Source organism: Nocardioides lacusdianchii, assembly GCF_020102855.1.
GTDB classification, from domain to species: Bacteria; Actinomycetota; Actinomycetes; order Propionibacteriales; family Nocardioidaceae; genus Nocardioides; species Nocardioides lacusdianchii.
The window spans coordinates 1-57671 of sequence record NZ_JADHZD010000011.1; the positions used below are offsets into that span (position 1 = coordinate 1).

The 57671-nt window shown below is 72.3% G+C and carries 55 protein-coding genes (1 of these 55 running past the window's edge); 37 read left to right on the forward strand and 18 right to left on the reverse strand.

The annotated features are described in order from the left end of the window. The coding region (locus tag IRX98_RS23570) for a DDE-type integrase/transposase/recombinase (RefSeq protein ID WP_224278210.1) at positions 1–712 on the reverse strand (712 nt) is incomplete at its 3' end. Further along, positions 709–1017: a transposase gene (locus IRX98_RS15355; protein WP_224278211.1), complete on the reverse strand. Its 309-nt coding sequence runs from the start codon at positions 1015–1017 to the stop codon at positions 709–711. The genes IRX98_RS23570 and IRX98_RS15355, both read right to left, overlap by 4 nt. A gap of 42 nt (positions 1018–1059) precedes the next feature. Here IRX98_RS15355 and IRX98_RS15360 point away from each other — a divergent pair, with 42 nt between their 5' ends. Next, the gene (locus tag IRX98_RS15360) at positions 1060–1920 is read left to right on the forward strand and encodes an IS481 family transposase (RefSeq protein ID WP_224278212.1); all 861 of its coding nucleotides are present in this window, start codon (positions 1060–1062) and stop codon (positions 1918–1920) included. A gap of 36 nt (positions 1921–1956) precedes the next feature. Here the strand turns inward: IRX98_RS15360 and glpK are convergent, their stop codons facing one another. Beyond that, positions 1957–3426 (reverse strand): glycerol kinase GlpK, encoded by a 1470-nt coding sequence (gene glpK / locus IRX98_RS15365; protein ID WP_224278213.1) that lies wholly within the window; start codon positions 3424–3426, stop codon positions 1957–1959. Next, positions 3423–4268, reverse strand: coding sequence for a DUF1028 domain-containing protein (locus IRX98_RS15370; RefSeq protein WP_224278214.1), 846 nt, complete (start codon positions 4266–4268; stop codon positions 3423–3425). The genes glpK and IRX98_RS15370 overlap by 4 nt, the downstream gene beginning before the upstream one ends. A 59-nt stretch (positions 4269–4327) precedes the next feature. On the opposite strand from IRX98_RS15370, the gene IRX98_RS15375 reads away from it, so the two are divergent. Next, a complete protein-coding gene (locus tag IRX98_RS15375; RefSeq protein WP_224278215.1) occupies positions 4328–5566 on the forward strand; it encodes an MFS transporter in 1239 nt (412 codons plus the stop codon). Positions 5567–5587: 21 nt separating this feature from the next. Here IRX98_RS15375 and IRX98_RS15380 read toward each other — a convergent pair whose 3' ends face one another. Continuing rightward, positions 5588–6784 carry a pyrophosphate--fructose-6-phosphate 1-phosphotransferase gene (locus IRX98_RS15380; RefSeq protein WP_224278216.1) on the reverse strand — a complete coding sequence of 399 codons (1197 nt, stop codon included), beginning with the start codon at positions 6782–6784 and terminating at the stop codon, positions 5588–5590. 166 nt (positions 6785–6950) lie between these two features. On the opposite strand from IRX98_RS15380, the gene IRX98_RS15385 reads away from it, so the two are divergent. Together IRX98_RS15385 and IRX98_RS15390 are read left to right on the forward strand one after the other, a co-directional pair. Then, entirely contained in the window at positions 6951–8414 is a 1464-nt protein-coding gene (locus IRX98_RS15385; protein WP_224278218.1) for an APC family permease, read from the forward strand. 79 nt (positions 8415–8493) lie between these two features. Continuing rightward, complete coding sequence (locus IRX98_RS15390) at positions 8494–9933, forward strand: metallophosphoesterase family protein (protein ID WP_224278220.1); 1440 nt, start codon at positions 8494–8496, stop codon at positions 9931–9933. A gap of 33 nt (positions 9934–9966) precedes the next feature. On the opposite strand, the gene IRX98_RS22760 is transcribed toward IRX98_RS15390, so the two are convergent. Beyond that, positions 9967–11199, reverse strand: a complete 1233-nt coding sequence (locus tag IRX98_RS22760) for a PucR family transcriptional regulator (protein ID WP_224278222.1) — start codon at positions 11197–11199, stop codon at positions 9967–9969. Positions 11200–11391: 192 nt separating this feature from the next. Between IRX98_RS22760 and IRX98_RS15400 the strand changes: the two genes are divergently transcribed. From IRX98_RS15400 to IRX98_RS15435, 8 genes are all read left to right on the forward strand, one after another. Next, entirely contained in the window at positions 11392–12180 is a 789-nt protein-coding gene (locus IRX98_RS15400) for an ABC transporter ATP-binding protein (protein ID WP_224278225.1), read from the forward strand. Beyond that, positions 12177–12983: an ABC transporter ATP-binding protein gene (locus IRX98_RS15405; RefSeq protein ID WP_224278227.1), complete on the forward strand. Its 807-nt coding sequence runs from the start codon at positions 12177–12179 to the stop codon at positions 12981–12983. The genes IRX98_RS15400 and IRX98_RS15405 overlap by 4 nt, the downstream gene beginning before the upstream one ends. After that, positions 12980–14812: an AMP-dependent synthetase/ligase gene (locus IRX98_RS15410; protein WP_224278229.1), complete on the forward strand. Its 1833-nt coding sequence runs from the start codon at positions 12980–12982 to the stop codon at positions 14810–14812. Before IRX98_RS15405 ends, IRX98_RS15410 begins: the two co-directional genes overlap by 4 nt. Next, a complete protein-coding gene (locus tag IRX98_RS15415) occupies positions 14809–15720 on the forward strand; it encodes a branched-chain amino acid ABC transporter permease (protein WP_224278231.1) in 912 nt (303 codons plus the stop codon). Before IRX98_RS15410 ends, IRX98_RS15415 begins: the two co-directional genes overlap by 4 nt. Further along, positions 15717–16868 (forward strand): branched-chain amino acid ABC transporter permease, encoded by a 1152-nt coding sequence (locus tag IRX98_RS15420; RefSeq protein WP_224278233.1) that lies wholly within the window; start codon positions 15717–15719, stop codon positions 16866–16868. Before IRX98_RS15415 ends, IRX98_RS15420 begins: the two co-directional genes overlap by 4 nt. Before the next feature lie 29 nt (positions 16869–16897). Further along, positions 16898–18187: an ABC transporter substrate-binding protein gene (locus IRX98_RS15425; protein WP_224278235.1), complete on the forward strand. Its 1290-nt coding sequence runs from the start codon at positions 16898–16900 to the stop codon at positions 18185–18187. A gap of 93 nt (positions 18188–18280) precedes the next feature. Then, the gene (locus IRX98_RS15430) at positions 18281–19669 is read left to right on the forward strand and encodes a class II 3-deoxy-7-phosphoheptulonate synthase (RefSeq protein ID WP_224278236.1); all 1389 of its coding nucleotides are present in this window, start codon (positions 18281–18283) and stop codon (positions 19667–19669) included. 173 nt (positions 19670–19842) lie between these two features. Then, entirely contained in the window at positions 19843–20844 is a 1002-nt protein-coding gene (locus IRX98_RS15435) for a threonine aldolase family protein (protein WP_224278237.1), read from the forward strand. On the opposite strand, the gene IRX98_RS15440 is transcribed toward IRX98_RS15435, so the two are convergent. From IRX98_RS15440 to IRX98_RS15460, 5 genes are all read right to left on the reverse strand, one after another. After that, positions 20822–21820: an NADase-type glycan-binding domain-containing protein gene (locus IRX98_RS15440; RefSeq protein WP_224278238.1), complete on the reverse strand. Its 999-nt coding sequence runs from the start codon at positions 21818–21820 to the stop codon at positions 20822–20824. The genes IRX98_RS15435 and IRX98_RS15440 overlap by 23 nt on opposite strands. A 71-nt stretch (positions 21821–21891) precedes the next feature. Beyond that, complete coding sequence (locus IRX98_RS15445; protein WP_224278239.1) at positions 21892–22791, reverse strand: DMT family transporter; 900 nt, start codon at positions 22789–22791, stop codon at positions 21892–21894. A 17-nt stretch (positions 22792–22808) separates the two neighbouring features. Then, positions 22809–24971 (reverse strand): Stk1 family PASTA domain-containing Ser/Thr kinase, encoded by a 2163-nt coding sequence (locus IRX98_RS15450; protein ID WP_224278240.1) that lies wholly within the window; start codon positions 24969–24971, stop codon positions 22809–22811. Positions 24972–25102: 131 nt separating this feature from the next. Continuing rightward, positions 25103–25897, reverse strand: coding sequence for a lytic transglycosylase domain-containing protein (locus tag IRX98_RS15455; protein WP_224278241.1), 795 nt, complete (start codon positions 25895–25897; stop codon positions 25103–25105). A 172-nt stretch (positions 25898–26069) separates the two neighbouring features. Then, positions 26070–26870, reverse strand: a complete 801-nt coding sequence (locus tag IRX98_RS15460; protein ID WP_224278243.1) for a glycoside hydrolase family 16 protein — start codon at positions 26868–26870, stop codon at positions 26070–26072. A gap of 113 nt (positions 26871–26983) precedes the next feature. Here IRX98_RS15460 and IRX98_RS15465 point away from each other — a divergent pair, with 113 nt between their 5' ends. Genes IRX98_RS15465 through IRX98_RS15475 form a run of 3 tightly spaced genes read left to right on the forward strand, consistent with a single transcriptional unit; the run spans position 26984 to position 28322 of the window. After that, the gene (locus IRX98_RS15465) at positions 26984–27388 is read left to right on the forward strand and encodes an Rv2175c family DNA-binding protein (protein WP_224278245.1); all 405 of its coding nucleotides are present in this window, start codon (positions 26984–26986) and stop codon (positions 27386–27388) included. Continuing rightward, positions 27388–27891 (forward strand): guanyl-specific ribonuclease, encoded by a 504-nt coding sequence (locus IRX98_RS15470; protein ID WP_224278247.1) that lies wholly within the window; start codon positions 27388–27390, stop codon positions 27889–27891. The genes IRX98_RS15465 and IRX98_RS15470 overlap by 1 nt, the downstream gene beginning before the upstream one ends. Next, a complete protein-coding gene (locus IRX98_RS15475; RefSeq protein WP_224278249.1) occupies positions 27888–28322 on the forward strand; it encodes a barstar family protein in 435 nt (144 codons plus the stop codon). Before IRX98_RS15470 ends, IRX98_RS15475 begins: the two co-directional genes overlap by 4 nt. Before the next feature lie 13 nt (positions 28323–28335). Here the strand turns inward: IRX98_RS15475 and IRX98_RS15480 are convergent, their stop codons facing one another. Further along, positions 28336–29400: a polyprenyl synthetase family protein gene (locus IRX98_RS15480; RefSeq protein WP_224278251.1), complete on the reverse strand. Its 1065-nt coding sequence runs from the start codon at positions 29398–29400 to the stop codon at positions 28336–28338. Between the two features lie 64 nt (positions 29401–29464). Here IRX98_RS15480 and metF point away from each other — a divergent pair, with 64 nt between their 5' ends. Beyond that, positions 29465–30355, forward strand: a complete 891-nt coding sequence (metF, locus tag IRX98_RS15485; RefSeq protein WP_224278253.1) for a methylenetetrahydrofolate reductase [NAD(P)H] — start codon at positions 29465–29467, stop codon at positions 30353–30355. Between the two features lie 37 nt (positions 30356–30392). Beyond that, positions 30393–31001 (forward strand): SIMPL domain-containing protein, encoded by a 609-nt coding sequence (locus IRX98_RS15490; RefSeq protein WP_224278256.1) that lies wholly within the window; start codon positions 30393–30395, stop codon positions 30999–31001. Positions 31002–31010: 9 nt separating this feature from the next. Here the strand turns inward: IRX98_RS15490 and IRX98_RS15495 are convergent, their stop codons facing one another. From IRX98_RS15495 to IRX98_RS15505, 3 genes are read right to left on the reverse strand one after another with little or no spacing between them, the layout of a single operon-like run. Beyond that, the gene (locus tag IRX98_RS15495; protein ID WP_224278258.1) at positions 31011–32312 is read right to left on the reverse strand and encodes a phytoene desaturase family protein; all 1302 of its coding nucleotides are present in this window, start codon (positions 32310–32312) and stop codon (positions 31011–31013) included. A 9-nt stretch (positions 32313–32321) separates the two neighbouring features. Continuing rightward, entirely contained in the window at positions 32322–32924 is a 603-nt protein-coding gene (locus IRX98_RS15500; RefSeq protein WP_224278260.1) for a DUF4126 domain-containing protein, read from the reverse strand. A gap of 3 nt (positions 32925–32927) precedes the next feature. Further along, a complete protein-coding gene (locus IRX98_RS15505; RefSeq protein ID WP_224278263.1) occupies positions 32928–33419 on the reverse strand; it encodes a YbaK/EbsC family protein in 492 nt (163 codons plus the stop codon). A gap of 45 nt (positions 33420–33464) precedes the next feature. On the opposite strand from IRX98_RS15505, the gene IRX98_RS15510 reads away from it, so the two are divergent. The 6 genes from IRX98_RS15510 (at position 33465) to IRX98_RS15535 (ending at position 37508) form a co-directional block, all read left to right on the forward strand. Further along, positions 33465–33932: a hypothetical protein gene (locus IRX98_RS15510; RefSeq protein ID WP_224278265.1), complete on the forward strand. Its 468-nt coding sequence runs from the start codon at positions 33465–33467 to the stop codon at positions 33930–33932. 181 nt (positions 33933–34113) lie between these two features. After that, the gene (locus tag IRX98_RS15515) at positions 34114–34440 is read left to right on the forward strand and encodes a DUF6504 family protein (protein ID WP_224278267.1); all 327 of its coding nucleotides are present in this window, start codon (positions 34114–34116) and stop codon (positions 34438–34440) included. 9 nt (positions 34441–34449) lie between these two features. Continuing rightward, positions 34450–34863, forward strand: coding sequence for an SAV_6107 family HEPN domain-containing protein (locus IRX98_RS15520; protein ID WP_224278269.1), 414 nt, complete (start codon positions 34450–34452; stop codon positions 34861–34863). A gap of 280 nt (positions 34864–35143) precedes the next feature. After that, a complete protein-coding gene (locus IRX98_RS15525) occupies positions 35144–35734 on the forward strand; it encodes a methyltransferase domain-containing protein (RefSeq protein ID WP_372456094.1) in 591 nt (196 codons plus the stop codon). Between the two features lie 21 nt (positions 35735–35755). Continuing rightward, positions 35756–36934, forward strand: a complete 1179-nt coding sequence (gene dinB, locus IRX98_RS15530) for a DNA polymerase IV (protein WP_224278273.1) — start codon at positions 35756–35758, stop codon at positions 36932–36934. A 127-nt stretch (positions 36935–37061) separates the two neighbouring features. After that, positions 37062–37508 carry an SCO2097 family morphological protein gene (locus IRX98_RS15535; RefSeq protein WP_224278275.1) on the forward strand — a complete coding sequence of 149 codons (447 nt, stop codon included), beginning with the start codon at positions 37062–37064 and terminating at the stop codon, positions 37506–37508. A gap of 224 nt (positions 37509–37732) precedes the next feature. On the opposite strand, the gene IRX98_RS15540 is transcribed toward IRX98_RS15535, so the two are convergent. The 3 genes from IRX98_RS15540 to IRX98_RS15550 are packed head-to-tail and all read right to left on the reverse strand — an operon-like array spanning position 37733 to position 42352. Next, on the reverse strand, positions 37733–40111 hold the full coding sequence (locus IRX98_RS15540; protein ID WP_224278277.1) for a transglutaminase TgpA family protein: 2379 nt from the start codon (positions 40109–40111) through the stop codon (positions 37733–37735). Beyond that, complete coding sequence (locus tag IRX98_RS15545; RefSeq protein WP_224278279.1) at positions 40108–41376, reverse strand: DUF58 domain-containing protein; 1269 nt, start codon at positions 41374–41376, stop codon at positions 40108–40110. Before IRX98_RS15545 ends, IRX98_RS15540 begins: the two co-directional genes overlap by 4 nt. After that, on the reverse strand, positions 41369–42352 hold the full coding sequence (locus IRX98_RS15550; protein ID WP_224278281.1) for an AAA family ATPase: 984 nt from the start codon (positions 42350–42352) through the stop codon (positions 41369–41371). Before IRX98_RS15550 ends, IRX98_RS15545 begins: the two co-directional genes overlap by 8 nt. Positions 42353–42726: 374 nt before the next feature. Between IRX98_RS15550 and mraZ the strand changes: the two genes are divergently transcribed. The 14 genes from mraZ to ftsZ form a co-directional block, all read left to right on the forward strand. Further along, positions 42727–43155 carry a division/cell wall cluster transcriptional repressor MraZ gene (gene mraZ / locus IRX98_RS15555; RefSeq protein WP_056607086.1) on the forward strand — a complete coding sequence of 143 codons (429 nt, stop codon included), beginning with the start codon at positions 42727–42729 and terminating at the stop codon, positions 43153–43155. Between the two features lie 291 nt (positions 43156–43446). Further along, positions 43447–43605, forward strand: a complete 159-nt coding sequence (locus IRX98_RS15560; protein ID WP_224278283.1) for a hypothetical protein — start codon at positions 43447–43449, stop codon at positions 43603–43605. Between the two features lie 4 nt (positions 43606–43609). Further along, on the forward strand, positions 43610–44602 hold the full coding sequence (rsmH, locus tag IRX98_RS15565) for a 16S rRNA (cytosine(1402)-N(4))-methyltransferase RsmH (protein ID WP_224278286.1): 993 nt from the start codon (positions 43610–43612) through the stop codon (positions 44600–44602). Beyond that, a complete protein-coding gene (gene ftsL / locus IRX98_RS15570) occupies positions 44599–45159 on the forward strand; it encodes a cell division protein FtsL (RefSeq protein ID WP_224278289.1) in 561 nt (186 codons plus the stop codon). Before rsmH ends, ftsL begins: the two co-directional genes overlap by 4 nt. Before the next feature lie 90 nt (positions 45160–45249). After that, the gene (locus IRX98_RS15575; protein ID WP_224278291.1) at positions 45250–47031 is read left to right on the forward strand and encodes a peptidoglycan D,D-transpeptidase FtsI family protein; all 1782 of its coding nucleotides are present in this window, start codon (positions 45250–45252) and stop codon (positions 47029–47031) included. A 17-nt stretch (positions 47032–47048) separates the two neighbouring features. Then, positions 47049–48593, forward strand: a complete 1545-nt coding sequence (locus IRX98_RS15580) for a UDP-N-acetylmuramoyl-L-alanyl-D-glutamate--2,6-diaminopimelate ligase (protein WP_224278294.1) — start codon at positions 47049–47051, stop codon at positions 48591–48593. Then, positions 48590–49981 carry a UDP-N-acetylmuramoyl-tripeptide--D-alanyl-D-alanine ligase gene (locus IRX98_RS15585; RefSeq protein ID WP_224278296.1) on the forward strand — a complete coding sequence of 464 codons (1392 nt, stop codon included), beginning with the start codon at positions 48590–48592 and terminating at the stop codon, positions 49979–49981. The genes IRX98_RS15580 and IRX98_RS15585 overlap by 4 nt, the downstream gene beginning before the upstream one ends. Further along, positions 49978–51090: a phospho-N-acetylmuramoyl-pentapeptide-transferase gene (gene mraY, locus IRX98_RS15590; RefSeq protein ID WP_224278298.1), complete on the forward strand. Its 1113-nt coding sequence runs from the start codon at positions 49978–49980 to the stop codon at positions 51088–51090. Before IRX98_RS15585 ends, mraY begins: the two co-directional genes overlap by 4 nt. Before the next feature lie 4 nt (positions 51091–51094). Next, positions 51095–52585 carry a UDP-N-acetylmuramoyl-L-alanine--D-glutamate ligase gene (gene murD, locus IRX98_RS15595; RefSeq protein ID WP_224278300.1) on the forward strand — a complete coding sequence of 497 codons (1491 nt, stop codon included), beginning with the start codon at positions 51095–51097 and terminating at the stop codon, positions 52583–52585. Between the two features lie 26 nt (positions 52586–52611). Next, the gene (gene ftsW / locus IRX98_RS15600) at positions 52612–53928 is read left to right on the forward strand and encodes a putative lipid II flippase FtsW (RefSeq protein WP_224278302.1); all 1317 of its coding nucleotides are present in this window, start codon (positions 52612–52614) and stop codon (positions 53926–53928) included. Between the two features lie 10 nt (positions 53929–53938). After that, positions 53939–55024 carry an undecaprenyldiphospho-muramoylpentapeptide beta-N-acetylglucosaminyltransferase gene (gene murG, locus IRX98_RS15605; RefSeq protein ID WP_224278304.1) on the forward strand — a complete coding sequence of 362 codons (1086 nt, stop codon included), beginning with the start codon at positions 53939–53941 and terminating at the stop codon, positions 55022–55024. Continuing rightward, complete coding sequence (gene murC, locus IRX98_RS15610) at positions 55021–56433, forward strand: UDP-N-acetylmuramate--L-alanine ligase (RefSeq protein WP_224278306.1); 1413 nt, start codon at positions 55021–55023, stop codon at positions 56431–56433. The genes murG and murC overlap by 4 nt, the downstream gene beginning before the upstream one ends. Beyond that, positions 56434–57168, forward strand: a complete 735-nt coding sequence (locus tag IRX98_RS15615) for a cell division protein FtsQ/DivIB (RefSeq protein WP_224278308.1) — start codon at positions 56434–56436, stop codon at positions 57166–57168. A gap of 208 nt (positions 57169–57376) precedes the next feature. Further along, positions 57377–57671, forward strand: partial view of a cell division protein FtsZ gene (gene ftsZ, locus IRX98_RS15620; protein ID WP_224278311.1) — the start only. 980 nt of this gene lie beyond the right edge of the window; 295 of the gene's 1275 nt are visible here — the first part of the coding sequence; it begins with the start codon at positions 57377–57379; its stop codon lies beyond the right edge, outside the window.

Genomic DNA, 57671 nt, shown 5'->3' on the forward strand with positions numbered 1-57671 from the left:
GCGCTGAAACTTCGGATGGCCGGGCGAGCGCAACTTCGGCCGGATCGCCCGATCTGCTTCCTGCTGACGACGTGCCATTCCACACCTCCATGACGAGGTGTTGCGACGACCAGTTGAATCCGCCTTGACCTCCCCGATCGGAGTGCAGCTTGCAGCCGGCCACCGATCCGCCCCGGCGGGCGACCGCGGACTCGAGAGCGTCGACGGCGAGCTGGGAGGTCATCCGGTCGGCGATGGAGTAGCCGACGATGCGGTTGGACCACACGTCCTTGACCGCACAGATGTAGAGCTTCCCGACCGCGGTCGGGTGTTCTGAGATGTCGGTCAGCCACACCTGGTTCGGGCCGGGGGCGGTGAACTCGCGCCGCACGAGGTCATCGTGCGCGGGCGCGCCGGGCAGGCCCTTCTTCCCGCGTCGCTTCTTGCCGAACACGCACCACCACTCGTTCGCGGAGCAGATCTTCCACACGGTCCGCTCGGACACGACGTGGCCGGCGTCGGTGATCTCGTCGAAGAGGAGTCGGTAGCCGAACTCCGGGTCCTCGCGGTGCGCGTCGAAGATCGCGTTCGCCAGGTATGCCTCCTCGAGTTCGCTGTCCGTGACGGGGTTGGCGAGCCAGGCGTAGTAGTGCTGGCGGTGGAGCTTGAGTACCCGGCACGCCACCGCGACCGGCACCCTGATCGGGGCGCCGGCCGCGGCGAGCTCTCTCACGAGCGGGTAGAGCCTTTTCCCGGTAGCTGGGCCTGCGACAAGTACGCAGCCGCCCGGCGCAGCACCTCGTTCTCCTGCTCCAGGAGCCGGTTGCGGCGCTTCAACTCACGGATCTCTCGGGCCTCATCGGTGGTGACGCCGGGCTTCACGCCGTCCTCGACGTCGGCGGCACGCAGCCACTTCGAGATCGTCATCTCATGGACACCGAAGTCCTGAGCGATCTGCGCGAGCGTCACACCAGGACCACGATTTCGGGCGACCCGAACGACGTCGTCCCGGAACTCGCGGGGATAGGGCTTGGGCACAGCAACATCCTTCCAGCCTGACAGCTCGTCAAGCGATCTCAGATGTCACAGATCCGTTCACCAGCCCCCTACGGCATCAGCCGAACATGCTACTACAAGTGGCTCAAGCGCTACGAAGACGAAGGCTTCGAGGGCCTGAAAGACCGCTCGAGCGCACCGCACAACTCACCGAAAGCGACCAACGCCGAGGTCGTGGAGAAGATCCTGTGGCTGCGTCAGCGCTACCACTTCGGGCCCGGCAAGATCGCGATGTACCTGGAGCGGTACCACCAGATCAAGATAAGCCCCTCAGGCGTGTGGCGGATCCTCCACAAGGCTGGCGTGGGCCGGCTGCCGGCCTCCCAACGCTACAAACGACGCGAGACGCGCTGGAAGCGCTACGAGAAGCAGCGCCCGGGCCACCAGCTGCAGGTCGACGTGAAGTTCATCGAGCCCCTCGGTCAGAAGGGCCGCAAGAAGCGCTACTACCAGTACACCGCGATCGACGATTGCACCCGGCTTCGCGTGCTGCGTGCCTATCCGCGCAACGACCAGCAGACCGCGATCGCCTTCATCGACCACGTGCTGTCCAAGCTTCCGTTCGCGGTCGACCAGGTCCAGACCGACAACGGGCAGGAGTTCGGTTCGGCGTTCCACTGGCATCTAATCGACAAAGGCATCGGCCACATCAAGATCAAGCCCCGAACGCCCCGCCTGAACGGCAAGGTGGAGAGATCTCACCGGATCGACTCCGAAGAGTTCTACCGCCTACTCGAGGGTGAGGTCATCGACGATGCCCGCCTTTTCGAGACACGACTCCAAGAGTGGGAGGACTACTACAACTACGATCGCCCACACGGCGCTCTCGACGGCCAGACACCGTACGAACGCCTACGACAGAAAGCCGCAGACCCACTGTCATAGGCGTCCGTCAGTTGCACATCTAGCGAGCAGGCTCGGCTACTCCGCCCAGCCCTTCGCGCGCTCGACCGCCCGGCTCCACAGCGCGTACGACGCGTCGAGCGCCTCGCGGTCGCCACCGGGCTCGAAACGACGGTCGAGCGCCCACGTGTCGCGCAGGTCGTCGGTCGAGCCCCACACCCCCGTGCCCAGCCCGGCGAGGAAGGCCGCCCCCAGGGCGGTGGTCTCCACGATCTCCGGTCGCTCGACCGCGCGGCCGACCTGGTCGGCCTGGAACTGGCAGAGCAGGTCGTTGGCGGCCGCACCGCCGTCGACGCGCAGCGTCGTGAGCTCCGGCAGGGTCTCGAGCACGTCACGCACCTCGAAGGCGATGGCCTCGAGCGTGGCGCGCACGAGGTGCGCGCGGGTGGTCCCGCGGGTGATGCCGATGATCATGCCCCGCGCGTGCGGGTCCCAGTGGGGGGCGCCGAGGCCGGTGAGCGCCGGCACGAACACCACCCCGTCGGTGTCGTCGACGGTCTGCGCGATGGCCGCGGTCTCGGCGGCGTTGCCGACGATCTGGAGGCCGTCACGCAGCCACTGCACCGCAGACCCGGTCACGAAGATCGCGCCCTCGAGGGCGTACGTCATCCCACCCTCGGGGGAGCGCCAGGCGGCGGTCGACAGGAGCCCGGCGTCGCTGCGCACGACCGACGAACCGGTGTTGGTGAGGATGAAGGAGCCGGTGCCGTAGGTGCACTTCGACTCGCCTTCCTCGAAGCAGGTCTGTCCGAAGAGCGCCGACTGCTGGTCGCCGGCGATGCCCGCGATCGGCAGCGACAGGCCGAGGAAGGACTTCGGGTCGGTGGGGGCGACCTCGCCCCAGTTGGGGACCAGGTCCGGCAGTGCGTCGCGCGGCACCCCGAAGAGGCCGCACAGCTCCTCGGACCAGTCGCCCGCCTCGAGGTCGAAGAGCAGGGTGCGGCAGGCGTTGGAGACGTCCGTGACGTGCCAGGTTCCGCGCGTCATCCGGGCGATGAGGTAGGAGTCGACGGTGCCCACGGCGTACCTGCCCGACTCCACGAGCGCCCAGGTGTGGGGCTCGTTCTCGGCGAGCCACATCAGCTTGGTGCCGGAGAAGTAGGGGTCGAGCCGGAGGCCGGTGAGCTCGGCGACGCGGTCCTCGTGGCCCTCGTCGCGCAGCCGGTCGCAGATCGACGCCGTACGCCGGTCCTGCCAGACGATGGCGCGGCGCGGGGAGCCGAGCGTCTCGCGGTCCCAGAGCACGATCGTCTCGCGCTGGTTGGTGATGCCTACCGCGGTCAGCTCCGAGCCGTCCACCTTGCCGAGCACCTCGCGGGTGGCCTCCAGGGTGGCCTGCCAGATCTCCTCGGCCGAGTGCTCGACCCATCCCGGCTGGGGGAAGTGCTGGCGGAACTCCTGGTAGCCCTTGGCCTGGATGCGGCCGTCGGGGGTGACGACCACCGCCGTGACCCCGGTGGTGCCGGCGTCGATCGCGAGGATGCTCATGCCTGGGCCTCCTCACCGCGGATGATCGCCAGGATCCGCCGGTCGATCCACTCCGGGCGGGCGCCGTGGCCGACGCGCATCTCGTGGTTCTGCGACCCGACCCACATGTGGAAGCTGTCCTTGCCGTCGGCCTTGGCCAGCGCCTCGAGCTCGATCATCAGCGCGTCGTCCACTGGCACCTGCTCCTCGGGCGTCGACGCGGTCAGGTAGAGCTCGTTGAGGTCGACCAGCCGGGCCAGCTCGGTGACGGGATCGGTGTGGTCGTCGACGCGCAGGTCGACCGCGACGTCGTCGTGGCCGCCGTAGCCCGCCCCGTCGCGCACGACGAGCAGCGCCGCCGACTGTCGCCCGCGGCTGTCGCCGCCGGCGTCGTCGCCCGCGGCGAGCGCCCCGAGCAGGCGCCGCTCGAGCGGGCGGTCGGCCGAGGCGAGCCAGGCGCGCTCCATCGCCTCCACCACCTCGGGACCGGTGAGGATGTTGCCCTGGATGGCGTAGCCGCCGCGCTCACCGCTGCGGCCGGTGGTCCCGCCGGCCCACGCGAAGCACTTCGACCCGGTCCACGTGGCGGCGTTGCCGTCGGAGTCGACGACGCCGGCCTGCCGGTGCTCACGACCCTCGTCCTCCTCCAGCAGCCGGTCGAGGGCGACCTGCGCGGTGGCCCCCTCGTCGAGGTGGGCGAGGCCGAGGTACTTGTAGGCGATGTTGGCGTCTGCCTGTGTGGCGATGGCGCCGACCCCTGCGGCCGCCGCCGGCACCGCGGAGCCCACGGCCAGGAACTTGGAGGCCACGGCGACGCCCCAGGACTCGCCGTCGTCGGACCGGGCCACGATCGAGAAGGTCATAGCCGAAACATAGCCGGACCGGCGCGTCCGTAGCGGCTCCGATGGGTGAGGATGGGCGCGTGCTGACCCGTCTCGGATTCCCCCAGGTGGGGGAGCACCGCAGGTTCGTCACGGCCATCGTCGCCGACACCGTCGGCAGCGGGCTGTTCATGCCGATGACGTTGCTCTACTTCCTCGCGATGACCGACCTGTCGCTGGTGCAGATCGGGTCGGCGCTGTCGCTGTCGGCGCTGCTCACCATGCCGGGCGCGTTCGTCATCGGCAGCCTGGTCGACCACTTCGGCCCACGCCGGATGATGCTCGTGGGCAACCTCGTCCAGGCGGTCGGGATGCTGGCCTACCTCTGGGCCGACTCCCTGCTGGTCGTCGCCCTGTGGACGACGCTGCTCAACATCGGCCGCCAGGCCTTCTGGGGGTCCTTCGGCAACGTCGTCACGGCGATCTCGGCGCCGGGGGAGCGTGAGATGTGGTTCGGCTTCCTCCAGGCGGTCCGCAACCTCGGCTACTCGCTCGGCGGGGTGCTGGCCGGCGTCGCGCTCCAGGTCGGCACGGACCTGGCCTACCAGCTCGTCGTGGTGATCAACGCCCTGACGTTCGTGGTGGCCTTCGTGCTCCTGCTCGACGTGCCCGACCACCGGGTCGCGCGGGCGCACGACGCGCCCGTCGAGGGCTGGGGCGTCGTGCTGCGTGACCGGGCCTACCTCCGGCTCGTGCTCGGCCAGCTCGGCTTCGTCGCCGGGATGATGGTGCTCAACTTCGCCCTGCCGGTCTACGCCGCGGAGACGATCGACCTGCCCGGCTGGGTGGTGGGCGCGATCTTCACGCTGAACACCGCGCTCGTCGGGCTGGGCCAGGGACTCGTCGTACGCCGCATGACCGGACAGGTCCGCGCCCGGATGATGGGCCTGGCGCAGCTCGTCTTCGTCGCGAGCTACGTGCTCTTCGTCGTGGCCGGGTGGTTGCCGGTGTGGCTCGGCGTGGTGGTGATCCTGGTCGGGGCCGCGGTCTACACCTTCGGCGAGCTCACCGGAGGCCCGGTCTTCAGCGCCACCGCCGCCGAGGCCGCGCCCGACCACCTCCGTGGCCGCTACCTCGGCCTGTTCCAGCTCGGCTGGGGCCTCGGCGGCGCGGTGGCGCCGGTCTCGTTCACCTGGCTGCTCGCCCACGGCCCGACCACGCTGTGGTCGGTGCTGACCGTGATCGCCCTCGCCAGTGCGGCGTACCTCCAGACGCTGCCGCGGGTGCTGCCCGCGTCGGGGCTGCGCGTCACCCAGCGCGTGGAGGCGCCCCCGGCCTGAGCGGGCCTGCGCGGGGTGGCCTCAGGCCTGGCCGGTCCTCGCCAGCAGCTCGGTGAACCACTCCTGCGAGTCGTCGAACGGCTTGTGCCCGGCGATCCGCTCGAACTCGATCGAGCGGAGCTCGTCACCGCGGTCCTCGTCGTGCCCGATGACGCCGGGGCGCCCCTCGAGGGCGCAGGTGACGGCCAGCTCGGCCATCTCGCGGATGAGCGCGAGGTCGGTCTCGTTGGCCGGCGCCGAGCGGGAGAAGTAGCCCGACTTCTGCACCATGTGCTTCTCGGCGCCGATCTCCTGGGAGAAGCGCTCGGCGAAGTAGCGACCGGGGTTGATCGTGTCGATCTTGACGTGGCCGAAGGGGTCGCGTCCCACCGTCTCGCCCGCGGCCTCGAGGTCGGCGACGATGTCGTCGATGCCGGCGCCCTCGGCGAGGAAGATGTTGACGCAGCCGATCTCGTCCATCACCGCGCGCAGGCGGGTCGCCTCGGCCGCGAGGTCGATGCCGCGCTCGGGGACGTAGACCGCGTGGATGGCCCACTTGCGCCCGTCGAGGCCGATGCCGGGCAGCCACTCCTGCTCGGCGTGCCAGGCCATGTAGTCGCGCGCAGCGGCCGCGGTGAGCCAGCCGCTCGCGCGACCCATCACCTCGTGCACGATGAGCATCCGCGGGTTCGAGCCGTGCTCGGCCAGCACGTTCTGGGCGAAGCGCGAGGCCTGCTCGGCCGCGGACTGGGCGCCGAGGCTCTGGCGGATCGGGACGATGTCGTTGTCGATGGTCTTCGGCAGGCCCACGACGGTGAGCTCGGACCCCTGTTCGCGGAGGTACGCCGCCAGGTCGGCCGCCGCGGTGTTGGTGTCGTCGCCGCCGATGGTGTGCAGGACGTCGACGCCGTCGGCCTGCAGCCGGGCCGCCGCGACCTGCAGGGCCGTCTCGCCCTCGCCGATCAGGCCGCGCCTGCGGCAGTCGTCGTCGTTGGTGAGCTTGACGCGGCTGTTGCCGATCGGGCTGCCGCCGTAGCGGTGCAGGAGGGCGGCGCCCGCCCGCTCCTCCGGGCCGATCACGACGCTGGTGCCGGTGAGCAGGCCGTGGTAGCCGTGCCTGTAGGCGATCAGCTCGATGTCGGGATCGGTGGCGTCGTAGGTCTCGATCAGGGCACCCACGGCGGAGGACAGGCACGGGGCGTAGCCACCGGCCGTCAGGAGCGCAACACGCTTCGGCATGGGAGCAGCGTAGTTTGATCGATCCAAGTGTGGAAGTCCGTCCACGGGCCGCGTCGAGCCTCCACGACACGACGCGGCCCGGGTGCGGCGGTGGTTGCCACGCCACCGCGCCGAGTCCATTGTGAGAGGACGCCGTGGGCTGCACGGACCGAACAGGGGAGTCTCGATGAGTGCGACGGAAGCCAGGCACCAGGACGTCAACGGGCCGGGAGAGACCGAGCTCCGGCGGGTCATCGGTCCCAAGCTGCTGCTGTTGTTCATCGTGGGCGACATCCTCGGCACGGGCGTCTACGCCCTGACCGGGAGCGTCGCGGGCGAGGTCGGCGGAGCCGCCTGGGCGCCCTTCCTGGTCGCCTTCGTGGTCGCGATGATCACGGCGTTCTCCTACCTCGAGCTCGTCACGCGCTACCCGCAGGCGGCCGGGGCCGCTCTCTACACGCACAAGGCCTTCGGGGTGCACTTCGTGACGTTCCTGGTCGCGTTCACCGTCATGTGCTCGGGCATCACCTCCGCCTCCACGGCGTCCAACGCCTTCGCCGGCTTCCTCAACGACGGCTTCGACCTCGGCTTCGAGGTGGGCGGGGTCGGGATCCTGGTCACCGCGCTCGCCTTCATGGCCCTCGTGGCGGCGGTGAACTTCCGCGGCGTCGGGGAGAGCGTCAAGGCCAACGTCGTGCTCACCCTCGTCGAGCTGTCCGGCCTGCTGATGATCATCTTCATCGGCCTGTTCGCCGTCACCCAGGGCAACGCCGACTTCTCCCGCGTCGTGGTCTTCGACAGCCCCAGCGACAAGAGCACCTTCTTCGCGATCACCGCGGCCACGTCGCTCGCGTTCTTCGCGATGGTGGGCTTCGAGGACTCGGTCAACATGGCCGAGGAGTGCACCGACCCGGTCCGCGACTTCCCCAGGATGATGCTCACCGGCCTCGGCATCACCGGCGTGATCTACCTGCTGGTCTCGATCACCGCTGTGGCCCTGGTGCCGGTGGGGGACCTCACCGACCCGTCCAAGGGACAGGCCCTCACCCAGGTCGTGGCCGCCGGCGCGCCGGACCTCCCGTTCGACACCATCTTCCCGTTCATCGGCATGTTCGCCGTCGCCAACTCCGCCTTGATCAACATGCTGATGGCGAGCCGGCTGCTCTACGGCATGGCCAACCAGGACGTCCTGCCCCGCGTGCTCGGCAAGGTGCACCACACGCGTCGTACGCCGTGGGTGTCGATCCTGTTCACCACGGCCATCTCGTTCGCCCTGATCACCTACGTCGTCCGGGCCAGCGCGTCGGAGGACGGCGCGACCTCCATCGCGCTCCTCGGCGGCACGACCGCGCTGCTCCTGCTGTGCGTGTTCACCATCGTCAACATCGCGCTGATCGTCATCCGCCGGCGCCCGGCCGACGACAAGCACCCGCACTTCACCGCGCCGACGGTGCTTCCGTACGTCGGCGCGATCACCTGTGCATTCCTCGCAGGGCCCTGGGCGCGCAGCGAGGAGCAGCAGGAGCAGTACGTCATCGCCGGCTTCCTCCTCGCAGCCGGGCTGGTCCTCTGGCTGCTCACCTGGCTCACCAACCGGGGCATCCGGGCCAAGAAGACCGGGTTCCGTGACATCGACCACCTCGAGAAGTGAGAGGGGTCGCCACACCTCCGCCGGGTCCTGCGCCGGGTCCTGCGCCCGCGCGTCGGTCGGGCCGTCTACGGTTGGTCGAGTGACACGACGACCCCTCGGACCGCTCTCTGCGCTGCTGGTCGTCGGCGCGCTCTGCTGCTCGACGCTCACCCCGCCGGCCGAGCCGGCCGGCGCTGCGCCCGGCTCCGACTACCCGCCGCCCACGATCGACACGGCCCCTCGTGAGGCACGCGAGAGGCCCGCCGCGACCGGTGGTGACGACGAGGACGGGGCGGAGCGCGAGCAGGCCGTGCCCCGGGCCGAGCCGCTCGTCGAGACGACGGCCCGCGGCCCGCGCGACCGCCCCGCGGTCCCGCGGGCCCCGGAGCTGACCGGTGGCTACCGCTTCATCTCCGCACCCGACTTCCTCAACCAGGACGTCGCCGACCTCACGGCGGGCGGGCGCAAGCACTACGTCGTCGAGGCGACGGGCGAGGTCGCCAACTCCACCAACGCCTCCTACGAGACGGCGCTGGACCGCGTGCTGGACGAGATGGCCGGCCACGGCACGCGTGACGTGCTGGTCGCCGGCGACCTGGTCGAGGGCCGCTGGGGACGCGACGACTCGCGCACCGGCGTGTTCGGCCCGGTCCGCACCCAGGCGCAGCGGCTGCGCGCCTGGCGGCGTGCCGCCGACGTCTATTACCCAGCGTGGCTCCAGCGCTTCGACGACCACGGCCTGAGGACCTATCCCGCCGTCGGCGACCACGAGGTCGGCGACGACCCGTGGCGTGTCCGCGGACGCCACCCGTGGGTCGACTTCAAGCGACGCCACCTCCCGGAGTTCAAGAAGATCTTCGCCGACCACGCGCTGAGCGGCAGCGACGGCCGCCCGCGGTTCGCCGACCGGCCCCGCCGCGGGCCGGCCCGGCACACGGCGTACGCCGTCCGCCTCGACGCCGACGTGCTGCTGGTGACGCTCGACGTCTTCGAGCGCCGCGGTGGAGACGTGCACATGTCCGTCGACGCCGCCCAGCTCTCCTGGCTCGAGCGCGTGCTCCGCAAGGCGCGCCGCGACGAGGTGCCGTGGGTGATGGTGCAGGGCCACACGCCGATGCCCGGCCCCGTGCGGGTCCGCAACTCCACCCACCTGGTCTACGAGAAGGGCCGGTCCTCGAGGCTGTGGCGGACCATGGTCGAGGGTGGCGTCGACGTCTATCTCAGCGGCGAGGTGCACGACCAGACCGTCCGCCAGCGCGACGGCATCCTCGAGGTGTCGCACGGCTCGCTGTTCTACCGCGGCGAGGCGTCCTACGTCCTCGGCCAGGCGACGGCGGGGCGGCTGGTCCTGGAGAACCACCAGTTCCGCGGCACGGTGGGCTACGCCGACCGCCTGTGGACCACGTCGCGCCAGGGAGCGCCCGGGACGATCACCTACCCGCTCCCGTCGGTCGTCACCGGCACCCTGGTCGCCAGCCGCACCCGCTCCGGTGGGCTGCGGGTCGAGGACGCCGCGGGAGTCCTCGCGCCGAGACGCTGACCCTGATCCTGCCCCTGGTCCTGACCCAGCCGCTCAGGGCGCCTCGGCACGGACCAGGCGCACGGCCAGCAGCAGGTCGATGAGGTCCTCGACCCGGCGTACGTCGCAGCCGGTGCGCTCGGCGATCCGGTCGAGGCGGTAGTAGACCGTGTTGGCGTGCACGTGCAGGTGCATCGCGGTGAGCTTGGCGTTGAGGTCGTGGGAGACGTAGGTGCTCAGCGTGTCGACCAGGATCCCGCCGGTCGCGAGGTCCTCCTCGACGAAGGCCCGCACCTCGGGCGGCACGAGCCGTGCGTTCTTCTGGCTCGAGATGAGCAGGTCCAGGGTCGACATCTCGTCCATGGCGCGCACGCCGGGACGGCCGAGCAGCGAGCCCATCGCGGTCCGGGCGTCCTCGTAGGCCCAAGGGATCTCGCGGAACCCGGTGCGGGCGGAGCTGAGCCCCACGCTGGTCAGGATGCCGTCGCCGAGGAGCGAGACCACGGCAGTCCGTACGCCGTCCACGACCTGGGCCGGCCCGTGGGGTCCCACCGGCAGCAGGGCCACCACCTCGTGGTGCCGCGCGACGACCATGCCCCGGCCGGCCACCGTGAGCGCGGCTCGCAGCCGGGCCCGCTGCTCGGCCCCGACCAGCTTGGAGGGCAGGGTCGCCACGAGGGCGACGAGGGGCTCGTCGTCGGCCAGGCCCATCTGGGCCAGCGCCAGCTGGCGCTCCTCCACCGTCGGCGGCTTTCCTGCGAGCAGGTCCTCGAGGAGGTCACGGGCCAGGCGGGCGGAGTCGGCCAGCTGGTACTGCTGGGCCTCGAGGTAGGCCTCGGCTGCTGCGGTGCTCCCGACCTCGATCGTGCGCATCACCTGGTTGACGAGCAGGAGCGCGGCGTCCTTGGTCGAGGGCCACTCGTTGACGCCCGCGAGGATGTCGTCCCACAGGGTCAGCTGGCCCACGCGGAAGGCCTTCATGAAGTCGGACAGGGTGATCCCCAGCTCGACGCGGCGCATCGCGTGCTGCCCGCTCCAGGGGAAGTCGGACCGGTGGGGGTGTCGTCGCTCGTTGACGCTGGCGAGGAACGCGGCGAAGACCTGCCGGCAGTGGGCCTCGACGTCGTCACGCAGTCCCGCGTCCGCACGCGCGCCGTACGCCGGCACCTGGTGCCAGATCGTGTTGGTCGCATCGTGCGCGATCACCGCCTCGCGCCGCTGCACCCACTGGGCGAGCTTGTCCGCGCCGTGCGCCTCGCCAGCCAGCGCCACCGTCCCGTTCGTCACCGAGTCTCCCCTCGAGCTGATCGCCCATGGTGACTCGCCGATCGCGGTTGCGCCACCCCCTCTCATCGCCTTGTGATCCGGTCACAGGGCGGGCGCCCGGGCCTTTGGGCCGACGACCAGTGACACCGACCGCACAGCGGGTCCACGATGTGACTGTCGTCACTTAGCCTCTCGGAAGGAACTCGGTCCACGATGCTCTCCGCCCGCAACCTCGAGGTCGTCTACGACGACGTCGTCCTGGCCCTGCGCGGCGTGAGCATCGACGTGCCCGAGGACGGCATCGTCGCACTCCTCGGCTCCAATGGGGCCGGCAAGACGACTTTGCTGCGCGCCCTCACCGGGCTGCTGGACATCCACCACGGAGAGGTCGCCAAGGGGCGCGTGACCCTGGACGACAAGCCGATCCACCGGATGAGCCCCGAGCGGGTCGTGAAGCAGGGAGTGCGCCAGGTGCTCGAGGGCCGTCGTGTGTTCGTCGAGCTCAGCGTCGAGGAGAACCTCAAGGTCGGCGCCCACACCGCCCGCTCGCGCATGGCGGACAACCTCGAGCGCGTGTACGCCCTGTTCCCGGTGCTGGGCGACCGACGGGCCGCGACCGCGGGCTACCTGTCCGGCGGTGAGCAGCAGATGCTGGCCATCGGGCGGGCGATGATGTCGGAGCCGCGCTACCTCCTGCTCGACGAGCCGACCCTGGGGCTGGCGCCCAAGATGGTGGAGAACATCCGCGACGTGGTGCTCGAGATCAACAAGGGTGGCACCGCCGTCCTGCTGGTCGAGCAGAACGCGACCATGGCCCTCTCGATCGCCAGCCACGGCTACGTCATGGAGACCGGCCGGGTGGTCCTCGACAAGCCGGCCGCCGCCCTGCTCAAGGACGACGACGTGCGCGAGTTCTACCTCGGCCTCCATCCCGGCGAGGACGGGCGGAAGTCCTTCCGCGACACCAAGCACTACCGGCGCAAGAAGAGGTGGTCGGCATGACGGACCAGACCGTCGGGGGGACCGCGCACCCGGCACCCGTGGCCCGGCTCGACGACGTGCACCTGGCCTTCGCCGGCGTGAAGGCCGTCAACGGCGTGAGCTTCGAGGTGCGCCCCGGTGAGCTGTTCGCGATCATCGGTCCCAACGGTGCGGGCAAGACGTCGCTGTTCAACGTCCTCTCCGGCGTCTACCGGCCGCAGCAGGGGTCGGTGGAGTTCATGGGCGAGAGCATCCTGGGCCGCCGCCCGCACCGGATCGCCGCCATGGGCATGGCCCGGACCTTCCAGAACATCGCGCTGTTCGAGCACCTCACCGTGCTCGACAACCTCATGCTGGGCCGCCACCAGCACATCACCTACGGCTTCCTCCAGGCCTTCGCCTGGGTGGGCGCGGCCCGTCGCCAGGAGGTCGAGCACCGCCGCGCGGTCGAGGAGATCGTGGACTTCCTCGAGCTCGCGCAGTGGCGCAGCATGCCGGTCGGGCTGCTGCCGTACGGCGTGCAGAAGCGCGTCGAGCTCGGCCGGGCGCTCGCCATGGAGCCCAAGCTCCTGCTCCTCGACGAGCCGGTGGCGGGGATGAACCAGGAGGAGACCGAGGACACCGCCCGCTTCGTCCTCGACATCCGCGACGAGCTCGACGTGCCGATCATCATGGTCGAGCACGACATGGGCCTGGTGATGGACCTCGCCGACCGGGTGCTGGTCGTCGACTTCGGCACCCCGATCGTCACGGGCACGCCCGACGAGGTGCAGCGCCACCCCGACGTGGTGCGCGCCTACCTCGGCAGCGAGGTGGGGGCGTGACCAGCCCCGTCACCCGGATCCGGGCGCACGCGCAGTCGATGCCCGACGCCGTGGCGCTGCGCGACAAGCACCTCGGCATCTGGCGGGAGTGGACCTGGGCGTCGTACTGGGAGCACGTCCAGCTGGCGGGGCACGCTTACCTCGCCCTGGGCGTCGTGCCCGGCGACCGGGTCGCGATCCACTCCGAGAACCGGCCGGAGTGGCTGGTCTGCGACATGGGCGCGCTGGCCGCGCGCGCCGCGTCGGTGGGCGTCTATCCCACGAATCCTGCCGCCGAGGTGGGCTACCTGTTGAACGACTCCGGGGCCAAGGTGCTCGTCGCGGAGGACCAGGAGCAGGTCGACAAGGCTTTCTCCGTGCTCGACCAGGCGCCCGGCCTGGTCCGCGTCGTCTACCTCGAGCCGCGGGGCATCCGCCACCGCTACGACAGCGAGCTGCTGCTCTCGTGGGAGGACTTCCTCGAGCTCGGCCGCGACCACCGGGAGGCCCACCCGGACGCGCTCGTCGAGGTGCTGGCCCAGCAGGAGCCATCCGACCTCGCCACGCTGATCTACACCTCCGGCACCACCGGCCCGCCGAAGGGGGCGATGCTCACCGTCAGCAACGTCGAGTGCGCGATCGAGGTCCTCGTCGAGCGGGGCGCCTTCACCGACCCGCCGCCCGGGCCGGGGGACCTCACCCTGTCCTACCTGCCCCTGGCGCACGTCGCGGAGCGGATCTTCTCCACCTGGTTCAACGCCGCCGCCGGGACGCAGGTCAACTTCGCCGAGTCCATCGAGACGGTCCCGGTCAACCTGCGCGAGGTGCAGCCCACGATCCTGTTCGGCGTCCCCCGCATCTGGGAGAAGCTCCTGGCCGGCGTCGAGACCCGGCTGTCCGGCGCGTCCTGGCTCAAGCGCACGGTGTCGCGGTTCTGGCTGGGCGTCGCCGAGGACATCGGGCAGCGCCTGGTCGCGCAGGGCGGCGTGCACAGCACGTCGACGCGCCTGCGCTACGCCGTGGGCTACGTGTTCTTCTACCGCGCGCTCAAGGACCGGCTCGGCATGAGGAAGGTCCGTTACGCCGCCTCCGGGGCCGCGCCGATCGCGCCGGAGGTGCTGCGGTTCTTCATGGGGATCGGGGTGCCGATGCACGAGGTCTACGGGATGACGGAGAACACCGCGGTCGCCACCGGGAACCGGCCGGGGCGGATCCGCCTCGGCACCGTGGGCGAGGTGCACCCCGGCACCGAGCTGCGGATCGACGAGGAGACCGGGGAGATCCTCACCCGCAGCGGCGCGACCTTCGCCGGATACTGGCAGCGCGAGGAGGCGACCCGGATGGCGCTGACCCCCGACGGGTGGCTGCACACCGGCGACGTCGGCGAGTGGGTCGAGGGGACGCACGTGAAGATCACCGACCGGATGAAGGACATCATCATCACCGCGGGCGGCAAGAACATCTCGCCGTCGATGATCGAGAACGAGCTCAAGGCCTCGCCGTTCATCCGCGAGGCGATCGTGATCGGCGACGGCCGCAAGTTCCTCACCGCGCTCATCGGCATCGAGCTCGACACCGTCGGTGAGTGGGCCCAGCGCCGCCAGCTCGGCTACAGCACCTACCGCGACCTGAGCGCCAAGCCGGAGGTGGTGGAGCTGGTCTCCGGCGTGGTCGAGGCGGTCAACGCCAACCTGTCGCAGGTGGAGCGGATCAAGGCCTTCCGGCTGCTGCCCAAGGAGCTCGACCACGAGGACGGTGAGCTGACCGCCACGCAGAAGGTCAAGCGCTCCGCGATCTCCCAGATGTTCGAGGACACCGTCAGCGACATGTACACCGGAGCGACACGATGACCCAGTTCCTGGAAGTGGTCCTGCGCGGGCTCGGCTCCGGCTCGATCTACGCGCTGCTGGCCCTCGGCTTCGTGATCATCTACAAGTCCACCGGCGTGATCAGCTTCGCCCAGCCCGCGATGATGCTGACCGGCGCGACGATCACCAGCTACGTCGGACCCGCCCTCGGCGTGATGCTCTTCACCGGCTTCTCCTTCTTCGTGTCGATGGCCGTCGCGGCGCTCCTCACCGCGGCCCTCGCGCTGGTCATCGAGCGGGGGGCGATCCGGCCGATGGTGGGACGCCCGGCGTTCGTGGTCGCCATCATCACCATCGGGATCGACATCGTGGTCCGCGTCGTCACCAGCGGCTTCATCGGCCTGGGCGCCCGCAACATCCCCAACCCCTGGGGCCTCGAGCGCGTCGAGCTCGCCGGCCTCCGCGTCCAGGAGCGACACCTCGTGTCGCTGGCCACGCTGGCCATCGTCGTGGCGGTCCTCTTCTGGTTCTACCGCTACACGCGCCACGGCCTCGCCATGCGGGCCGCCGCCTTCGACCAGGAGGCAGCGCTCACCCAGGGCGTCAGCGTCGGCAGCGTCTTCGCCCTGTCCTGGGCGATGGCAGGAGCCCTCGCCGCGGTGGCGGGCTCGCTGCTCGCCATCTCGGCCGGTGTCGACCGGCAGATCTGGATCGTGGCCCTGGTCGCGCTCCCCGCGATCATCCTGGGCGGCCTGGACTCCCTCGAGGGCGCGGTGGTCGGCGGTCTCGCCGTCGGGGTCGTCGAGTCCCTGGTCGGCACCTACCAGCGCGACTACGCGCCCTGGCTGGGCGACAACTTCGCCGTCGTCTCGCCCTACGTCCTGATGCTGCTGGTGCTGCTGGCCAAGCCCTACGGCATCTTCGGCACACCGGAGGTGAGGCGGGTATGACCACCCTCTCGACGGGCCCGGCCCGCACCAGGCGCCGCGGCGGACGCTTGTCCGGACGGCCTCAGCTCTACCGGTCGTACGCCCAGGAGCTGGCGCTCTTCAACACCCGGCCCAAGCGGATCTGGGTCGGCCTCATCGTGCTGGTCGCCCTCGGGCTCTCGCAGATGCTGACCGACAACCACCTCAACACCCTGGCGCTGGCGTACGCCTTCGCGATCGGCGCGCTCGGCCTCAACATCATCACCGGCCTGGCCGGGCAGGTGTCCCTGGGCCACGCCTTCTTCCTCGGCGTCGGCGCCTACACGGCGGCGGCGATCTCCGGGGACCCGGACGGTCGCACGATCGGCTTCGGCATCACCAACATCCTGGTCTGGCTGCCCGCCGCCGGTCTGGTGGCGGGGCTCGCGGGCGTGCTGGTGGCGCCGCTGGCGACGCGGCTGCGCGGGCTCTACCTCGCCATCGTCACCCTCGGGCTGGTGTTCATCGGCGAGCACCTGTTCCGCGAGTGGAGCGACCTGACCGGTGGCGCCGGCGTGGGTCGGGAGGCTGCCGTGCCGGAGCTCTTCGGCATCGAGTTCGCCCGCGACGGCGACTACCTGACCTCGGACCAGAAGTTCTACCTGCTGATGCTGGTGCTGATGCTGGTGTTCGCGCTGGGCGCCCGCAACCTGGCGCGCTCGCGCACCGGGCGGTCCTTCGCCGCGGTCCGGGACCGCGACATGGCCGCGGAGATGATGGCCATCAACCTGCCGCGCGCCAAGACGGTGGCCTTCGCGATCTCGTCGTTCTACGCCGGCTGCTCGGGCGCGCTGATCTACAGCATCATCGGGTTCTTCGAGCCGTCCAGCTTCGGGCTCCTGCTGTCGGTGCAGTTCATCGCGATGGTGCTGATCGGGGGAGCGGGCACGGTGAGCGGCGCCATCATGGGCGCGCTGTTCATCACGCTGCTGCCGACCCTGACGCGCGAGCTCCCGGCGTACCTGCCCTTCATCTCGGGCCAGGTCACCGACACACCCAACGTCTTCCAACTCGAGCAGGTCCTCTACGGCCTGCTCATCGTCGGCTTCCTGCTGTTCGAGCCACGCGGACTCTTCGGCATCTGGATCCGGATTCGCAACTACTGGAAAGGCTGGCCCTTCAGCTACTGAGCGGCCGGACACACACAAAGGAGAGCACCGTGAAGTCAAGGAAGTCAGCAGTGCTGCTGGTCGCGCTGGCGCTGCTCGCCACCGGTTGTCGCGGTGGCGGGGAGGACGACGGCGGATCCTCGGCCGTCGACGCGCCGGGGGTCACCGACGAGGCATGCCCCGATGCGGTCAACGCCGACAACGGGTGCATCTACCTCGGCACCATCTCCGACCTGACCCAGGGGCCGTTCGCCCCGCTGGGCGTGCCGATCACCGAGGCGCAGGCCGCGTTCTGGAACCGCGTCAACGAGGACGGCGGCATCGGTGGCTACGACATCGACGTCACCACCTACGTCAAGGACAACCTCTACAACCCGCAGACCCACCAGCAGGTCTACGGCGAGATCGAGGGCGAGGTGCTGGCGCTCGCGCAGACGCTGGGCTCGCCGACCACGCTGGCGATCATCCCCGACATGGACCGCGACGAGATGATCGGCGCCCCGGCGTCGTGGACCTCGCTGTGGGCCTTCGAGGACGCCATCTTGGAGTCGGGTGCCAACTACTGCGTCGAGGGGATGAACGCCGTCGACTACATGGTCGCGGAGCGGGACATCTCCTCGGTGATGGCGGTCGGCTTCCCCGGCGACTACGGCGGCGACGGAGCCGCGGGCGCGGAGATCGCGGCCGAGGCCAACGGGATCGACTTCACCGGTGTCGAGACTGCCCCCGGCCAGGAGGCCCAGGCGGGCGCCATCAGCGCCATCGTCAAGCAGGACCCCGGCCTCGTGCTGCTCGGGACCGGGCCCACCGAGACCGCGGTCATCGTCGGACAGGCGGCCGCGCAGGGCTTCGAGGGGCAGTTCATCGGCCTCGGCCCGACGTGGAACCCGGCGCTGCTGGAGACCCCGGCCGCCCCGGCTCTCGAGGCGCTCTACATGCAGTCCGGCTACTGGGGACCCTTCGGAACCGACACCCCCGGACACCAGGCGATGCGCGACGCGCTGGGCGACGTGGCCCAGCCCAACGACGGCTACACGGCCGGCTGGGCATGGTCCTACCCGCTGAAGGCGGCGCTGGAGGAGTGGCTCGAGGGCGACTACGACAAGGACCGCGGAGGACTGCTCGAGGCGGTGCAGTCGCTCGAGACGATCGACTACGAGGGGATGCTCCCCGAGGAGGCCGGCAACCGGACGGGTGACCCCGACGAGACGATCTTCCGCGAGTCGGTGCTGAGCAAGGTCGACCCGTCCGCCCCGTCCGGCGTGGCGATCGTCGAGGACTTCGGCGCCGGTCCCACGGTGTCCGAGCACACCTTCGAAGGAGCGTGCTTCGAGGGCTGATCCGACGTCGGACACAGACGGTGCCCGGACCCTGACCGCCCGGAGAGCGGTCAGGGTTCGGGTGCGGTCGCTCCGCCGCCGTACCCTTGTGGGGTGAGTGCCATCCCCACCCTCGAGCAGCTGCACGCGCTCGGGCCCCTCCAGCAGCCCACCTACCCCGACGCCGGGGCGGTCGATGCTGCCGTGGCCCGACTGAGGACCGCGCCGCCGCTGGTGTTTGCGGGCGAGTGCGACGACCTCACCGCGAAGATCGCCGCGGTCTCCCGCGGCGAGGCGTTCCTGCTCCAGGGTGGTGACTGCGCCGAGACCTTCGCGGGCGTGACGGCCGACAACGTCCGCAACAAGCTGCGGGTGCTGCTCCAGATGGCCGTCGTGCTGACCTACGCCGCCTCGGTGCCCGTCGTGAAGCTCGGTCGCCTCGCCGGGCAGTACGCCAAGCCGCGCAGCAGCGACTTCGAGACCCGTCCCTCGCCCGACGGCCCGGTGACCCTGCCGGCCTACCGCGGCGACGCGGTCAACGGCTACGACTTCACCCCCGAGTCGCGCGTGCCGGACCCGCAGCGACTCGTCGACGTCTACAACTCCTCGGCCGCGACGCTGAACCTGGTGCGCGCGTTCGTCACCGGCGGCTACGCCGACCTGCGCCAGGTGCACACCTGGAACACCGACTTCGTCCAGTCCTCGCCCTTCGGCCAGCGCTACGAGGCGATGGCCGACGAGATCGAGCGCGCCCTGACCTTCATGAAGGCCATCGGCGCCGACCCCGACGAGTTCCACCGCGTCGACTTCCACTCCAGCCACGAGGCCCTCCTGCTGGAGTACGAGCAGGCCTTGACCCGCATCGACTCGCGCACCGACGAGCCCTACAACGTCTCGGCCCACTTCGTGTGGATCGGCGAGCGCACCCGCCAGCTCGACGGCGCCCACATCGAGCTGCTGTCGAAGATCAAGAACCCGATCGGCATCAAGCTCGGGCCCACGACGACCCCTGACGACGCGCTGGCCTACTCCGCGCGCCTCAACCCCGACAACACCCCGGGCCGCCTCACCTTCATCACCCGCTTCGGCGCCGGCAAGATCCGCGACGGGCTCCCCGCGCTGGTGGAGAAGGTCACCGCCGAGGGCCTCAACGTGGCGTGGGTCTGCGACCCGATGCACGGCAACACCTTCGAGGCGTCCTCGGGCTACAAGACCCGCCGCTTCGACGACGTGATCGAGGAGGTCCAGGGCTTCTTCGACGTGCACCGCAGCCTCGGCACCTGGCCCGGCGGCGTCCACGTCGAGCTCACCGGCGACGACGTCACCGAGTGCGTCGGCGGCGGCGAGGAGATCGACGAGGCCCAGCTGGCCAACCGCTACGAGTCCGTCTGCGACCCCCGCCTCAACCGGGTCCAGTCCCTCGAGCTGTCGTTCCTCGTTGCAGAGATGCTGCGAGCAGCCGGTCGCGAGGGACGAGCGAGCGGCGTGCGCGAGCAGGGTTGAGCAGCCCCGCCGGGTGAGCCTGCGAACCCGGACGACGGGCGTGACGAAACACGGCCCCGGAGGCAGAGACCCCCGGGAGCGGTGCGTGAGACAGGTCCTGGGCGTTCGGAACGTGTCTGGCTCACCGCCGCCCGGCGGGTCGGCTCCGCCGCGCCACGGGTAGGTTCGCCCCCGTGATCGACCTGCGCTCCGACACCCTCACCCGTCCGACCGAGGCGATGCGGGCCGCGATGGCCCGTGCCGAGGTCGGCGACGACGTCTACGGCGAGGACCCGACGGTCACCGGCCTGCAGGAGCACGTGGCCGGGCTGTTCGGCCACGAGGCCGCGCTCTTCACGCCGACCGGGTCGATGGCCAACGTGCTCGCCGTGGCGAGCGTCGTGCAGCCGGGCGAGGAGGTGCTGTGCGAGTCGTCGGCCCACATCGCCCGCGCCGAGCTGGGCGCCCACGGCGCGATCAGCGGCATCACGATGCGTACGTGGACCGGTGAGCGCGGCCGTGTCGACCTCGCGGCGATCGAGGGCCTGCACGCGCCCGACATGGGGCCGTTCTTCGTGCGCACGGCGGCGGTGTCGGTGGAGAACACCCACAACTTCGCGGGCGGCACGGTCGTCCCGATCGACGACCTGCGCGACCTGCGCGCCTGGGCGGACACGACCGGCACGCGGGTGCACCTCGACGGAGCCCGGCTGTGGAACGCCCACGTCGCCACCGGCACGCCGCTGGCGGACTACGGCCGGATCGCCGACGTCCTCGCGGTCTGCCTCTCCAAGGGCCTCGGAGCGCCGGTGGGATCGCTCATGGTCGGCTCGGCCGACGCCATCGACCAGGCCCGCGTGCGGCGCAAGCGGATGGGCGGCGGGATGCGCCAGGTCGGCATCCTGGCCGCGGCCGGGGCGTACGCCCTCGCGCACCACGTCGAGCGGCTGGCCGACGACCACGCCCACGCCCGGCTGCTCGGCGAGGCGCTCGGCCTCCACCCGGCCGCCGTCGACACCAACATCGTGGTCGTCGACCGGCCCGACGCAGCGTCCTTCGTCGCGCGCGCGGCCGAGGAGGGCGTGCGGATCGCGGCGGTCGGTCCCCGGGCCGTACGGCTCGTGACGCACCTCGACGTGTCGCGGGCCGACGCCGAGCGGGCGGCGGTGGTGCTCAGCCGGCTCGGCGACCGATGACCGAGACCTCGCTGATCGCGGTGTAGTCGCGACCGAGGTTGCCGCTGCCCGGCGGCGTCACCGACGTGATCGTCACGGTGACCGTCGAGGTCTCCACCGGCGGCACCTTCATCAGCTGCATGGCGGGTCGCTCGGCGAACGTCTGCTCGACCTCGGTGCCGTCCTCGAAGGTCCAGGTGACGGCGAGGATGCGTCGGTTGTTGGGGTACCAGTCGACGCCGGCGACCTGCTTGGCGTAGCCGTTGACCAGCCCCACGCGGGTGACCACCCCCGGCTCGGCCAGGGTGATGACGACCTGCTCGCCGGTGGCGTCGCCGGCGGTGCGCCACGTCGTGGCCGGGTTGCCGTCGGCCATCTGGGAGGCCTCGTAGGCCACCAGGGTGCCGTCGAAGTCGGTGGTGGCGGGAGCGGTCGCCGGCACCCCGAAGGTCGCGGACTCCGCGAGGTCGAGGCGCTTGCCGACACCCCTCGGGACGTCGCTCGCAGGGGCGGACGGGTCCTCCTCGACCGCAGCACTGGCGCTCGACGGGTCGGTGTCGGGGTCGGACGCGGTGACGTCGCCGTCGGTGCCGAAGACACGGATCAGCACGACCACGAGGACGACCAGGGCGACGGCGAACGCGACCCAGACCGCCCAGGCCCATCCGCGCACCGGGTCGTCGGCCGCGAAGTCGTCGACCTCCTCGTAGGGGAGCAGGTCGTCGCGGGGGTCCCACGTGCGGCTGCGTGCGGGGCGTACGTCGGCAGGCGGGGGCTCGGACGGCGCGGGACCGGACGGCGGGGGCTCGACGGGACCGGTCGGGGGGACCGGCGTCGGGTCGGCCGCCTGCACCGGCACCTCCGCCGGCTGCTCGGCCTCCGCCGGGGCAGGGGCAGGGGCAGCAGGGGTGGGCGCCGGAGCACCGATCGGGTGCCCGCAGTTGAGGCAGAACCGGCCCACGCCGAGCTCGGCCCCGCACGCCACGCAACTGTCCACGGCCCCACCCTAGGCGGGCGGGTCCACCGCGTCCGGTGGTCTGCGAACGTCGGAGGCCGGGCGGCCGGGCCTCAGACCGCGATGTGCGGGACCTCGCCCTCGACCACACGCCGTGGGGCGAGCTCGACGGTCAGCATCGCGACGAGCACCATCGACCCGCCCAGCAGCAGGCGCGTGGTGACGTCCTCCCCACCCAGCCAGACGGCGAAGAGCGAGGCGAAGACGGGCTCCATGCTCATGATGATGGCGCTGCGCGTGGGCGGGAGGTGGGCCTGTGCCCAGGTCTGGGCGAGCAGTCCGAGCGCGCCGACGACGACGGCCATGTAGACGACCGAGATCCAGTCGCTCGTGCGGTCGGGGAGCACGATCCCGTCGTGGGCGGTGGCCACGGTGCAGATCACTGCGATCACGATGATCTGCAGGATCGTCATGCCGACCGCGTCCTGGGCCGTCGACCACGCGCCGAGCCCCACGATGTGCAGGGCGTAGAGGACTGCGGAGGCCAGCGTGATGACCTCGCCGTAACCGATGCTGAAGCCGCGCAGGGCCAGCACGCCGAGCCCGATCGTGGCCAGCAGCACGGCGGCCCACGTGATCGGCGGGATCCGGGTGCGGAGGATCGCGGCGGCGAGCAGCGGGGTGAAGACGACGTACAGCCCGGTCACAAAGCCGCTGATGCTCGCCGGCGTGTGCGCGAGGCCGGCGGTCTGCAGGATCTGCGCGACGCCGTAGAGCACGCCCAGGACGACGGCGTGGCGGCGCACCACCGGGGAGAGGCGACCGAGCGCGCGGGGTGCGACGATCAGCAGCGCCACTGCCGCGATGCTGAATCGCACGGCCAGGAAGTCGAGCGTCGGCACCCGGTCGAGCAGGTCCTTGATGAGGAAGAACGTCGAGCCCCAGCAGGCTGCGATGGCCAGCAGCGCGGCCGCCGCGAGCAGGGTCGTACGCCGGGTCTGCTCGTGCTCCACGGAGGAAGGCTAGGACCTCAGATGAGGAACAACGTGATCGTCGAGCCCTTCGGCACCGACTCCCCGGACCCGGGGTCGGAGCTGAAGACGAAGCCGAGTCCGAGGTAGCCGTCGGCCTCGTCGGTCTCGACGGCGAAGCCGAGTCCTTCGAGCAGCGACGTCGCGGCCTCGACGCCCATCGCCCGCACGCGCGGGACCTCGACGAGCTCGGGGCCCTGGGAGACGACGAAGGAGACGGTGTCGCCGCGGAAGAGGGTGCCGCCGGTCGGGTCCTGGGAGATCACGAACCCCTCGGGAACCGTGTCGCTGAACTCCTCGCCGGCCACGCTCACCTCGAGGCGCCGCGCCTCGAGCGCCTCCCGGGCGTCGTCGAACGACTTGCCGGTGAAGTCCCTGACCTCGATCGGCTTGCGGCCGCGGCTGAGCACCAGGTCGACGACTGCACCCGGCTTGAGCGTGGTGCCGGCCTTGGGCGAGGTGCGGATCACCTGCCCCTCGGGCACGGTCTCGCTCCACCTGCCGCGGCTCTCGCCGAAGACGAGGTTGGTCGCGGCCAGCGCGTCCTGCGCCTGGTCCTCGGTGCTCCCCTCGAGGGCAGGTACGTCGTAGCGCTCCGGTCCCAGGGACAGGACGAGAGCGACGGTCCCTCCGCTGAGGACCCGGTCGCCGGGGCCCGGGTCGGTGCCGATGACGAGGCCGGGGGCGACGTTCTCGGAGTAGGCCGGCTCGCCCTCCTCGACCTCCAGGCCGGCGGCCTCGAGCTCGGCGGTCGCGGCGGCCTGGTCGAGGTTCAGCACAGCGGGGGTGGTGGTGTAGCGCGCCCAGCCGAACCAGTAGGCACCGACGCCGATGCCGGCCACCAGCAGGAGCGCGAGCAGCAGGAGGATCGGGCCCTTCGCCGAACGGCGCCGCGCGGTCGTCCCGACCGGCGCGACCCTGGACGGGGCGCGCCCCGGTGCGGGGCGCGGGGCGGAGGCCGCAGCCGTCGGGCGCGCGGCTGCGGTCATCGGCTCGGTCACCGGGGCGGGCTCCGGCGCGGTGGGAGCAGGAGCAGCAGAGGTCGGCACGAGGTGGCGCTCGAGCGCGGTCGTGCGGTCGGGGCTGCCGTCGTCGACCAGCCCGGAGTCGCGGGGGTCGACCTCGGTCAGGAGCGCGAGGGCGCCGGCGTCGAACGGCTCGGGGGTGGTGTCGTTGCCGACCGGGCCGGCGTCGTCGGCCTCGGGCGTACGCCGGGGGAGCAGGTCGGAGGTCAGGTCGGGGTCCGAGGCCAGGCCGTCACGCAGCGCCTGCTCGACGCGGTGCAGCTGGTGCAGCAGCACGCCTGCGTCGGCGGCGCGGTGCTCGCGGTCGCGCGAGGTGGCGCGCGCGACGAGCGCGTCGACGTAGTCGGGGATGCCGGGCTGCACCGCCGAGGGCATCGGCACGTCGTGGTGGACGTGGCGGTAGGCGACCTGGATCGGCGACTCGCCCTCGTGGGGCTTGCTGCCGGTGAGCAGCTCGTAGAGGACGACGCCGGCGGCGTAGACGTCCGCCCGCGCGTCGGCCCGCCCGTCGACGACCAGCTCGGGCGCGAGGTAGGACACCGTGCCGATCAGCACGCCGCCGGTCGCGGTGTGCTGGGTGTCGGCGCTGACGGCCTTGGCCAGGCCGAAGTCGGCGACCTTGACGCGACTACCGTGGGCCTCGTCGGCGATGAGCACGTTCTCGGGCTTGACGTCGCGATGGATCAGGCCGGCACGGTGGGCGGCGGCGAGGGCGGACACCACCGGCTCGAGCAGCGCCAGCGCCCGGGCCGGCGGCATCGGCGCCTCCTTGCGGATGACGTCGCGCAGGGTGTGCCCGGGGACGTACTCCATGACGAGGAAGACGGTGTCCTGCCCGTCCGAGGTGTCGTCGCCCTGGTCGTAGACCCCCACCACGTGGGGGTGGTTGAGCCGGGCCGCGGCGCGGGCCTCGCGGACGAAGCGCTCGGCGAACTCGCGGTCGTCACCGAGGCCGGGGTGCATCACCTTGACCGCGACCGTGCGGTCGAGGCGGGTGTCGGTGGCCTCGTAGACACTGGCCATGCCACCGCGGGCCACGCGCGGGCCGATGCGGTAGCGACCGTCGAGCAGCCGGCCGACCAAGGGGTCGCCGGAGCCGCCGGACGCAGCCGCGCGGGCGTGCTCGGATGGCTCCACTGCTCGACCTCCAGCGCCGGATCGCACAAGCGGACGGGGAAGGATCCGGCGTGCTCATCGTACGGAAGTGCGGGGCGCGGCCACGCGCAGGCGCGGTCCCGGCGTGGCGCGCCGCACCCGGCCCGCCACGCTCAGGACGGCGGGCGGCCGTCCTCGAGGCGGCGCTTGATGGCCTCCACGTTGTCGACGTAGGTGCGGGTCTCGTCGTAGAGCCCGTGGCGCTGCACCGCGCCGAGGCCCTGGTAGTAGGCGCCTATCTTGTGCGTACGCCGCTGCGTGTGCGCCGACAGCACCTTGAGCAGCAGCACGCCGGCCTGCGCGTTTTCGCCGAGCTTGCGCAGCCGCAGCGAGCGTCCGGCGTACTGCTCCATCCAGCGCGCGGTCGACGGCAGGACCTGCATGGCGCCGATGGCGTTGGCGCTGGAGACCACGCCCATCTGCCAGCCGGACTCCTGCCATGACACGGCGAGGGCGAGCTGGGGGTCGACGCCATGGCGGCGAGCGGCTCCCGCGACCACCCGCCGGACCTTCTCCCGGTCCGCGTCGGGGTGCTGCCACATCGAGGTGGCGCGCCCGCCGTCGCGACCGTCGCCGTCACGCCCGACCACGGGGATCTCGATCCGGTCGCCGACGCGCAGCGAACCGCCGCCGTCGAGGTGGTTGTGGGAGACGATCTCGGCCGTCCACGCGTGGAAGCGCACGGCGAGGCCTGACGCGGTGTCGCCGGGCTGGACGACGTGGGACCGGAGGGTCCGGTCGGCGGGCAGCCGCTCGTGGTCGGCGTGGGCCGGCGTCGCGGTCAGCACCGTGGCGAGCGAGGCGGCCAGGACGCCGACGGCCGTGGCGAGCGCGCTGGCGCGGGGTCGGTCGTGTCGGGGCCGGGGCTGTCGGGGGTGGAGATGTCGGGATTGGTCTGCTCGGGGCACGGGGGTTGCTCCTCGTCCCGTCCGCTGCGCCCGGGGCACGAGGTCCCGGGAGGGAAGCGCGCGAACGAAGCAATCGACGCTACCGACCGCCGTACGTCGAACGCGAACGGCGGCCGGGTCGGGCGTGTCGCCCGACCCGGCCGCCGTGCGGCTGGTCGTCGTGGTGCAGCGGTCAGCAGGCGCCGTTGAAGGTGCTGAGCTCGAGCTGCGGGGCCTTGATCGACTTCTCGTTGGGCGCGCGCATCGACCAGTAACGCATCCAGTCCATCTGCATCCGGGCCGGGTCCATCTTCTTGCCGCCCTGCGCGCGCAGCTCGAACTTCAGCTGTCGCGGCACCGGGTCCAGCGCGCCGGCGCGGCGCTCGGTGTTGATGACGTGGCCGTCGACGAACCAGGAGACGTGGTCCTTCGCGACCTCGACTCCGTAGGTGTGCCACCGGTCGTTGCGCAGGTGCCGGCCGAGGAATCCGCGGTAGGAGCTGTTCGGGAGCGTGTGGACGTAGGACTTCACGGTGTTGGTGCCGAGGGTGAAGTTCTCGATGCCGATGTCGCGTCCGCCGCAGTGCTGGTCGCGGGTGCCGCCGGGGACGAGCTCGGTGACGACCTTGAAGGGCTTGCCGCCCTTGACCTTCGACATGGTGCGGGCCCGCATCCGGATCTCCCAGCGGCCGTAGGTGTGGCCCTTGAGGTCGAGCGTGGCGGACACGCTGCCGCGCCGGGTGCTCATCAGCGTGAGCATGCCGTTCTGGGTGCGGACGACCCCGCGGCCCTTCTTCTTCCAGAAGGCCGGCTTGGGCCCGATGAACTCCTGGCGGAACACGCCGTGCTGGTACCAGCCGAAGGTGTTGCCGGCGTGGACCGGTCCGGGGGCGCCGTCGTAGTGGTCGGCCGAGGCGGGGGCGACGACGGGGGAGAGTGCCAGGGCGAGCATGCCCACGAGGGCTGCGGCGAGGGCAGATCGGAGGGGGTGCATCCACGACACGCTACGGATCCGGTGCCGGGGCGACAACTCCGTCCACGGTCCCTCAGCGTGTGCCGGTGCGCCGCGACTCACCGCCTGCGTCCCTCCTCGCCTAGGCTGCGGGCATGAGCGAGCGCAGTGAGCCGGCCACCCCCGGCACGAGTGACGTCCCCCTCGCCGAGCGTGACCTCGCCGCCCTCGTCACCGAGTGGCTGGACTGGGGCCAGGTGGCATCGCTGCTCGGCGTGACGCCGGCCAAGGTCCGCACGATGATCCGCGAGCACGAGCTTGCCGCCGCCGTGCCCAGGCCGGGTGCGGGCCCGTGCGTGCCGGCCGACTTCTTCCAGGACGGGCTGATCGTGAAGGGCCTGCCCGGCCTCCTCACGCTGCTGCACGACCACCGCTTCGACGACCGCGAGTGCATCGCGTGGCTCTTCACCGACGACGACCTCCCGGGGCGCCCGATCGACGCGCTGCGTGAGAACCGCGGCAGCGAGGTCAAGCGGCGCGCGCAGGTGCTGGAGTACTGATGCCGGCCTCGGCCGCACGGCAGCGCTACCGGTGGGTGGTGCTGCTCGCCGCGGCCGTGATCCTGCTGGTCTCGATGTTCATCCCGGCCGACCGGGACGGCACCGACCCCAGCGCCGGCAGCGGGACCAGCGACGCGCCGTCAGAGCTGTTGCCGCAGCTGGACGAGGCGGTCTCCGACGCCCCGACCACCTTCCCGTCCACCGGCTCGGCGAGCGGCCTCCCGCTCGTCGGGCTCTCCGACCTCCCGCCGGAGGCCGCCCGGACGGTCGAGCTGATCGAGGCCGGCGGGCCGTTCCCCGAGCCCGAGCACGACGGCGGGGTGTTCGGCAACCGCGAGGAGCTCCTGCCCGACCGACCCAGCGGCTACTACCGCGAGTACACCGTGCCGACGCCCGGCTCGTACGACCGTGGCGCGCGCCGCATCGTGGCCGGCTCGCCCGGCGAGTACTACTGGACCGACGACCATTACAGCTCCTTCGCCCGCGTGGACGTGGACTCGTGAGCGGGCTCGCCGCGGTGCTGGCCGGGCGCGAGGCCCCCGGCATCCACACGTGGCACGGCGCCTTCGACGCCGCCGACGTACGCCACAGCGTCGAGCACGCCGGGTGGGGCTTCGCCCACGTCGATGGCTGGACCCGGGGGGACACCAAGGCAGGCTTCCTCGACGCCGTCGGGGATGCCCTCGACTTCCCCGGGCACTACGGCCGGAACTTCGACGCCCTCGCCGACTGCCTGCACGACATCGGCGCCGGGCGCGACGGGGTCGTCCTGCTCTGGGACGGGTGGGCCACCCTGGCCCGCGCCGACGAGCGGGCCTTCAGCATCGCCCTCAGCGTCCTCGGCTCCCGGGTCAACGACGACCGGGGCGTGCCGTTCACGGTCCTGTTGCGCGGCGAGGGCCCGGTGCTCCCCGGGATCACCAGCCTCGACTGAGGCCCCTGCGCGCTCAGACGGTGCGCTGGGTCGCTGCGGCCGCGAGCTCGGTGAGCACCACGCGGGCACCGCCGTCGATCTCGGCCGCGTGCAACGTCTCGACGGCATGGTCGGCCAACGAGCCGATCACCGCCTCGACCTGCGCGCGGGCGCCGGAGTCCTCGATGATCGCGCGCAGCTCCTCCACGTCGGCCGCGTCGAGCGGGGTGCCGAGCGCGGCATCGAGACGCCGGGCGGCGGCCGGGGGAGCGGCGTCGAGGGCGAGCGCGACGAGCACCGTGCGCTTGCCCTCCACGAGGTCGTCGCCGGCCGGCTTGCCGGTCGCGGCCGGGTCGCCGAAGACGCCGAGCACGTCGTCGCGCAGCTGGAAGGCCTCGCCGAGCGGCAGGCCGAAGCGGCCCAGCTGCTCGAGCTGCGCCGCGGTGGCACCGGCGAGGCCGGCACCGATGTGGAGCGGTCGCTCGATGCTGTACTTCGCGGACTTGTAGCGCAGCACGGTCATCGCCGTGTCGACGTCGGCGTGGCCGCGGGCCTGGACCGAGACGTCGAGGAACTGCCCGGCGATCACCTCGGTGCGGCAGAGCTCGAGGAGCGCCATGCCGGAGGCGACGTCGTCGGCGGCGAAGCCGGAGCCCCGCAGCAGGTCGCCGGACCAGCCAAGCAGCAGGTCGCCGAGCAGGATCGCCGCGGCGGCGCCGTACTGCTCGGGATCCCCGCGCCAGCCGGCCGCGCGGTGCTCGCCCTCGAAGGCGCGGTGCGTGGCCGGACGGCCGCGCCGCGTGTCGGAGGCGTCCATGAGGTCGTCGTGGACGAGCGCACTGGCGTGCAGCACCTCCAGCGCCGCGCACGCGCGGGCCAGCGCAGCGGCGTCGGCGACGTCGGGCTGCACGGCGCGGTAGCCCCAGTGGCAGAAGGCGGCACGGAACCGCTTGCCGCCGCGCACCGCCGTACGCGCCTCGTCGATCAGGCGACCGGCGTCGGGGCCCAGCGGCGCGAGCTCGGCGGCGCGGCGGTCGAGGAAGGCATCCAGCACCTGCTGGACCTGGTCGCGGAAGGATGCGGGGTTCCAGGTCGTCACGTCATGGAGCCTAATCAGTGGACAAGGGCACCGGCGCATCGCGGGGCTCCGTAGGCTTGCGCCCATGAGCGACGGACGGGGCCTGAGCATGCGCGACCTGCTTGCGCGCGGCGAGCGGTCCTTCTCCTTCGAGTTCTTCCCGCCGAAGGACGAGGCCGGCGAGGAGCAGCTCTGGCAGGCCATCACTGACCTCGAGCCCTACGGCCCGACCTTCGTCTCGGTGACCTACGGCGCCGGCGGCACCACGCGCGACCGCACCGTCGCCATCACCGAGCGCATCGCCCGCGAGACCAGCATGCTGCCGGTCGCGCACCTGACCTGCGTCGGCCACACGGTCGAGGAGCTCACCACGATCCTCGACGACCTCAGCCGGGCCGGCGTGCACCACGTGATGGCGCTGCGCGGTGACCCGCCGAGCGGTCCCGGGAGCCCCTGGACGCCGACCGAGGGCGGCCTGACCTACGCCAACGAGCTGGTCGCGCTGATCCGCGAGCGGGCCGACATGCGCATCGGTGTCGCGGCCTTCCCCGAGGGGCACGTCGACGCGGTCGACCTCGAGACCGACGCCCACGTGCTGAAGGCCAAGCACGACGCCGGCGCCGAGTTCGCCGTGACCGACATGGTGCTGCGCGCCTCCGACTACGTCGGCCTGGTCGAGCGGGCGCGAGCGGTGGGCGCCGACCTGCCGATCATCCCCGGCATCATGCCGATCCTGAACCTCCGCTCGATGCAGCGGATGGTCGAGTTCTCCCGCCGCCAGCTGCCCGAGGAGATCACCTCCCGGCTCGAGCCGCTCGCCGACGAGCCCGAGCGGCTGCGCGCCGAGGGCATCGCGATCGCGACCGAGCTCTGTCGCGACCTGCTCGAGGCCGGCGCACCGGGCCTGCACTTCTACACCCTCAACCGGTCGAAGGCGACGCGCGAGATCTTCGCCAACCTGCGCATCACGGTGTGACCTCACGCCTGCCGCGGCTCCGGCTACGGTGGCGCGCATGATGACCGTCACCGTCACGGGGACCGGCACCGCCCGTGTCGCGCCCGACAGCGCCGTGGTCCGGCTGTCCGCGGTCGCCCGCGGCACCGGCGTCGCGGAGGCATACGAGTCCATGTCGACGGCGGGCGGTGCGGTGGTCGAGGTGGCACGGCGCCACACCGAGCAGCGCCGGATCGCCTCGACCGGGATCACCGTGTGGCCCTGGCACGACCACTCCGGCACCCGCCTGGGCTACGAGGCCCGGCACGCCTTCGCCATCGGGTGCGCCGACCTGTCCGCGGCGGGCGCGATGCTCGGCGATCTCGCGGCCGGGGTCGGCGACGCGCTCGCGGTCGACAGCGTCGGCCTCGAGGTCACCGAGGACCACGGCGCGGGGGCCAAGGCGCGCGAGGCGGCGTTCCACGACGCCCGCGACCGGGCAGCTGCCCTCGCCCGGATGGCCGGCGCGGGCCTCGGCGCCGTGCAGTCGATCGTCGAGGGAGACGCAGGGCAGGGCGGTCCGGCACCGATGCCCCGGATGGCGATGGCCCACGACGCCGGCGCGATCGAGCCGGGCGAGGCGACGGTGACGAGCACCGTCACGGTCGTGTGGGAGCTCGCCTACTGACCGCTCGTGTCAGGCGCGGCCGACCACCGCGGCCACCAGCGCCGCGCTGAGGCCGGCGAAGGGGAGTCCCGAGCCGGTGGTCGCGTGCGCGCCGGCGGTGAGCACGCCCGGGATCGGCGTACGCGGTCCGAGCCGGTCGCGCGACGTGCGCGGACCCTGCCACAGCACGCCCCACGGCGACCCACCCCACGCCTCGACGAGGTCGCGGGGGCTGCGGTCGACGCGCGCGACGACCTGCCGGCGCACGTCGATGCCCTGGCGGGCCAGCGCCAGCAGCACGTCCTCGGCGATGCGGCCGCGGCCCAGCACCGTCCAGGCCGCGGCGCCGTCGGGTGCCCGGCCCCCGGTGCGCACCACCAGCAGCGGGTCGCCGTGCACCACCACCTCGTGCGGGAGGTCCGGGATGTCACCGGCCAGGCCGACGTGGCAGACCACGGGCGGCATCGCCGGCATCGTGCGCCGGACGTACGACGCCAGCGCGGGCAGGCGGCGCGGGTCGATCGCCACCACCACGTGGTCGGCGCCCACCTCGCCGTCGGCGGTCCGGACGGCTGCCACCCGTCCGCCACGCACGACGAGGTCGAGGGCCTCGGTCCCGGTCCGGACCGTGACGCCGCGCAGCTCGAGCCGCGCGGCCATCGCGGCGCCGAGCGCGGCGAGGCCACCGGGGACCGTCCAGGCGCCGAAGCGCTGCTCGAGGTAGATGTCGACGCCGGCGTGCACCGGGGCGTTGCGCAGCTCGTGGCCGGCCATGACCAGTCGGTGCCCGGCGACGAGCCGCAGCCGCTCGTCGCGGAACGTCCGGCGCAGCCGCTTGTCCAGCGACTCGCGTCGCCCGAGGAGGTCGACCAGCTCGCGCGGGGCGACGTCGGCGTCGAAGGGTCGCTCGAACCACTCCTTGCGCAGCAGCTCCCACGCCTCGCCGTACGACGCCACGTGGTCGACCCACTGCTGCCCCAGGCCCGGCCCGAGGCCCTCGAAGGCCGCGAGCTGGGCGGCGCGGGACCCGCCGGGGACCCGGACCGACGATCCGTCGCCGAAGCGGTGCTCGCGGACCGGGTCGAGCGGCTGCAGGTCGAGCTCGCGCTCCAGCGGACGGCCGGACTTGCGGAACAGGTCGCGGACCACGGCGGGGAGCAGGGTGCTCGCGGGGCCGGCGTCCCAGGTGAAGCCGTCGTGCTCGACCGAGGTCAGGGCGCCGCCGAGGTGGTCGGCGCGCTCCAGGAGGGTGACGTCGTGGCCCAGCTTGGCCAGCCGCGCGGCCGTCGCCATGCCGCCGAACCCGCCACCGACCACCACCACGCGCGCCACGGGTGAACCCTAGGCGACCGGACCTCCGACGCCCGCGCGTGTCGGGCCCGCCTTCCACCGACGCCAGCCGCGGCGGATCAGGCGGGAGAGGAAGAACAGCATCACGAGCCCGAGCAGGAGCAGCACGCCGGCCACGGCTGCCGCCGCTCGCGGGTGCTCGAGCGAGAACCACACCACGGCCAGCACCGCGGCGTCCTCGGTGAGGCTGGCCAGGATGTTGGTCGCGGGCTCGGGGGAGGTGTTGATCGCCAGCCGTCCGCCGGCCTTGGCGAGGTGGCTGAGCAGCGCGGTGCCGCCACCGACGACGCCCAGGACCGCCTGGTCGAGCGAGGATGCCTCGCCGGCGAGCAGCACGCCGATCACGGCGCCCGCGGTGGGACGGATCGCGGTGGAGATCGCGTCCCAGGTGGAGTCGATGTAGGGGATCTTGTCGGCGACGAACTCCATCGCGTAGAGGAAGCCCGCGACCGCCAGCACGTCCCAGCGCCCCAGCGCGTCGGGGATCTCCGCGACCGTGCCGACCCGGTCGGCGATGCCCAGGACGAGGACGACCAGGTAGGCGTTGATGCCGCTCGCCCATCCGCTGGAGAAGGTCAGGGACAGCGCGTCCACGGCTCAGGCACCGTCCTGCGGGGCCTCGACGTCGACCTCGACGGCTCCCGTCATCGCCACGAGCTCGTCGTACGTCGTGGAGAAGACCGCAGCAGGGTGGCCCGCCGCGGCCCACACCACGTCGTGGCGCCGCAGCCACGGGTCGATCCAGGTGCGGACCGGCTCAGGGTGGTCGATGGGGGAGACGCCACCGATGACCTGCCCGGTGTGACGGCGCACGAACTCGGGGTCCGCGCGCTTCAACCGGCCGACGCCGATGCGCCCGGCCACCGCCGCGGTGTCGACCCGGTGGGCGCCCGACGTGAGGATGAGCACCGGCTCGCCGCCGGCGTCGAACAGCAGGCTGTTGGCGATGGCGCCGACCTCGCAGCCCAGTGCCGCCGCGGCAAGTGCGGCAGTGTGGGCGCTGTCGGGCAGGATGACCACGTCACCCGTCCCGCCGCGCCGGGTGAGCTCGCCTCGAAATGAGGTGATCGATGTGTGCTCGGTCGACATGATGCGAGCCTAGCGACGACAACCGATGAGCTTCAGGAGTGATGCATGGCGCGCGACGTGCCCCGGTCCGTGACCAACAGCGTGCGAGTGCTGGGCCTGATCGTGGCCACCTCGGGCGTGATCACCCTGCTGACCTGGCTGATGCGCGACGAGGTGATCCTCGGCTGGGCCCAGGGCAACCCGACGGCGCAGGAGCTGCTGGCCCAGGGCGGCATCGAGCAGCTGCGTGACGACCCGATCGTGCCGGGCTTCGTGGCGCTGTCGGTGGTGGCGTTCGTCGGCTTCGCCCTGCTGGCGGTGGTCCTCGCCTCGTTCTTCCTCGGCGGCCACGCCTGGACCCGTCCGGTGCTCACCGCGACCGCGGGCATCGGCGTCCTGGTGGGGGCGGTCTGCCTCGACTCCCACCTCCCCACGATCTTCGTGGTGCTCTCGGCGCTGGTCATCCTCGAGGGCCTCGTGCTCTCGTTCTTCCTCTGGCAACGCGAGACCACGGCCCACCTCCGCGACGTCTGAGCACCTCACTGCTCCAGGGTTCAGCCCGTCCCCTCCTCGGCCGCTCTTGACGCGTTGTCGGTGGGGAGGAGTAACGTTCGGGGTGTTCGAACATCTGTTCGATGCGACCCGGGTGGTGGTGACCTCGACCCCCACCTCCGCCCGGGTCGGCCCCGGGGTCGACGGAGCGTGAGGAGGCGTGATGAGGCAGTACGACGACCCTGTCGAGGTGCGACGTGGCGAGGAGCAGGACCCCGACCAGTTCCTGTGGCGCGGCCGGCTGTGGAAGGTGCGCGCCGTGGTCGCGCACTGGGTGGAGACCGGCCCGTGGTGGCAGGGCTCCGTCGACCGCGACGGCGCTGCGGGCGACCTGCTGGCCGAGCGTGAGCTGTGGCGGGTCGAGGCCGGCCGCGGCGCCCCGCCCGTCCGTCCCGTGCCCGACGAGGAGTCCCCGCCGACCTACGGCGTGTTCGACCTGTCCTTCGACTGGACCGACGGGCGCTGGCAGCTCGTCGGCAGCCTGGACTGAGGCGCCGAGATGGACCACACCCTGAGCCCCCACCTCGTCCCGGCGTCCGCCCACTCCTACCTCCAGCGCTCGGCCACCTCGCTCCACGACGCGATCACCGCGCGCGACGTGCCCACCCGCTATGCCTGCGCGCACGTCGCCGCGCTGTGCGCAGCGGCCGCCCTGCTCGCGGCACGGGCCAAGCCGGCGCCGAGGGGCCGACGGCAGAAGAACGCGTGGGTCCTGCTCGCCGAGGTCGCCCCCGAGCTCACCGAGTGGGCGAGCTTCTTCGCATCCGGTGCCGCCAAGCGCGCCGCCGCCGAGGCGGGCTCGACCCGTGCCGTCAGCGAGCGTGAGGCCGACGACCTGGTGCGCGACGCCGACCGGTTCCTCGCTGTCATCGAGCAGGCGCTCGGCCTGGTGCCGCACGCCAGCGTGGCGTGAGGTGGCGCTGGCGACCCGGCCGACACACAGGCAGGCCTCGCCCGCAGCCTGTGGCACCGCAGCCCGGGGAGCCCGGGATGACCCGGGCCGCGCCGACGCTCCCACTAGGGTTGCTCCCATGCCGCAGCCCTCTGCCAGCTCCTCCGCCAGCGAGCGTCGCCAGTCCGTGCGGACCGGCGTGGTCTGGGACGGCGTACGCCGCGTGCTCGACGCGCCCGGCGCCTTCCCCGACAAGCAGGCGCGGATCGTCGACGTCGGCGGAGGCACCGGCGGCTTCGCCGTGCCGCTGGCCGAGCTCGGCCACGCCGTCCAGGTCATCGACCCCAGCCCCGACGCGTTGGCCTCGCTCGACCGTCGCGCCCGCGAGCGGGGTGTCGCCGACCGGGTCGCCGGGCAGCAGGGCGACCTCGCCGACCTGGCCGGCCTGGTCGCGGACGCCGACCTGGTCCTGTGCCACGGCGTGCTCGAGATGGTCGACGACCCGGCGGGCTCCCTCGCGGCGATCGCGGGTGTGCTGCGTCCCGGGGGTCACCTCAGCCTGCTGGTCGCCCAGCGCCACGCTGCCGTCGTGGCACGCGCGATGGCCGGTCACTTCCAGGCCGCCCGCGAGCTCCTCGACGGCGATGCTGCGTCCGCCGGTCGGAGCGGGCACCGCTTCACCCACGACGAGGTCGTCGACCTCCTCGTCGGGGCCGGCCTCCAGCCGTCCGTCGTCCAGGCCGTGCGCGTCTTCGCCGACCTCGTCCCCGGCAGCCTCCTCGACCTCGAGCCGGGCGCGACCGCGGCGCTGGTCGAGCTCGAGCAGGCCGTGGCCACCCGCCCTGAATACCTCCCCCTCGCCGCACAGCTGCACGTCATCGCCACGCGCTGATCCCGCTGCCGGGGGCTGCCGGTGACCGACACCCCGCTCCTGCACGTCGACATGGATGCGTTCTACGCCTCCGTGGCGCTCCGCGAGCGCCCCGACCTCGTGGACCAGCCCGTCGTCGTCGGTGGCAGCGGGCGCGGCGTGGTGCTGGCCGCCAACTACGTGGCCCGCCGCTACGGCGTCCGCTCGGCGCTGCCGATGGCCCGCGTACGCCACCTGTGCCCGCACGTCGTGGTGCTCGCCCCCGACTACGCGACCTTCACGAGCGTCTCGGCCTCGGTGATGGAGACCTTCCGCGAGGTCACGCCCCTGGTGGAGGCGTTGTCGCTCGACGAGGCGTTCCTCGACGTGCGCGGGTCCGCACGGCGCCTCGGCACGCCACGCCAGATCGCCGAGCGGCTGCGCTCGGTGATCCACGACGAGCAGGGGATCACCTGCTCGGTCGGCATCGCGGCGTCGGTGTCGGTGGCGAAGGTCGCCAGTCGGCGCGCCAAGCCCGACGGGATCGTCGTGGTGCCACCGGCCGAGGTCACCTCCTTCCTCCACCCGCTCGACGTCGGCGATCTCTACGGCGTGGGGGAGAAGACCCAGGCGCTGCTGCACCGGTTCGGCCTCCTCACCGTCGGCGACGTGGCCCACACGCCGCTGGCGTCCCTCCAGTGCGCCGTGGGCGTGCACCTCGGGCGCCAGCTCCACCATCTCGCCTGGGGCACCGACCGCGGCGAGCTCACCGTCCGCTCCGGGCCCTACGAGCCGCAGCGCTCGATGGGCGCCGACGAGACCTTCGCCCGCGACACCGACGACCGGGACGTGGTCGTGCGAGAGCTCCTGCGGCTGTCGGCGCGGGTGGCCGGTCGGATGCGCTCGGCCGAGGTGGCCGGGCGCACGGTCACCCTCAAGGTCCGCTTCTCCGACTTCACCACCATCACCCGCTCGCGCACGCTGGCGGAGGCCACCGACGTGACCGTCGAGATCCACCGCGCGGTCACCCGGCTCTACGACGCGCTCGGCCTCCAGCGCGCCCGCCTGCGCCTGGTCGGCGTACGCGTGGAGGGGCTGGTGCCACGCGCCACGGTCCACCACCAGTTGGCGCTCGGGGAGCCTGATCGGGGGTGGGCGGAGGCCGACCGCGCGGTCGACCGGGCGACGCGCCGCTTCGGCGCTGCTGCGGTCCGTCCGGCGAGCCTCGTCCGTCGGGACTGACCCTGTGGTGGTGCCGCAGGGGACCCGTACGGGTGGTTCCCGTGCCCGGGTCGGGGGAATTTCACCATCACGCCTACCGTAGGTGCAGGACCGTGCCTAGACTTGAGGCACGAGGTGAGGAGGAACCGTGGAGCTCTCCGAGGAAGAACTGCGACTGCTCGAGCAGATGGAGCGCGCGCTCGTCGAAGAGGACCCCAAGTTCGCCTCGACCCTGCGTGGCACCTCGTTCCAGCGCGCCGCCCGTCGCCGCATGGTGCTCGGCGGTGGCATCCTCATCGTCGGCGTCGGTGCGCTCATCGGTGCCGTGCTCCTGGGTGACAACCCGCTGGTCCGCACCGGCCTGGGTGTCCTGGGCTTCGTCGTGATGCTCGGCGGCGCGATCCTGGCGTTGACCTCGGCCCGCAACCCCGGCCACCCGGCACCCAAGGTGCGCGCCGCCGGCAAGAGCGGTTTCGGCGTCGTCGACGGCGGTCGTCAGCACCGTCCCGGTCGTGCGGGCCGCCAGCGCTCCGGCGCTCCGTTCATGGAGCGCATGGAGGAGCGGTGGCGCCGCCGCCGCGAACGCGGCTTCTGAGCCCTCGCCTCACTGACCGGGCACTTCGTCGCGCTGACGCGCACTGACCGGGCACGTCCTCGCGCTGACGCGCACTGACCGGGCACTTCCTCGCACCCACAGCGGGGCCTCGAGCCTGACGAACTGCCCGGTCGGTAACTCCCAGCGCGAGCAACTGCCCGCTCGGTATCTCCCAACGCGAGGAAGTGCCCACTCGGCATGTTCCAGCGCGAGGAAGTGCCCGCTCAGCCGACGAGCTCGTCGACCGTCCGGCTGGTCTCGTGGTCCGGGGTCTCGGTCTGGGCAGCCCCTGCGCGGCCGCGTGGACGCCAGGTCGTACGTCGTCCCACGACTGAGGCCGGCCACCACGACGCCCGACGGACCTCGCGCGGCGTCACGCCGGCGACCAGCGCCTGCTCGACCAGGTCTGCGTCGTGGGCGTGCTGGGCGGCGGTGAAGGACTCCGGGTCGCGGGCGTAGCGGCTGCGCTCGAGCGCGACGACGAGCCGGTCGAGCGCGTACGCCGCCTCGGGGGCCTGGTCGCGCCCGCGACGGGGCCGGTCCGGGCGGACGCCGTCGGTCTCCGGGGCGGCGAGCAGGCGGCCCAGCCAGTCGCCGACGCGACGGGGTGAGCGGCCCACGGGCCAGGCCTGGCCGAGGTCGCGGGCGACGTCGCGCAGCTCGACCCAGAGGTCCTCGATGTCACCGTCGAGCCGGCGCCGGCGGCGGGCTCCGCGCACCAGGCGCGGGGTGAGCAGCAACAGGGCCAGCAGGGCCACGCCCAGCACGGACGCGATGATCGGCACCCACGGGATCGAGGTGGTGTCGGGGTCGGCCGCGCCCGTGTCGGCGCTGGGCTCGTCGCCGCGCTCGGGGAGGAGCTCGGTGGAGCGGCTCGCGCTCGGGGTGGGGCTTTCGGTGACGGCCTCGAACTCGGCCTCGGTGTAGGCCGGCGTCTGGGTGGCTCGGGCCTGCGGCGTGGGCTCGAAGCGCACCCATCCCGAGCCGGGGAAGTAGAGCTCGGGCCACGCGTGGAGGTCGTGGGAGGAGAACTCCCACGCGCCGTTGGTGGACCGCTCCGGGGCGAGGAAACCGACGGCGACACGGCTCGGGATGCCGACGACGCGGGACATGATGGCCATCGAGGCGGCGAACTGCTCGCAGTAGCCGACGCGGTCCTCGAGCAGGAAGGCCCGCAGGTCCGCACCGCCGCTCCCGGCCGACTCGGCCTGCGCGACGTCGTAGCGGAAGCCGCCGTCCGTTCGGAACCACTGCTGGAGCAGCTGCGCCTTCTGGAAGCGGGTCGGTGCGTCGGCGGTCACGGTCGCGGCGAGGCGGCGGATCTCGTTGTTGAGTGACGACGGCACGTCGGTGTAGATACCCGCGACGCTGCCTGCTCCCGAGACGGCATCGTTCATGGCCTGGGCGTCGTAGTCGAGCTCGACGCCGGTGAAGTCGTAGGTCCGGTCGGCAGTGGTGACCCCGTCGCGGGCGCCGATGAAGTCCCGTGTGCCGACGTCGTAGCGCCAGTCCGTGCCGGCCGCGATGCGGCTCACCTGGGCTGTCGTGGGAAGCCAGGTGGACGCGAAGTCCGGCCCGACGCGCACGTCGTACTTGTATTCCTTGCGAGGCAGGCTGGCGTTGACTCCGTCCAATGGGGGAAGGGCGCCAGTGGCGGTCTGGGTGTCGGGGATCTCGCGGTCGCCCGGGGTCCACGAGGAGCCGTTGAAGCGCGTCAGCACCGACAGGCGGAGGTAGGTCGGTCGCGGGCCCGCGGTGGTCACCCACAGCAGCGGGATGTCCTGGCCGCGGCTCAGGTCGCGACGCAGGTCCACCATGGGGTCCTGCACCTCGACCTCACGGGTGCCAGGCCCGTTGCCGTCGAAGACGCTCATGCTCATCGTCGGCACGGCCGCCGGCACGACCACGGCCAGCGCGATGGCGGCGGCACCGAGCGCGACGGCGGTGTTGCCGATCGCGCCCGTGCGGACCGAGAAGGACGACCGGTCCGCATCAGGCGATCGGCCCCAGCTGGTGACGTGGTCGCTGTGCTGGAGGAAGACGAGGGTGAGGAAGAGGGCCGCGATCGCGGCGAAGATCCACCACGAGACTGCCTCGCCCGTGACGGCCACCGGAAGGGTGTACGCCGCCAGCAGCACGAGCCCGGCCACCGGTGCCCGGCGCAGGGTGCAGGCGATGACGTCGACGAGGAGCACGATGAGCGTGCCGCCGATGAGCAGCAGGGGGTGCACCGGCGGCACCCCGAGCTGGACGGGTGCGGCGTAGCTGCGCGAGCTCTCCAGCGCGCCGTCGAGGGCGAGGAGGAAGGCGTCGACGTTGCCGGGCGTCGGCAGGGGGGAGCCCGTGGTGGTGCCGAGCACGAGCAGCGCGCCCAGCACGACCTGCGCGGCGACGATCGCCGCGGCGGGGAGTCGCGCCCACCGGGCGAGGGCGCCGCCTCCGGAGAGGACGACGCCGATCATCAGCAGCGGGATGCCGACGCGGGCGAAGCCGGCGGTCAGCACGCTCCACGACAGCACGGTGACCCAGGCGGCCAGGAGGGCGATCCCCGCGATCCGGAGCTGGTGCGGCAGCGTGCTCCACGACGAACTCGTCGGGCTCATCGGGCGACTCCTGTCGGTGCGACGGCGCGGCTCTGCATCATCCCGAGCTCCTGCCACGAGGTGTCGAGGCGGTCGCGCGGGCCGAGGGTGACCGAGCGCCACCCGCTGGCGGTGAGGTGGGTGGTCGCCCCGACGCCGGGCTGCACGGGCAGGTGGGGCGCCCAGGCGTCGACGTCGAGCGCGATGGCCAGGCTCGACGACGCGTGGTGCTGGAGGCGGCGCAGGAACGGCAGGTCGCGCTCGCCGAGGCCGCCGAAGACGCCGATGGTGAGCCCCCCGTGGCCGGGCTCGGCGAGCCACTGGGTGTCGGGGGCGGGGGAGTGGTCGAGCTGCACGACCGCCAGCGCCTCGAGCAGCGGGATCGTGCTGGCCTCCGCGGTCTGGGAGTGCCACTGCGTCTCGCGGCTGTCGCCGGACGCGGTCACCAGCCGGACTGTGTAGCCGTGGTGGGCGAGGTGCACCGCGATGGAGGCGGCGGCGGACACGGCCCCCTCCAGCGAGCTCGCCGCGCCCTGACCACGGTGCGAGGTGCCGCGGTTGTCGAGGAAGACCGTCGCCCGCGACTGCCAGGGCTGCTCCTCGCGACGCACCATCAGCTCGCCGGTGCGCGCCGAGCTGCGCCAGTGCACGCGTCGCAGGTCGTCGCCGCGGCGGTACTCGCGGACGGTGACGTCCTCGGCGCTGCCGGTCGCGAAGGCACGCGGACGGTTGTCGCCCGAGCCCGTCCACGCGCCCCCCATCGGGATGCTGGGCAGCGGGATGGTGCGCGGGGTGACGGTGAGGCGGGTGGTGGCGTGGAACGTGCGCCCGAGCTCGACGAGGCCGAACGGGTCGGTCACCCGCACCGACATCGGACCGATGTCGAACTGGCCGCGCAGCTCCGAGCGGACCTGGTAGGTCGCGTGGCGGCGCCAGCCGTGGCCCAGACCCTCGAGCACGAAGCGCGGCCGGGTGCCGAGGACGTAGGGGAGCCGCTCCTCGAGCAGCAGCACTCCCGTGGGGGTGCGCGACTCGTTGGCGACGGTGAGCTCGACGGTCGCGGGCTGGCCGGCGACGACGAGCTGGGGGGAGACCGTGCGGACCAGCGCCAGCCGGTAGCGCGAGCGCCCGACCCACCACGCGGTCAGCAGGGGCAGGACGGCGACCAAGACGCCGATGCGGACGACGGAGGAGTGACCGACCACGATCGCCGCCACGATCGTGGCGGTGCCGGCGGCCAGGAACGCCCGTCCGCGGACGGTCAGGGCAGCGAGCGCCTCACGCACGGCTGGTGGCGTCGGGGACGGGGACCGACTCGATGATCCCCGACAGGATCGCCGCCGTGGTGCGCCCGCTCATCGTCGCCTCGACGTTGGGGAGCAGGCGGTGCGAGAGCACCGGCGAGGTGATCCCGTGGATGTCGTCGGGCAGGACGTAGTCGCGCCCCTGCGTCGCCGCGACGGCCTTGGCGGCGCGCACCAGGTGGAGCGTGGCGCGCGGTGAGGCACCGAGGTGGAGGTCGTTGCTCACGCGGGTCGCGGTGGTCAGCGCGACGGCGTAGCGGTGGACGGCCGAGGAGACGTGGACCCGGCCGACGATCTCGATCACCTTGCGCAGCTCCCCGGCGTCGGTGACCGGCTCGAGGTCGTCGAGCGGGTTGTGGGCGGTGTGCCCCTCGAGCATCGCGATCTCGGCGGCCTCGACGGGGTAGCCGACCGACACCCGCGCCATGAAGCGGTCGCGCTGGGCCTCGGGGAGGGCGTAGGTGCCCTCCATCTCGATGGGGTTCTGGGTGGCGATGACCATGAACGGCTTCTCGAGCATGTAGGTCGCGTTGTCGACGGTGACCTGGCGCTCCTCCATCGCCTCGAGCAGCGCGGACTGCGTCTTGGGGGAGGCGCGGTTGATCTCGTCGCCGACCACGATGTTGGCGAACACGCCACCGGGGCGGAACTCGAACTCGCGGGTGTTCTGGTTGAAGACCGAGACGCCGGTGACGTCGGAGGGCAGCAGGTCCGGGGTGAACTGGATGCGCCGCACCGAGCAGTCGATGCTGCGCGCCAGCGCCTTGCTCAGCTGGGTCTTGCCCACGCCCGGGACGTCCTCGATGAGGAGGTGGCCCTCGGCGAGCAGGACGACGAGGGCGGCGTTGACGACGTCGGGCTTCCCCGCGATCACGCGCTCGATGTTCTGGCGTACGGCGCCGGTCACCCGGCGCACTGTGTCCAGGTCAGGTGCCTGCCCGGTTGCCCCAGTGCTCACGTCGTGCATCCCCTCGTTCGGTCGCCACCACGGTATGTGGTGCGCGCAACATACCCGTCCACAGCGACGGCTCACGGGGGTCGCACCCCGGTTTCCCCACTTCCCACCACCCGGCGCGGCCACCTTCCCCCACCGGCGCTCCACCGGGGCTGCCAGGACGCTCGGAACCGGCCGATCTGAGCGTGGAAGTGCCGTGCCGCACGCTCCGCGCCGCCAGGCGTACGCCGACCGCCCGCCGTGGCGACGAGCCGGGAAATCGCCGAAATTCCCGCGTGGGACACGCTCGATCTGGTTGACGGTGGAGCGAAGTGGAGTACTGTGGTGCGAAGTGGGGGACAGGGTCGATCTGCCCGCCGAGCAAGGGGAGGTGCCGGATGTTCTTCGGCACCTACACGCCCAAGCTCGACGAGAAGGGCCGGCTCTTCCTCCCGGCGAAGTTCAGGGACGAGCTGACGGAGGGACTCGTGGTGACCAGGGGGCAGGAGCGCTGCCTCACTGTCTGGTCGCTGGAGGACTTCGGCCGGCTCACCGATCGGCTCCGCGAGGCGCCGGTCACGCAGAAGAACACCCGTGACTACGTCCGCATGCTGTTCGCCGCCGCCAGCCAGGAGGTGCCGGACAAGCAGGGACGCATCAACATCCCGGCTCCCCTGCGGGAGTACGCCTCGCTCCGCAAGGAGTGCGTCGTCATCGGGTCGATGAACCGGATCGAGATCTGGGACCCGACCGCGTGGGCGACCTACTCCGAGGAGCAGGAGCAGAAGTTCTCCGAGCTCAGCGACGAGGTCTTCCCCGGCATCTGAGCAGCACCAGCACCAGCCAGCAGCACCGCACCTCCAACTCCACAGCTGACGTCGCGACCCGTATCACCAGGTCTCGAGCCCGCTCCCTCGCGTGGCCATCTGGGGCACTTCCCCGGCACCAGAGGGCCTCCCCAAAGCAGGGAGCGGGCAGGGACCTGGTGCGGCGGCTCGCCCCGTGCCACACGGCGGGGAGTGTCAGCCGCACCGCCAATGTCGGCACTCCCGTCAGCACCCGCAGCACCCGTCAGCCAGCACGCACCAGCACCACCGAGCACCAGTGGGGTCGAGACCATGAGCAGCACCCAGCCCTTGGGACGCACCGCGGCGGCACCGCTGCGGGTGCGCGACCAGGCGCGCGAGGCGGCTGCCCTGATCGCGTTCTCGGCGGCCACGGCCTCCTGCCTCGCGGTGGCACTGCTGGTGCTCACCCACCTGGGCTCCCAGGGCTGACCCGATGATCACTCCCAGCCACGCCCCGGTGCTCCTCGACCGGGTCGTCGCCCTGCTGGCCCCTGCGCTCGAGGCGCCCGGCTCGGTCTACGTCGACTGCACGCTCGGCCTCGGCGGCCACAGCGAGGCGGTCCTCGAGCGCCTCCCGCACGCCCGGGTCGTCGGCATCGACCGCGACCCCGAGGCGCTGCGGATGTCCTCGGAGCGCCTGGCCGCCCACGGCGACCGCTTCACCGCCGTCCACGCGGTCTACGACGAGCTGCCCGAGGTGGTCGGCTCGCTGGGCCTCGACCACGTCGACGCGGTGTTCTTCGACCTCGGCGTCTCCTCCATGCAGCTCGACGTCCGCGAGCGCGGCTTCGCCTACTCCGAGGACGCCCCGCTCGACATGCGCATGGACCCCACGACGGGCCCGACCGCGGCCGACCTCCTCAACACCGCGACCCCGCAGGAGCTCACCCGCATCCTGCGCGAGTACGGCGAGGAGAAGTTCGCCAGCAAGATCGCCCGTGCGGTCGTACGCCGCCGCGAGTCCGCGCCGTTCACCACGAGCGCCGACCTCGTCGAGCTGCTCTACGCGACCATCCCGGCCCCGGCCCGGCGTACGGGCGGGCACCCGGCGAAGCGGACCTTCCAGGCACTGCGGATGGCGGTCAACGACGAGCTCGCCGTGCTGCGCCGCGCCGTCCCCGCCTCCCTCGAGGTGATCGGGGTCGGCGGTCGCGTGGTCGTGGAGTCCTACCACTCCCTCGAGGACCGGCTGGTCAAGCGCGCCTTCGCCGACGCCACCCGCCTCGACGTGCCGCACGACCTGCCCTTCGTGCCCGAGGGCGCCGAGCCCGCCTTCCGCCTGGTGACCCGTGGCTCCGAGCAGGCCGACGAGCACGAGATCGCCGAGAACCCCCGGGCCGCGTCCGTCCGGCTGCGTGCCGTCGAGCGCGTACGTCCCACCTCACGACCCGCTTCCCGCTTCCTTCCCCCTGGAGCCGTCAGATGAGCAGTCCCGTCCCGCAGCCACGGACCCGCGTCACCCGGATCGCCCAGGAGGCCGTCGACAAGGCGCGCCTCTCGGTCGTCCCGCGGGTCCGCACGCGCGCCCCGCGCGTGCCGTTCGTGACGCTCGTCAGCCTGGTGCTGGTGGGCGGCATCGTCGGGCTGCTCCTCTTCAACACCTCCATGCAGCAGGCGTCCTTCACGGCCGCCGCGCTGGAGACCCAGGCCGACACCCTCGCCGGGCGTGAGCAGACGCTGCGCATGGAGCTCGACGAGCTCCGCGACCCGCAGCGCGTGGCGATGCAGGCGCAGCAGATGGGCATGGTGATCCCGCCGGCCCCGGTCTTCCTCGACCTCGAGACCGGGAAGACCAGCGGGGTCCGCACGCCGGCCACGAAGGACGACGCGATCCAGCTGGTCCCGCCCGCCCCGCCGATGCCCGCGGTGCTCGCGCCTGCGCCGACGGTCGTCGAGGTCCCGCCGGCGGCGGCCGCACCGGAGCCGGTGGTGGAGGAGCAGGCCCAGGCCACCGAGCGCCGGAAGAAGAACCGCGACCGGTGACGGCGCGGTCCCACGGATCCACGCCGCACCGCCCATAGATTTGCTGTCAGGCACCGGAGCAAGCGCCGGGGCCGGGAACGAGGGAGACCAGTGCCGAGCAACCGCACCGGCCATGGCAAGCGCGGCGCCTCACGCGGAGCGCCGATGCTGCGACTGCGCATCGGGTTCGTCCTCATCGCGATCGTCCTGTCGTTCTTCGGCGCGCGGCTGGTCCAGCTGCAGGGCGTCGACCCCCAGGCGTACGCCCTGCGCGCCGCCGCCGAGGGTGCGGCGCGGGTGACGCTGGTCGCCGAGCGCGGCGACATCCTCGACCGCAACGGCGTCCCGCTCGCGGACTCCATCAAGGGCAAGATGGTCGTCGCTGACCCCGCGCTCACCGCCGACCGCGCTCCCGAGATCGCCCGGCTGCTGTCCGACCGGCTCTCCGTCGACTACTTCCGGACGCTGACGGCGCTGCGGGGGCGCCAGGAGGGCAGCCGCTACGAGTACGTAGCGCGCCGCGTCCCGAGCACGCTCGCCAGCGACACCCTCGCCGAGATCGACGCGGCCGGCTTCTCCGGCATCAGCCTGCAGGACGACCCGATCCGCGACTACCCGGCCGGCGACGTCGCGGCCAACCTGCTCGGCTACATGGGCACCGACGAGCCGCTCGGCGGCTTCGAGCGCACCTTCGACGAGCAGCTGGCCGGCGTCGACGGCGAGGCCACCTGGCAGTCCACCTCCGGCAAGGGCGTACGCATCCCGCTGCGCGAGAGCACCCTCAAGGCCGCGCAGAACGGCGCGCCGCTGCGCACCACCATCGACCGCGACCTCCAGTGGTTCACCCAGAAGGTGCTCGCCGAGACGGTCCAGCAGTACCGCGCCGCGAGCGGCAGCGCCATCGTGATGGACACCCGCACCGGCGAGATCCTCGCCCTGGCCGACGTCCCCACCTTCGACGCCAACGAGCCCTCCGAGGCCGACGAGGAGGACCTCGGCTCCCGGGCCATGAACGACACCTACGAGCCCGGCTCGGTGCAGAAGGTGCTCACCGCCGCCTCGCTCATCGACGCAGGCAGGGCCTCAGCCCGTCAGCGGTTCAAGGTGCCGGGCAGCCTGCCGCGCCAGGACCGGGTCATCGGCGACTGGTTCGACCACGGCAACATCCGCCTCACCCTGGCCGGCATCATCGCCAAGTCGTCCAACATCGGCACGGTCCTGGCCGCCGACGCCTTCTCCCCGGTGGAGCTGGTCTCCTACCTCCAGCGCTTCGGCCTGGGCCAGCGCACCGACATCGGCGTGCGCGGCGAGACGGCCGGCATCCTGACCGCGGGCGAGGCGATGACCTCGCAGACCAAGGACCGCGTCGCCTTCGGCCAGTCGCTGTCGGTCAACGTCGCCCAGATGGCTGCTGCGGTCAACACCATCGCCAACGGCGGTGTCCTGGTCTCCCCGAGCATCATCTCCGGCTCCGCGGTCACCGACGACGGGACGACGGTCGGCACCGACGTCGCCACCCGCACCCGCGTGGTCAGCAAGCAGGCTGCGCGCGCCACGGCGAAGATGATGGAGAAGGTCGTCGACCCCGAGGACGGCGTCGCGCCGGCCGCGCAGGTCCCGGGCTACCTCGTCGCGGGCAAGACCGGCACGGCGCAGCGGGTCAACCCCGACACCGGTCTCTACGACGGCAGCACCTCGGTCTCCTTCGGTGGGTTCGCCCCGGCCGACGACGCCCGCTTCACCGTCTACGTCGTCATCCACGCACCCAAGGGCGATGCCGGCGGCGGCTCGACGGCCGGCCCGGTCTTCTCCCGGATCATGGGCTACGTCCTGGGCCGCTACGGCGTGGAGCCGACCGGCGGGAAGCCGTCGCGTCTCCCCGTCGAGTGGTGAGTCGATACGCTCCCTCGGTGGACCATCCAGTCGACCAGCCTGCCGAGGCGACGAGTGCCACCCGACCCCTTCTGCCCCTGGCGACGCCCGCCACGGAGCTCGCCGCGTGGCTCACGACCCTGACCGACGTGGACGTCCACGGCGACCTGGGCGCAGACGTCTCCGGCGTCTCGCTCAGCACGGCCCGGGTCCGGCCCGGTGACCTGTACGCCGCCCTCCCGGGCACGCGTGCCCACGGTGCGACCTTCGCCGGCCAGGCGCTCGACGCGGGCGCGGTCGCCGTGCTGACCGACGCCGCGGGGCTCGACCTGCTGCCGGCGGGCACGCCGGCGATCATCGTGCCCGACCCCCGTCTCGTGCTGGGGCGCCTGTCGGCCCGCGTCTACGGCGACCCGGCGCGCGGCCTGCGCGTCATCGGCGTCACCGGCACGCAGGGCAAGACCACCACCACGCGGATCCTCGAGCAGGGCCTCACCACCTCCGGGGTGACGTCGGCCGTGATCGGCACCGTCGGCACCCGCATCGCCGGGCACGACGTGAAGACCCAGCTCACCACCCCCGAGGCGCCGGACCTGCACGGGCTCTTCGGGGTCATGCGCGAGCACGGCGTGGACGCCTGCGCGATGGAGGTCTCCAGCCACGCCCTCGTCCTCGGCCGGGTGGACGGCGTGGTCTTCGACGTCGCCACCTTCCTCAACCTCGGGCGCGACCACCTCGACTTCCACAGCGACCTCGACGACTACTTCGCCGCCAAGGCCGGCCTCTTCACCCCGGAGCGGGCGAAGGTGGGCCTGACCAACGTCGACGACGAGTTCGGCCGCTTGCTTCTCGAGGTGGCGACGATCCCGATGGCGACCTACTCCTCCCGCGGCGCAGACGCCGACTGGCGCGCGGTCGACGTCGCGCTGACGCCGAGCGGTGCCACCTTCACGGTCGTCGGTCCGGGCGTCGAGGTGCCCGCGGCGATCGGCATCCCGGGGGAGTTCAACGTCTCCAACGCCCTTGCCGCGATCGCGTCCGCAGCCCTCGCCGGCCTCGACCCCCGCTCGGTCGCCGACGGTGTCGCCGGCGTGGGCGGGGTGCCCGGTCGGCTCGAGCCCGTCGTGGCCGGCCAGGACTTCACCGTGGTCGTCGACTACGCCCACAAGCCCGACGCGCTCGAGGCCGTGCTCACCACGCTGCGTCCGCTGACTGCTGGACAGGTGATCGCCGTCGTCGGCGCCGGCGGCGACCGCGACACCCTCAAGCGCCCGCTGATGGGCGAGATCGCCTCACGGCTCGCCGACGTGCTCGTCGTGACCGACGACAACCCCCGCACCGAGGACCCCGCAGCCATCCGCGCCGCCGTGCTCGCGGGGGCCGGCGGCCCGGCCGAGGTGCTGGAGATCGGCGACCGCCGCCGGGCGATCCGCGAGGCCGTACGCCGTGCGCGTCCCGGCGACGTCGTGCTGGTCGCCGGCAAGGGCCACGAGAGCGGCCAGGAGGTCGACGGCGTGGTGCACCCCTTCGACGACCGCGTGGTGGCCCGCGAGGAGATCGCGGCCCGGGAGGACCTCCGATGATCGAGATGACCCTGGCCGAGGTCGCCGACGTCGTCGGGGGCACCGCGCACGGTGACGCCGTCGTCACCGGCGGCGCGTTCCTCGACACCCGCACCGCGGAGCCCGGCGGGCTGTTCGTCGCGCTCGCCGGCGACCGCGTCGACGGGCACGACTTCGCCGCCGCCGCGGGGGAGGCAGGAGCCGTGGCCGTCCTCGGCAGCCGTCCCACCGAGCTGCCCACCGTCGTTGTCGACGACGTCACCGTCGCGCTGGGCCTGCTGGCGCGCCACGTCCTGGACCGGCTGCCGGACGTGCTCGTGCTGGCGATGACCGGGTCGCAGGGCAAGACCGGCACCAAGGACTACCTCGCCCACCTCCTCGCCGAGTCCGGCCCGACCGTCGCCACCCGCGGCAACTTCAACAACGAGCTCGGGGTGCCGCTGACGGTGCTGCGCGCCACGCCGGAGACCCGCTTTCTCGTCGTCGAGATGGGTGCGCGCGGTGTCGGACACATCGCACGGCTCTGCGAGATCGCACCCCCGCACGTGGCCGCGGTGCTCAACGTCGGCACCGCCCACATCGGCGAGTTCGGCAGCCGCGAGGCGATCGCCGTTGCCAAGGGCGAGATCATCGAGGCGCTCGCGGCCGACGGCACCGCCGTGCTCAACGCCGACGACGACCTCGTACGCGCCATGGCTGCCCGCACCTCCGCAGCAGTGACGACGTTCGGCACCGACGGGGCCGACGTCGCCGTCAGCGAGATCACCACCGACGAGCTCGGCCGCCAGTCCTTCGAGCTCGTGCACCGCGGCTCGGGCGCCACCGTCCACCTCGCCCAGGTCGGCGCCTTCCAGTGGCGCAACGCCGCCGCGGCCGCCGCCATGGCGCTCGCGGCGGGGCTCGACCTCGACACCGTGGCCGACGCGCTGGGCGATGCCGAGCCCGCGAGCCGGTGGCGCATGGAGCTCGGTGAGCGTGCCGACGGCCTGGTCGTGCTCAACGACTCCTACAACGCCAACCCCGAGTCGGTCCGCGCCGCGCTCGACACGCTTGCGGGCATCGGTGCCAGCAGCGGTCGGCGTACGGTCGCGGTGCTGGGGGAGATGCTCGAGCTCGGTGACGGTGCCCAGGCCGCCCACTTCGACGTCGGGGCGTACGCCGCCGAGGTCGGCGTCGACGTGCTGGTCACGGTCGGCCCCGCTGCGGACCCCATCCGAGAGGGCCACGACGCGGCCGGGAGCGGCGGAGTGAGCATCCCCACGGCGGGGCGTGACGCAGCCGTCGAGTGGCTGCGGCACAATGTCTCGGCTGCTGATGTCGTCCTGGTGAAGGCATCGCGGGGGGCGGCGCTGGAACTGATCGCCGAGGAGCTCCTCCTGGCGGAGGACGAAGGGAGTCGCGCCAGATGAGAGCCATCCTGTTCGGAGGAGGACTCTCCCTGCTGATCTCCCTCCTCGGCACCCGCTACGCGATCCGGTTCTTCACGCGGCAGGGCTTCGGCCAGCCGATCCGCGACGACGGCCCCACCACGCACCACGTCAAGCGCGGCACCCCGACCATGGGCGGCGCGGTGATCATCCTCGCGACCGTCATCGGCTACTTCTCCGCCAAGATCATCACCGGCCAGGCGCCGACGGCCTCGGCCCTCTTGCTCCTCTTCCTGCTCGTCGGGATCGGCGCTGTCGGCTTCCTCGACGACTTCCTCAAGGTCAGCCGCCAGCACAACCTCGGCCTGCGCAGCCGCGCCAAGATGATCGGCCAGACCGTGGTCGGCCTGGTCTTCGGCTTCCTCGCCCTCTCCCCGGTGCTCGAGGACGACCGCGGCTGGCGACCGGCGTCGGACCACCTGTCCTTCATCCGCGACTACGAGGGCTTCGCGCTCCCGACGGTGCTGGCCATCCTGCTGATCTGGCTCATCGTCACCGGCGCCAGCAACGCGGTGAACCTCGCCGACGGACTCGACGGCCTCGCCGCCGGCGCGTCGATCCTGGTCTTCGCCGCCTACACGCTGGTCAACATCTGGCAGAACAGCCAGTCGTGCGCGCTCGCGGCCGGCCCGAAGTGCTACGAGGTGCGCGACCCGCTCGACCTCGCCGTCGTGGCGGCGGCGATCACCGGGGCCTGCTTCGGCTTCCTGTGGTGGAACGCCTCGCCCGCCCAGATCATGATGGGCGACACCGGCTCCCTCGCCCTCGGTGGTGCGATGGCCGGCTTCGCGATCATGACCCGCACGGAGCTCCTCCTCGTCGTCATCGGCGGGCTCTTCGTGGCCATCACCCTGTCGGTGATGATCCAGGTCTCGGTCTTCAAGCTCAGCCGCGCCAGCGGCCTGGTCCGGTCGGTGTTCAAGATCCAGGCCGGCCACCGCGTCTTCCGGATGACGCCGCTGCACCACCACTTCGAGATGCTCGGCTGGGAGCAGGTCACCATCGTGATCCGCTTCTGGATCGTCACCGGCCTCGCGGTCGCCACCGGCCTCGGCATCTTCTACGCCGAGTGGGTCGCAGGCGTTGGTTGACGACGTGACGGGGGTCGACCGGCTCGGCAGGACCAGCGACTGGTCCGGCGTACGCGTCGTGGTCGCCGGCTTCGGCGTCTCCGGCTACGCCGCGGCCGACAACCTGCTCTTCCTCGGTGCCCAGGTCACCGCGCTCGACGAGACCACGAGCGAGGAGAAGGCCGAGAAGGCCCAGCTCCTCGAGACACTGGGGGCCACCGTCCGCCTCGAGCCCGGCGCCACCGACGTGCTGCCCGACGGTGTCGACCTGGTCGTGACCTCGCCCGGCTGGCGCCCGACCGCGCCGCTCCTGGCGCAGGCCGCCGAGCGGGGCGTCCCGGTCTGGGGCGAGGTGGAGCTCGCCTGGCGCCTGCGCGACCCCGAGCACCAGGCCCCCTGGCTCGCGGTCACCGGCACCAACGGCAAGACCACGACCGTGCAGATGCTGCAGTCGATCCTCACCGCCGCCGGCCTGCGCGCCGCCGCGGTCGGCAACGTGGGCCTGCCGATCGTCGAGGCCGTGATGGATCCCGAGCCCTACGACGTGCTCGCCGTGGAGCTGTCCAGCTTCCAGCTCCACTACACCCACTCGATGTCCGCGGAGTCGGCCGTCGTGCTCAACGTCGCCGAGGACCACCTCGACTGGTACGCCGACGAGCCGGGCGCGCCGTCGGGCGCCCCGACCGGGATGGACCGCTACGCCGCCGACAAGGCGCGCATCTACGAGCACGTCCAGCGTGCCTGCGTCTACAACCTCGCCGACCCCGCCACCGAGGCGATGGTGCGCGAGGCCGACGTGGTCGAGGGCGCCCGCGCGGTCGGCTTCACCCTCGGCACCCCGTCGTCGGGTGACGTCGGGATCGTCGACGACCTCCTGGTCGACCGGGCGTTCATCGACGACCGCGCCTCCAGCGCGGCCGAGCTCTGCACCCTCGCCGACCTGGCCTCGCCCGCGCCGCACTTCGTCGCCAACGCGCTCGCCGCGGCGGCGCTCGCCCGCGCCCACGGCGTCAGCCAGCAGGCGGTGCGCGACGGGCTGCGCGCCTTCCGCCCCGACGGACACCGCATCGCGCACGTCGCCGAGGCGCAGGGAGTGACCTGGATCGACGACTCCAAGGCCACGAACCCGCACGCCGCGCAGTCGTCGCTCGGGGCGTTCGAGCACGTCGTCTGGGTCGCAGGGGGACTGGCCAAGGGCGCACGCTTCGACGACCTGGTGCTCGCCGCCCGCGACCGGTTGCGCGGTGTGGTGCTGCTCGGTCGCGACCGCGCGGTCATCGCGGACGCTCTTTCGCGACACGCGCCCGATGTGCCCGTCATCGACGTGGGCGCGGACGAGACTGGTGCTCCGATGGAGCGCGTGGTCGACGCGGCAGCCGGGCTCGCCAGGTCCGGTGACACGGTGCTGCTGGCGCCGGGATGCGCCTCCATGGACATGTTCCTCAACTACGGCGCGCGCGGCGATGCGTTCGCGGACGCCGTGCACGCCCACATCGCCCGCCACGACCAGACCTGACCGCCATCCGGAGGGGAGCCGCGACGATGACCACCGCGAACCCCGAGGACGTCGCCGTCGGTCCCGAGGCCCCGGCCGCCGGTGTCCGGCCGCCGCTGGGTTCCGGGATCGCCGCAGGGTGGCGGTGGGGCCGCGACGCGGTCGCCTCGACCACGGGCGCGGTGCGTGACGCGCTGGAGAAGCCGCTCGCCTCCTACTACCTGCTGCTGGGCTCGTCGGCGCTGCTGCTCACCATCGGGCTGATCATGGTGCTGAGCGCGTCGAGCGTGCGGTCCTTCCTCCTCTACGACGACTCCTACGCCGTGGTGAAGCGCCAGCTGCTGTGGGTGGCGGTCGGGCTCCCGTGCGCGTGGGTCGCCTCACGCCTGCCGATCAAGCACGTGCGCCGCCTGGCCTATCCCGGCTTCCTGCTGACGCTGGTGCTGCTCGCGCTCGTGGCGCGCTTCGGCGTGCTGATCAACGGCAACAAGAACTGGCTGGCGATCGGGCCCTTCACCATGCAGCCCGCCGAGGTGGCCAAGCTCGCCATCGTGCTGTGGGCGGCCAACATCTACGCCCACAAGGAGCGCCGCCTGCGCGAGCTCCACCACCTCCTCGTGCCGGTGGTGCCGGGGCTCTTCGCCGTCATCGGCCTGGTGCTCGTCGGTCGCGACCTCGGCACCGCGATGGTCCTCGCGGCGATCCTGCTCGGCATGCTCTGGGTCGTGGGCGCCCCGATGCGGCTCTTCGGCCTGAGCCTGTCGGTTCTCGGCGTCGCCGGTGTCGCGCTCGCCGCGACCGACGGCGAGCGCCTCCAGCGCATCACCCACTTCACCGATCCGTTCAAGGACTACACCGACGCCGGGTGGCAGCCCGCGCACGGCCTCTACGCGCTCTCCAGCGGGGGCTGGCTGGGACAGGGGATCGGTGCCTCGACCCAGAAGTGGGGCGACCTGCCCGAGGCCCACACCGACTTCATCTTCGCGGTGCTGGGCGAGGAGCTCGGCCTGGTCGGCACGCTGCTGGTCATCGCGCTGTTCTTCACCATCGCCTACGCCGCGATCCGCGTCGCGCTCACCACGCAGGACCCGTTCGTGCGCTACGCGACCTTCGGCATCGTGGTCTGGCTGCTCGGGCAGATGATGATCAACGTCGGCATGGTGCTGGCCGTCCTGCCCGTCATCGGGATCCCGCTGCCGATCGTCTCCTACGGCGGCTCGGCGCTGCTGCCGTCGCTGGTCGCGCTCGGACTGGTGATCGGCTTCGCCCGCCGCGAGCCCGAAGCGGCGGCCGCGCTGGCGGCGCGGCGTCGCAACCGCTCCGCGGGGCTGTCCGCCGCGACCCACTCCGACGCGCATCGCTAGATTTGCCCTGATGCGCGTACTCCTCGCCGGCGGCGGCTCCGCCGGCCACACCTCGCCCCTGCTCGCCACCGCCGACGCCCTGCGTCGCCTGGACCCGGCGACGGAGGTGACCTGCCTCGGCACCCGCGAGGGGCTGGAGGCCCGGCTGGTGCCGGAGGCCGGCCTGCCGCTCGAGTTCGTGCCGCGGGTCCCGCTGCCGCGTCGCCCCAGCGCCGACCTGCTCCGTACGCCGACCCGCCTCCGCGCCGCCCGCGCCGCCGCCCTCGAGGTGGTCGACCGGGTGCGCCCCGACGTCGTCGTCGGCTTCGGCGGCTACGTCTCGGTCCCCGCCTACCTCGCCGCACGCAAGCGCGGGCTGCCCATCGTGGTCCACGAGGGCAACGCGATCCCCGGCATCGCCAACAAGCTGGGCGCGCGCATGACCCAGCACGTCGCTACCAGCTTCCCCGGCACCGACCTGCCCCACGCGGTCTGCACCGGCCTGCCGATCCGGCGGCTCGTCTCGACCCTCGACCGGGCTGCCCTGCGCGGCGAGGCGCTCGCGTCGTTCGGCCTCCGCGACGACCTGCCCACCCTCGTGGTGACCGGCGGCTCGCAGGGTGCCGCCCGGATCAACGCCGCGGTCTCCGGTGCCGCGCCCGCGCTCGCCGCGGCCGGCGTCCAGGTGCTCCACATCGTCGGACCGAAGAACGAGCTCGAGGTCGCCTCGGGCGAGGTCCCCTACGTCGTGGTCAACTACGTCGACCGGATGGACCTGGCCTACGCCGCCGCCGACGCCGTGCTGTGCCGCTCCGGCAGCAACACCGTCACCGAGGTCTCCGGTGTCGGCCTGCCCGCCATCTACGTCCCGCTCCCGATCGGCAACGGCGAGCAGGCGCTCAACGCGCGTCCCGTCGTCGACGCCGGTGGCGGACTGCTGGTCGCCGATGTCGCCCTCACCCCGGAGTGGGTCGCGGCCAGCGTGCCGGGGCTGCTGACCGACGCCGCACGCCTGGCGGCGATGGGCGCTGCGGCCCGCGGGGTCATCCCGCTCGACGCCGACGAGCTGCTCGCGCGGATGATCCTCGACGCCGCTGCACCGGGAGCGACCCCGTGAGGATCCCGGTCCCCGACGAGATCCTTCCCGCCTCCGCGCTCGGCCGCGTCCACTGCGTCGGCATCGGCGGGGCGGGCATCTCCGCCATCGCCCGCATCATGGCCGCGCAGGGCGTGCCGGTGACCGGCAGCGACGACCACGACACCCCGTTCCTGCCCGCGCTGCGCGAGCTCGGCGTCACCTGCCACCTCGGCTACGACGCCGCGCACGTCGGCGACGCCGACACGCTCGTGGTCACCACCGCCGCGCGCGAGGACAACCCGGAGGTCCTCGAGGCCCGTCGTCGCGGCCTGCGGATCCTGCCGCGCTCCGCCGGGCTCGCCGCCGTGATGGCCGGCTCCCGGGTGCTCGCCGTCGCCGGCACGCACGGCAAGACGACGACCACCGGCCTGCTCACCTCCGCCCTCCTCGCCGCCGGCGTTGACCCGTCGTACGCCGTGGGTGGGGTGCTGACCGCGACGGGGCGCAACGCCGACGCGGGCAGCGACGACCTCTTCGTGGCCGAGGCCGACGAGAGCGACGGCGCCTTCCTGGTCTACCGGCCCCACGCGGCGATCGTCACCAACGTCGAGGCCGACCACCTCGACAACTGGGGTACCGAGGAGGCCTACCACCGCGCCTTCGACGACTTCGCCGACACCGTCGACCGCGAGGGCTTCCTGGTGTGCGTCGTGGACGACCCGGGCGCCGCGCTCCTGGCCGGACGCGCACGTGCCGCGGGCCTCGAGGTCGTCACCGTGGGGGAGTCGGACGACGCCGACCTCCGCATCGAGGGCCTCACCCTCGACGGGTCCACGTCCGTGTGCCGCGTCCGCCGCGACGGCGCGGAGCTCGGCGAGCTGCGCCTGCGCATCCCGGGTCGCCACTACGTCCTCGACGCCGTCGCCGCCCTGGCCATGGGCCTGCGCCTCGGCTGCGCCTTCGACGACCTCGTCGCGGGCCTCGGCGCCTTCACCGGGACCGGCCGGCGCATGGAGCTCAAGGGCGAGGTCGGGGGAGTGCGGGTCTACGACTCCTACGCCCACCACCCCGTCGAGATCCGCGGCGACCTCGAGGCCGCCCGCGCGCTGGCCGGCGAGGGGCGCGTCGTGGCCGCCTTCCAGCCGCACCTGGTCTCCCGCACGCGGATCTTCGGGGAGGCGATGGGCGTGGCCCTCGGAGCGGCCGACGAGGTCGTGGTGCTCGACGTCTACGTCGCCCGCGAGGAGCCCGACCCGGCCGTCACCGGGCGGCTCGTCGCCGACTCCGTCCCGCTGCCGGCCGCGCAGGTCGCCTACGTCGACGGGCTGCCGTCCGCCGCCCGCGCGCTCGCCGATCGAGCCCGCCCCGGCGACCTCGTCATCACCCTGGGCGCCGGCGACATCACCGGCGTCGGGCCCCAGGTCCTCGACCTCCTCGGGGGTGCGTGAGTGGAGCGCGAGGAGCGCACCTCCCAGCGCACCCGCCGCCGCTTCGCGCGCCGCCAGTGGGCCCGCCGCTGGCTCTCGCTGCGCTACGTCGTCGCGGCCGTCGCCGTCGTGGCGTTCCTCGCCACGTCGGTCTGGCTGGTCTTCTTCTCCGCGACCCTGCAGGTGCAGAAGGTCGAGGTGGTCGGCAACGACCTGCTCAGCGACGCACGGGTCCGGGAGATGGCGGACCTGCCGATGGGGGAGCAGCTCGCCCTCGTCGACCTCGACCGTGCCGACGCGCGCGTGGGCTCGCTGGCCGAGGTCCGCTCGGTCGACGTCACGCGCGCCTGGCCCGATGGCGTACGCATCGAGGTGGTGGAGCGCACGGCCGTGGCCGTGGTCGACATCTCGGGGCGCCTGCGCGGGCTCGACGCCGACGGCGTGGTGTTCCGCGACTACCGCACCGCACCGAAGGGCATGCCGCGCATCCGCCCGGGCGCCGCGGCCGGCACCGACGCGCTGAAGGAGGCCGCGACCGTCGTCTCGGCCCTGCCGCAGGACCTCGCCTCGCGCATCGACCACGTCGAGGTGGCCACCGTCGACCAGATCACCCTGGTGATGCGCGACCAGCGTCGGGTGATGTGGGGGAGCGCGGAGGAGTCGGCGCTCAAGGCCCAGGTGGTCGACCGGCTGCTGGCCGCGCAGGAGGCGTCGGTGTACGACGTCAGCGTGCCCGGCAACCCGACGGTCCGCTGACTCGGACCCCACTGCCGAAACACGCACATTGGTGGGCGTGTCCACCGGGGTTTCGGTGTGCCCGCTGCCTAAGGTCTAGCGAAAGGCGAGGTTGACATAACTATAACCCTCAGGTTCACGGTTAGGGTTCCGCGGATCCCGAGGGCAGCAGTCGAGCAACCCGTCACCAGAACTTCTCAGCACACCTCTCAAGGAAGGCCCCGGAGCCGTGGCAGCAGCGCAGAACTACCTGGCGATCATCAAGGTCGTGGGCATCGGTGGCGGTGGCGTCAACGCCGTCAACCGGATGATCGAGGTCGGCCTCAAGGGCGTCGAGTTCATCGCGATCAACACCGACGCCCAGGCACTCCTCATGAGCGACGCCGACGTCAAGCTCGACATCGGCCGTGAGCTCACCCGCGGCCTCGGTGCCGGCGCCAACCCCGACGTGGGTGCCAAGGCCGCCGAGGACCACGCCGACGAGATCGAAGAGGTCATCAAGGGCGCCGACATGGTGTTCGTGA

Excerpts from the sequence above, each read along its gene's own strand:
- IRX98_RS15360 (WP_224278212.1), top strand. The coding sequence starts at position 1,060 with ATGTCACAGATCCGTTCACCAGCCCCCTACGGCATCAGCCGAACATGC.
- glpK (WP_224278213.1), bottom strand. The coding sequence starts at position 3,426 with ATGAGCATCCTCGCGATCGACGCCGGCACCACCGGGGTCACGGCGGTG.
- IRX98_RS15370 (WP_224278214.1), bottom strand. The coding sequence starts at position 4,268 with ATGACCTTCTCGATCGTGGCCCGGTCCGACGACGGCGAGTCCTGGGGC.
- IRX98_RS15380 (WP_224278216.1), bottom strand. The coding sequence starts at position 6,784 with ATGCCGAAGCGTGTTGCGCTCCTGACGGCCGGTGGCTACGCCCCGTGC.
- IRX98_RS15385 (WP_224278218.1), top strand. The coding sequence starts at position 6,951 with ATGAGTGCGACGGAAGCCAGGCACCAGGACGTCAACGGGCCGGGAGAG.
- IRX98_RS15400 (WP_224278225.1), top strand. The coding sequence starts at position 11,392 with ATGCTCTCCGCCCGCAACCTCGAGGTCGTCTACGACGACGTCGTCCTG.
- IRX98_RS15405 (WP_224278227.1), top strand. The coding sequence starts at position 12,177 with ATGACGGACCAGACCGTCGGGGGGACCGCGCACCCGGCACCCGTGGCC.
- IRX98_RS15415 (WP_224278231.1), top strand. The coding sequence starts at position 14,809 with ATGACCCAGTTCCTGGAAGTGGTCCTGCGCGGGCTCGGCTCCGGCTCG.
- IRX98_RS15420 (WP_224278233.1), top strand. The coding sequence starts at position 15,717 with ATGACCACCCTCTCGACGGGCCCGGCCCGCACCAGGCGCCGCGGCGGA.
- IRX98_RS15460 (WP_224278243.1), bottom strand. The coding sequence starts at position 26,870 with ATGCACCCCCTCCGATCTGCCCTCGCCGCAGCCCTCGTGGGCATGCTC.
- IRX98_RS15465 (WP_224278245.1), top strand. The coding sequence starts at position 26,984 with ATGAGCGAGCGCAGTGAGCCGGCCACCCCCGGCACGAGTGACGTCCCC.
- IRX98_RS15470 (WP_224278247.1), top strand. The coding sequence starts at position 27,388 with ATGCCGGCCTCGGCCGCACGGCAGCGCTACCGGTGGGTGGTGCTGCTC.
- metF (WP_224278253.1), top strand. The coding sequence starts at position 29,465 with ATGAGCGACGGACGGGGCCTGAGCATGCGCGACCTGCTTGCGCGCGGC.
- IRX98_RS15490 (WP_224278256.1), top strand. The coding sequence starts at position 30,393 with ATGATGACCGTCACCGTCACGGGGACCGGCACCGCCCGTGTCGCGCCC.
- IRX98_RS15505 (WP_224278263.1), bottom strand. The coding sequence starts at position 33,419 with ATGTCGACCGAGCACACATCGATCACCTCATTTCGAGGCGAGCTCACC.
- IRX98_RS15510 (WP_224278265.1), top strand. The coding sequence starts at position 33,465 with ATGGCGCGCGACGTGCCCCGGTCCGTGACCAACAGCGTGCGAGTGCTG.
- IRX98_RS15515 (WP_224278267.1), top strand. The coding sequence starts at position 34,114 with ATGAGGCAGTACGACGACCCTGTCGAGGTGCGACGTGGCGAGGAGCAG.
- IRX98_RS15520 (WP_224278269.1), top strand. The coding sequence starts at position 34,450 with ATGGACCACACCCTGAGCCCCCACCTCGTCCCGGCGTCCGCCCACTCC.
- IRX98_RS15540 (WP_224278277.1), bottom strand. The coding sequence starts at position 40,111 with ATGAGCCCGACGAGTTCGTCGTGGAGCACGCTGCCGCACCAGCTCCGG.
- mraZ (WP_056607086.1), top strand. The coding sequence starts at position 42,727 with ATGTTCTTCGGCACCTACACGCCCAAGCTCGACGAGAAGGGCCGGCTC.
- IRX98_RS15560 (WP_224278283.1), top strand. The coding sequence starts at position 43,447 with ATGAGCAGCACCCAGCCCTTGGGACGCACCGCGGCGGCACCGCTGCGG.
- rsmH (WP_224278286.1), top strand. The coding sequence starts at position 43,610 with ATGATCACTCCCAGCCACGCCCCGGTGCTCCTCGACCGGGTCGTCGCC.
- ftsL (WP_224278289.1), top strand. The coding sequence starts at position 44,599 with ATGAGCAGTCCCGTCCCGCAGCCACGGACCCGCGTCACCCGGATCGCC.
- IRX98_RS15585 (WP_224278296.1), top strand. The coding sequence starts at position 48,590 with ATGATCGAGATGACCCTGGCCGAGGTCGCCGACGTCGTCGGGGGCACC.
- mraY (WP_224278298.1), top strand. The coding sequence starts at position 49,978 with ATGAGAGCCATCCTGTTCGGAGGAGGACTCTCCCTGCTGATCTCCCTC.
- ftsW (WP_224278302.1), top strand. The coding sequence starts at position 52,612 with ATGACCACCGCGAACCCCGAGGACGTCGCCGTCGGTCCCGAGGCCCCG.
- murG (WP_224278304.1), top strand. The coding sequence starts at position 53,939 with ATGCGCGTACTCCTCGCCGGCGGCGGCTCCGCCGGCCACACCTCGCCC.